This is a genomic window from Bacillus sp. LSHTCR4 (assembly GCF_057197025.1).
Genome location: NZ_JBXUNO010000007.1, coordinates 65,987 through 122,880, shown reverse-complemented (window position 1 = coordinate 122,880; position 56,894 = coordinate 65,987). Strand labels below are relative to the sequence as shown.

General features: G+C 35.4%; 63 protein-coding genes and 1 riboswitch (1 of these 64 cut by a window edge). Of the genes, 35 read left to right on the top strand and 28 right to left on the bottom strand.

All coding sequences use genetic code 11. The annotated features are described in order from the left end of the window. The 4 genes in view from AC2CGR_RS26380 to AC2CGR_RS26365 are tightly spaced (at most 48 nt apart) and all read left to right on the top strand, a layout consistent with a single transcriptional unit that may run on beyond the window. Window positions 1-926: the 3' portion of an ABC transporter permease gene (locus AC2CGR_RS26380; RefSeq protein WP_484481348.1), read on the top strand. 307 nt of this gene lie to the left of the window's left edge; the window shows 926 of its 1,233 coding nt (coding positions 308-1,233); the start codon falls outside the window, past its left edge; it ends in the stop codon at window positions 924-926. Next, on the top strand, window positions 927-1,577 hold the full coding sequence (locus AC2CGR_RS26375) for an ABC transporter ATP-binding protein (RefSeq protein ID WP_484481347.1): 651 nt from the start codon (window positions 927-929) through the stop codon (window positions 1,575-1,577). A 32-nt stretch (window positions 1,578-1,609) separates the two neighbouring features. Further along, complete coding sequence (locus tag AC2CGR_RS26370) at window positions 1,610-1,813, top strand: hypothetical protein (protein ID WP_087968303.1); 204 nt, start codon at window positions 1,610-1,612, stop codon at window positions 1,811-1,813. Window positions 1,814-1,861: 48 nt separating this feature from the next. Then, window positions 1,862-2,185 (top strand): sugar ABC transporter ATPase, encoded by a 324-nt coding sequence (locus tag AC2CGR_RS26365; protein WP_087968304.1) that lies wholly within the window; start codon window positions 1,862-1,864, stop codon window positions 2,183-2,185. Here AC2CGR_RS26365 and AC2CGR_RS26360 read toward each other — a convergent pair. From AC2CGR_RS26360 to AC2CGR_RS26345, 4 genes are all read right to left on the bottom strand, one after another. Beyond that, window positions 2,159-3,148 carry an ABC transporter permease gene (locus tag AC2CGR_RS26360; RefSeq protein WP_131101433.1) on the bottom strand — a complete coding sequence of 330 codons (990 nt, stop codon included), beginning with the start codon at window positions 3,146-3,148 and terminating at the stop codon, window positions 2,159-2,161. The genes AC2CGR_RS26365 and AC2CGR_RS26360 overlap by 27 nt on opposite strands. Beyond that, complete coding sequence (locus AC2CGR_RS26355; protein WP_131101435.1) at window positions 3,132-4,619, bottom strand: sugar ABC transporter ATP-binding protein; 1,488 nt, start codon at window positions 4,617-4,619, stop codon at window positions 3,132-3,134. The genes AC2CGR_RS26360 and AC2CGR_RS26355 overlap by 17 nt, the downstream gene beginning before the upstream one ends. Further along, window positions 4,616-5,728 carry a sugar ABC transporter substrate-binding protein gene (locus AC2CGR_RS26350; RefSeq protein WP_071726445.1) on the bottom strand — a complete coding sequence of 371 codons (1,113 nt, stop codon included), beginning with the start codon at window positions 5,726-5,728 and terminating at the stop codon, window positions 4,616-4,618. The genes AC2CGR_RS26355 and AC2CGR_RS26350 overlap by 4 nt, the downstream gene beginning before the upstream one ends. A gap of 88 nt (window positions 5,729-5,816) precedes the next feature. Beyond that, window positions 5,817-5,922, bottom strand: a riboswitch (SAM riboswitch). Window positions 5,923-6,013: 91 nt separating this feature from the next. Further along, window positions 6,014-7,315: an NCS2 family permease gene (locus tag AC2CGR_RS26345; protein ID WP_087968306.1), complete on the bottom strand. Its 1,302-nt coding sequence runs from the start codon at window positions 7,313-7,315 to the stop codon at window positions 6,014-6,016. A gap of 201 nt (window positions 7,316-7,516) precedes the next feature. On the opposite strand from AC2CGR_RS26345, the gene AC2CGR_RS26340 reads away from it, so the two are divergent. The 3 genes from AC2CGR_RS26340 to AC2CGR_RS26330 all read left to right on the top strand — a co-directional run bounded on the left by AC2CGR_RS26340 (window position 7,517) and on the right by AC2CGR_RS26330 (window position 9,567). Beyond that, the gene (locus tag AC2CGR_RS26340; RefSeq protein WP_071726443.1) at window positions 7,517-8,383 is read left to right on the top strand and encodes an SDR family oxidoreductase; all 867 of its coding nucleotides are present in this window, start codon (window positions 7,517-7,519) and stop codon (window positions 8,381-8,383) included. 67 nt (window positions 8,384-8,450) lie between these two features. Further along, entirely contained in the window at window positions 8,451-9,212 is a 762-nt protein-coding gene (locus AC2CGR_RS26335) for a L,D-transpeptidase (RefSeq protein ID WP_071726442.1), read from the top strand. Window positions 9,213-9,315: 103 nt separating this feature from the next. Next, window positions 9,316-9,567, top strand: a complete 252-nt coding sequence (locus AC2CGR_RS26330; RefSeq protein WP_000834195.1) for a hypothetical protein — start codon at window positions 9,316-9,318, stop codon at window positions 9,565-9,567. Window positions 9,568-9,600: 33 nt separating this feature from the next. Here AC2CGR_RS26330 and AC2CGR_RS26325 read toward each other — a convergent pair whose 3' ends face one another. The 9 genes from AC2CGR_RS26325 to AC2CGR_RS26285 all read right to left on the bottom strand — a co-directional run bounded on the left by AC2CGR_RS26325 (window position 9,601) and on the right by AC2CGR_RS26285 (window position 16,256). Then, window positions 9,601-9,816 carry a DUF1540 domain-containing protein gene (locus tag AC2CGR_RS26325; RefSeq protein WP_029437527.1) on the bottom strand — a complete coding sequence of 72 codons (216 nt, stop codon included), beginning with the start codon at window positions 9,814-9,816 and terminating at the stop codon, window positions 9,601-9,603. A gap of 72 nt (window positions 9,817-9,888) precedes the next feature. After that, window positions 9,889-10,308: a thioredoxin family protein gene (locus AC2CGR_RS26320; RefSeq protein WP_029437528.1), complete on the bottom strand. Its 420-nt coding sequence runs from the start codon at window positions 10,306-10,308 to the stop codon at window positions 9,889-9,891. Window positions 10,309-10,320: 12 nt separating this feature from the next. Then, on the bottom strand, window positions 10,321-10,740 hold the full coding sequence (locus AC2CGR_RS26315; protein WP_000532258.1) for a disulfide formation protein C: 420 nt from the start codon (window positions 10,738-10,740) through the stop codon (window positions 10,321-10,323). Window positions 10,741-10,905: 165 nt separating this feature from the next. After that, window positions 10,906-11,154, bottom strand: a complete 249-nt coding sequence (locus AC2CGR_RS26310; RefSeq protein WP_001195458.1) for a YhdB family protein — start codon at window positions 11,152-11,154, stop codon at window positions 10,906-10,908. Between the two features lie 117 nt (window positions 11,155-11,271). Further along, window positions 11,272-11,781: a PCYCGC domain-containing protein gene (locus tag AC2CGR_RS26305; protein ID WP_087968308.1), complete on the bottom strand. Its 510-nt coding sequence runs from the start codon at window positions 11,779-11,781 to the stop codon at window positions 11,272-11,274. Between the two features lie 45 nt (window positions 11,782-11,826). Then, on the bottom strand, window positions 11,827-12,936 hold the full coding sequence (locus AC2CGR_RS26300; protein WP_087968309.1) for a GerAB/ArcD/ProY family transporter: 1,110 nt from the start codon (window positions 12,934-12,936) through the stop codon (window positions 11,827-11,829). Window positions 12,937-12,948: 12 nt separating this feature from the next. Continuing rightward, window positions 12,949-14,031, bottom strand: a complete 1,083-nt coding sequence (gene gerYC, locus AC2CGR_RS26295) for a spore germination protein GerYC (protein ID WP_087968310.1) — start codon at window positions 14,029-14,031, stop codon at window positions 12,949-12,951. Next, window positions 14,028-15,533: a spore germination protein GerYA gene (gene gerYA / locus AC2CGR_RS26290; RefSeq protein ID WP_087968311.1), complete on the bottom strand. Its 1,506-nt coding sequence runs from the start codon at window positions 15,531-15,533 to the stop codon at window positions 14,028-14,030. Before gerYA ends, gerYC begins: the two co-directional genes overlap by 4 nt. Before the next feature lie 126 nt (window positions 15,534-15,659). Beyond that, complete coding sequence (locus tag AC2CGR_RS26285) at window positions 15,660-16,256, bottom strand: hypothetical protein (RefSeq protein ID WP_029437532.1); 597 nt, start codon at window positions 16,254-16,256, stop codon at window positions 15,660-15,662. A gap of 232 nt (window positions 16,257-16,488) precedes the next feature. Between AC2CGR_RS26285 and AC2CGR_RS26280 the strand changes: the two genes are divergently transcribed. Beyond that, window positions 16,489-17,049 carry a nitroreductase family protein gene (locus AC2CGR_RS26280; protein WP_000214824.1) on the top strand — a complete coding sequence of 187 codons (561 nt, stop codon included), beginning with the start codon at window positions 16,489-16,491 and terminating at the stop codon, window positions 17,047-17,049. A gap of 76 nt (window positions 17,050-17,125) precedes the next feature. Here the strand turns inward: AC2CGR_RS26280 and AC2CGR_RS26275 are convergent, their stop codons facing one another. Next, complete coding sequence (locus tag AC2CGR_RS26275; protein ID WP_087968313.1) at window positions 17,126-17,794, bottom strand: Rv1352/Rv1906c domain-containing protein; 669 nt, start codon at window positions 17,792-17,794, stop codon at window positions 17,126-17,128. A 214-nt stretch (window positions 17,795-18,008) separates the two neighbouring features. Here AC2CGR_RS26275 and spoVR point away from each other — a divergent pair, with 214 nt between their 5' ends. Beyond that, complete coding sequence (gene spoVR / locus AC2CGR_RS26270; RefSeq protein WP_029437533.1) at window positions 18,009-19,427, top strand: stage V sporulation protein SpoVR; 1,419 nt, start codon at window positions 18,009-18,011, stop codon at window positions 19,425-19,427. Between the two features lie 107 nt (window positions 19,428-19,534). Then, window positions 19,535-20,797 (top strand): neutral/alkaline non-lysosomal ceramidase N-terminal domain-containing protein, encoded by a 1,263-nt coding sequence (locus tag AC2CGR_RS26265; protein ID WP_484481346.1) that lies wholly within the window; start codon window positions 19,535-19,537, stop codon window positions 20,795-20,797. Between the two features lie 109 nt (window positions 20,798-20,906). Here the strand turns inward: AC2CGR_RS26265 and AC2CGR_RS26260 are convergent, their stop codons facing one another. Further along, entirely contained in the window at window positions 20,907-21,377 is a 471-nt protein-coding gene (locus AC2CGR_RS26260) for a MarR family winged helix-turn-helix transcriptional regulator (RefSeq protein WP_087968315.1), read from the bottom strand. Window positions 21,378-21,523: 146 nt separating this feature from the next. On the opposite strand from AC2CGR_RS26260, the gene AC2CGR_RS26255 reads away from it, so the two are divergent. The 11 genes from AC2CGR_RS26255 to AC2CGR_RS26205 all read left to right on the top strand — a co-directional run bounded on the left by AC2CGR_RS26255 (window position 21,524) and on the right by AC2CGR_RS26205 (window position 29,495). Further along, a complete protein-coding gene (locus AC2CGR_RS26255; RefSeq protein WP_087968316.1) occupies window positions 21,524-22,108 on the top strand; it encodes a DUF3238 domain-containing protein in 585 nt (194 codons plus the stop codon). A 134-nt stretch (window positions 22,109-22,242) separates the two neighbouring features. Further along, on the top strand, window positions 22,243-22,827 hold the full coding sequence (locus tag AC2CGR_RS26250; RefSeq protein WP_087968317.1) for a DUF3238 domain-containing protein: 585 nt from the start codon (window positions 22,243-22,245) through the stop codon (window positions 22,825-22,827). Window positions 22,828-23,156: 329 nt separating this feature from the next. Beyond that, window positions 23,157-24,821, top strand: a complete 1,665-nt coding sequence (gene cdr / locus AC2CGR_RS26245) for a CoA-disulfide reductase (protein ID WP_087968318.1) — start codon at window positions 23,157-23,159, stop codon at window positions 24,819-24,821. A 185-nt stretch (window positions 24,822-25,006) separates the two neighbouring features. Next, window positions 25,007-25,270, top strand: a complete 264-nt coding sequence (locus tag AC2CGR_RS26240; protein WP_000456206.1) for a metal-sensitive transcriptional regulator — start codon at window positions 25,007-25,009, stop codon at window positions 25,268-25,270. An 88-nt stretch (window positions 25,271-25,358) separates the two neighbouring features. Then, a complete protein-coding gene (locus AC2CGR_RS26235) occupies window positions 25,359-25,919 on the top strand; it encodes a sulfurtransferase TusA family protein (protein ID WP_087968319.1) in 561 nt (186 codons plus the stop codon). A 38-nt stretch (window positions 25,920-25,957) separates the two neighbouring features. Then, a complete protein-coding gene (locus tag AC2CGR_RS26230; RefSeq protein WP_087968320.1) occupies window positions 25,958-27,094 on the top strand; it encodes an MBL fold metallo-hydrolase in 1,137 nt (378 codons plus the stop codon). Window positions 27,095-27,214: 120 nt separating this feature from the next. Further along, on the top strand, window positions 27,215-27,445 hold the full coding sequence (locus AC2CGR_RS26225; RefSeq protein WP_087951427.1) for a sulfurtransferase TusA family protein: 231 nt from the start codon (window positions 27,215-27,217) through the stop codon (window positions 27,443-27,445). 37 nt (window positions 27,446-27,482) lie between these two features. Beyond that, on the top strand, window positions 27,483-27,842 hold the full coding sequence (locus AC2CGR_RS26220) for a rhodanese-like domain-containing protein (protein WP_029437544.1): 360 nt from the start codon (window positions 27,483-27,485) through the stop codon (window positions 27,840-27,842). 14 nt (window positions 27,843-27,856) lie between these two features. After that, a complete protein-coding gene (locus AC2CGR_RS26215) occupies window positions 27,857-28,153 on the top strand; it encodes a rhodanese-like domain-containing protein (protein WP_131101444.1) in 297 nt (98 codons plus the stop codon). Window positions 28,154-28,220: 67 nt separating this feature from the next. Beyond that, window positions 28,221-28,697 (top strand): DsrE/DsrF/DrsH-like family protein, encoded by a 477-nt coding sequence (locus tag AC2CGR_RS26210; protein ID WP_029437546.1) that lies wholly within the window; start codon window positions 28,221-28,223, stop codon window positions 28,695-28,697. A gap of 33 nt (window positions 28,698-28,730) precedes the next feature. After that, window positions 28,731-29,495, top strand: a complete 765-nt coding sequence (locus tag AC2CGR_RS26205; RefSeq protein WP_087968322.1) for a sulfite exporter TauE/SafE family protein — start codon at window positions 28,731-28,733, stop codon at window positions 29,493-29,495. Between the two features lie 33 nt (window positions 29,496-29,528). Here the strand turns inward: AC2CGR_RS26205 and AC2CGR_RS26200 are convergent, their stop codons facing one another. Next, complete coding sequence (locus AC2CGR_RS26200) at window positions 29,529-29,969, bottom strand: hypothetical protein (protein WP_000642359.1); 441 nt, start codon at window positions 29,967-29,969, stop codon at window positions 29,529-29,531. 148 nt (window positions 29,970-30,117) lie between these two features. Beyond that, entirely contained in the window at window positions 30,118-31,314 is a 1,197-nt protein-coding gene (locus AC2CGR_RS26195) for an LCP family protein (RefSeq protein ID WP_087968323.1), read from the bottom strand. Window positions 31,315-31,628: 314 nt separating this feature from the next. Here AC2CGR_RS26195 and AC2CGR_RS26190 point away from each other — a divergent pair, with 314 nt between their 5' ends. After that, window positions 31,629-32,627, top strand: coding sequence for a YhdH/YhfP family quinone oxidoreductase (locus AC2CGR_RS26190; RefSeq protein ID WP_001016978.1), 999 nt, complete (start codon window positions 31,629-31,631; stop codon window positions 32,625-32,627). Between the two features lie 34 nt (window positions 32,628-32,661). Here the strand turns inward: AC2CGR_RS26190 and AC2CGR_RS26185 are convergent, their stop codons facing one another. Further along, a complete protein-coding gene (locus tag AC2CGR_RS26185) occupies window positions 32,662-34,317 on the bottom strand; it encodes a Na/Pi cotransporter family protein (protein WP_000456273.1) in 1,656 nt (551 codons plus the stop codon). Between the two features lie 331 nt (window positions 34,318-34,648). Continuing rightward, window positions 34,649-35,851, bottom strand: a complete 1,203-nt coding sequence (locus AC2CGR_RS26180; RefSeq protein WP_000503269.1) for an MFS transporter — start codon at window positions 35,849-35,851, stop codon at window positions 34,649-34,651. A gap of 319 nt (window positions 35,852-36,170) precedes the next feature. Between AC2CGR_RS26180 and AC2CGR_RS26175 the strand changes: the two genes are divergently transcribed. The 8 genes from AC2CGR_RS26175 to AC2CGR_RS26140 all read left to right on the top strand — a co-directional run bounded on the left by AC2CGR_RS26175 (window position 36,171) and on the right by AC2CGR_RS26140 (window position 43,917). Beyond that, window positions 36,171-37,259 carry a DUF871 domain-containing protein gene (locus AC2CGR_RS26175; protein WP_087968325.1) on the top strand — a complete coding sequence of 363 codons (1,089 nt, stop codon included), beginning with the start codon at window positions 36,171-36,173 and terminating at the stop codon, window positions 37,257-37,259. A 224-nt stretch (window positions 37,260-37,483) separates the two neighbouring features. Beyond that, window positions 37,484-39,424: a BglG family transcription antiterminator gene (locus AC2CGR_RS26170; protein ID WP_131101446.1), complete on the top strand. Its 1,941-nt coding sequence runs from the start codon at window positions 37,484-37,486 to the stop codon at window positions 39,422-39,424. 111 nt (window positions 39,425-39,535) lie between these two features. Further along, entirely contained in the window at window positions 39,536-39,856 is a 321-nt protein-coding gene (locus AC2CGR_RS26165) for a PTS lactose/cellobiose transporter subunit IIA (RefSeq protein WP_029437553.1), read from the top strand. A gap of 1 nt (window position 39,857) precedes the next feature. After that, window positions 39,858-40,163, top strand: coding sequence for a PTS sugar transporter subunit IIB (locus AC2CGR_RS26160; RefSeq protein WP_000275647.1), 306 nt, complete (start codon window positions 39,858-39,860; stop codon window positions 40,161-40,163). A gap of 82 nt (window positions 40,164-40,245) precedes the next feature. After that, window positions 40,246-41,556: a PTS sugar transporter subunit IIC gene (locus AC2CGR_RS26155; RefSeq protein ID WP_001013051.1), complete on the top strand. Its 1,311-nt coding sequence runs from the start codon at window positions 40,246-40,248 to the stop codon at window positions 41,554-41,556. Beyond that, entirely contained in the window at window positions 41,532-41,810 is a 279-nt protein-coding gene (locus AC2CGR_RS26150; RefSeq protein WP_073543066.1) for a hypothetical protein, read from the top strand. Before AC2CGR_RS26155 ends, AC2CGR_RS26150 begins: the two co-directional genes overlap by 25 nt. Next, the gene (locus AC2CGR_RS26145) at window positions 41,800-42,885 is read left to right on the top strand and encodes a DUF871 domain-containing protein (RefSeq protein WP_073543065.1); all 1,086 of its coding nucleotides are present in this window, start codon (window positions 41,800-41,802) and stop codon (window positions 42,883-42,885) included. The genes AC2CGR_RS26150 and AC2CGR_RS26145 overlap by 11 nt, the downstream gene beginning before the upstream one ends. A 108-nt stretch (window positions 42,886-42,993) precedes the next feature. Then, window positions 42,994-43,917 (top strand): HEAT repeat domain-containing protein, encoded by a 924-nt coding sequence (locus AC2CGR_RS26140; RefSeq protein WP_434683068.1) that lies wholly within the window; start codon window positions 42,994-42,996, stop codon window positions 43,915-43,917. A gap of 53 nt (window positions 43,918-43,970) precedes the next feature. Here AC2CGR_RS26140 and entC read toward each other — a convergent pair whose 3' ends face one another. The 4 genes from entC to AC2CGR_RS26120 form a co-directional block, all read right to left on the bottom strand. Next, window positions 43,971-45,362, bottom strand: a complete 1,392-nt coding sequence (entC, locus tag AC2CGR_RS26135) for a cell wall-binding protein EntC (protein ID WP_484481352.1) — start codon at window positions 45,360-45,362, stop codon at window positions 43,971-43,973. 598 nt (window positions 45,363-45,960) lie between these two features. Continuing rightward, a complete protein-coding gene (locus AC2CGR_RS26130) occupies window positions 45,961-47,112 on the bottom strand; it encodes an ABC transporter permease (protein WP_410491098.1) in 1,152 nt (383 codons plus the stop codon). Window positions 47,113-47,138: 26 nt separating this feature from the next. Then, a complete protein-coding gene (locus AC2CGR_RS26125; protein ID WP_071726411.1) occupies window positions 47,139-47,813 on the bottom strand; it encodes an ABC transporter ATP-binding protein in 675 nt (224 codons plus the stop codon). Further along, window positions 47,810-48,913, bottom strand: a complete 1,104-nt coding sequence (locus AC2CGR_RS26120) for an efflux RND transporter periplasmic adaptor subunit (protein WP_484481345.1) — start codon at window positions 48,911-48,913, stop codon at window positions 47,810-47,812. The genes AC2CGR_RS26125 and AC2CGR_RS26120 overlap by 4 nt, the downstream gene beginning before the upstream one ends. A gap of 211 nt (window positions 48,914-49,124) precedes the next feature. On the opposite strand from AC2CGR_RS26120, the gene AC2CGR_RS26115 reads away from it, so the two are divergent. From AC2CGR_RS26115 to AC2CGR_RS26105, 3 genes are all read left to right on the top strand, one after another. Beyond that, window positions 49,125-49,859 (top strand): YwaF family protein, encoded by a 735-nt coding sequence (locus AC2CGR_RS26115; protein ID WP_484481344.1) that lies wholly within the window; start codon window positions 49,125-49,127, stop codon window positions 49,857-49,859. Window positions 49,860-49,947: 88 nt separating this feature from the next. Further along, complete coding sequence (locus tag AC2CGR_RS26110) at window positions 49,948-50,814, top strand: ABC transporter permease subunit (RefSeq protein WP_087968330.1); 867 nt, start codon at window positions 49,948-49,950, stop codon at window positions 50,812-50,814. A 1-nt stretch (window position 50,815) separates the two neighbouring features. After that, window positions 50,816-51,820: an ABC transporter permease gene (locus AC2CGR_RS26105; RefSeq protein WP_087968331.1), complete on the top strand. Its 1,005-nt coding sequence runs from the start codon at window positions 50,816-50,818 to the stop codon at window positions 51,818-51,820. 44 nt (window positions 51,821-51,864) lie between these two features. Here AC2CGR_RS26105 and brnQ2 read toward each other — a convergent pair whose 3' ends face one another. The 4 genes from brnQ2 to AC2CGR_RS26085 all read right to left on the bottom strand — a co-directional run bounded on the left by brnQ2 (window position 51,865) and on the right by AC2CGR_RS26085 (window position 54,468). Continuing rightward, window positions 51,865-53,181, bottom strand: coding sequence for a branched-chain amino acid transport system II carrier protein BrnQ2 (gene brnQ2, locus AC2CGR_RS26100; RefSeq protein WP_484481343.1), 1,317 nt, complete (start codon window positions 53,179-53,181; stop codon window positions 51,865-51,867). A 217-nt stretch (window positions 53,182-53,398) separates the two neighbouring features. Further along, window positions 53,399-53,968 (bottom strand): spore coat protein CotJC, encoded by a 570-nt coding sequence (cotJC, locus tag AC2CGR_RS26095; RefSeq protein ID WP_484481342.1) that lies wholly within the window; start codon window positions 53,966-53,968, stop codon window positions 53,399-53,401. Window positions 53,969-53,980: 12 nt separating this feature from the next. Continuing rightward, on the bottom strand, window positions 53,981-54,244 hold the full coding sequence (locus AC2CGR_RS26090; RefSeq protein WP_000194492.1) for a spore coat protein CotJB: 264 nt from the start codon (window positions 54,242-54,244) through the stop codon (window positions 53,981-53,983). Between the two features lie 8 nt (window positions 54,245-54,252). Next, window positions 54,253-54,468 carry a spore coat associated protein CotJA gene (locus tag AC2CGR_RS26085; protein ID WP_001046257.1) on the bottom strand — a complete coding sequence of 72 codons (216 nt, stop codon included), beginning with the start codon at window positions 54,466-54,468 and terminating at the stop codon, window positions 54,253-54,255. A 33-nt stretch (window positions 54,469-54,501) separates the two neighbouring features. Here AC2CGR_RS26085 and AC2CGR_RS26080 point away from each other — a divergent pair, with 33 nt between their 5' ends. Together AC2CGR_RS26080 and AC2CGR_RS26075 are read left to right on the top strand one after the other, a co-directional pair. Next, the gene (locus tag AC2CGR_RS26080) at window positions 54,502-54,930 is read left to right on the top strand and encodes a VOC family protein (RefSeq protein ID WP_484481341.1); all 429 of its coding nucleotides are present in this window, start codon (window positions 54,502-54,504) and stop codon (window positions 54,928-54,930) included. Between the two features lie 14 nt (window positions 54,931-54,944). Then, the gene (locus tag AC2CGR_RS26075; RefSeq protein ID WP_484481340.1) at window positions 54,945-55,724 is read left to right on the top strand and encodes a DUF2935 domain-containing protein; all 780 of its coding nucleotides are present in this window, start codon (window positions 54,945-54,947) and stop codon (window positions 55,722-55,724) included. A gap of 17 nt (window positions 55,725-55,741) precedes the next feature. Here AC2CGR_RS26075 and ku read toward each other — a convergent pair whose 3' ends face one another. Further along, window positions 55,742-56,554, bottom strand: a complete 813-nt coding sequence (gene ku, locus AC2CGR_RS26070) for a non-homologous end joining protein Ku (RefSeq protein WP_484481339.1) — start codon at window positions 56,552-56,554, stop codon at window positions 55,742-55,744. Window positions 56,555-56,894 lie beyond the last annotated feature (340 nt).

Below are 56,894 nucleotides of genomic sequence, written 5' to 3'. Positions count from 1 at the left end.
ATTCACTTAGTTTAAAAGAAGAAAATGGAACGATAAAGACTCTTATTGTTGATAAAGATATTAATAAATACTTTCATATACCAATTTCACAAGGAAGATATTTTGAGGAATCGGAATTTCATAAATCAGTATTTGATAGTAGACCTGTTATATTAGGTGCTAATTATAAAGGAAAGGCATCTATTGGTGATATCATACCATCTGGAAAAATGAAACTAAAAGTAATTGGCTTTTTAGAAAAAAATTCAGCATTTACATATCCTCGAAGCGGTGAAATATCGGATAATCGTATTACATTATTAGATGACATGGCGATTTTACCAATTGGAACAGAAGAAATAGAGTTCTATAGTGTAGAACTTTTATACAATGGGTTAATTATAGAAACAAATGGGAAGATAAATATAAATGAATTTCAAAAGAAAGTATTAAAGGTAACAGAAGGTAAGGGCTATTCGTATTATGTTACAAATCCGAATAAATTATTAGAAAATGAAAAGCAAGGCATTGATAATATGTCATATCCCTTATTATTAAGCGGTACAGTCTTATCTTTTTCATTTATATCTATTTTATTAACATTAATGGCCACGCTTTATATGGAACGTAAAAATATTTCTATTAAATCAGCATTAGGAGGAAGTACTTTTCAACTATGTCTTCCGTTTGTTATTGAGTATATGTTGTTATTCGTTTTATCTATATGTATAGGAATTTTGTATTTTCAATGGGAGAATAGCGGAGTAATTGAAATTCAGAAAGGGCTAGAAAATAGTATAGTATCTTTCTTTGGAACGTTACAAGTCTCTATAGAATCATTGGTTGTTATAGGTGCTTTATCACTTGTAATGATCTTCGTTATATATGCAATCATTTATTTCAATGTACTAAAAATAAAAAATACATATATGAAAGAGGTGTTATAGATGATTCAGCTCGCAAATGTGGCTAAGGGATACGGAAAGAATAATTTTAGTGCTTTAAAAGATATTAATATTACAATAGAAAAAGGCGAAATGATAGCCATTATGGGACCATCTGGTTCAGGGAAATCAACCTTGCTTAACATTATTGGCTTAATTGATAGCCCCTCTACTGGAAAGTATTTTTTAGATGGCGTGGATACGAGTACATTAAAGTCAAACTATCATAAGTATAGAAATAAGGAAGTTGGATTTGTGTTTCAAAACTTTTCGCTACTCGATGATTATACAGTTGTTGAAAATGTAATGCTTCCGCTTGTATATAGAAGAATTTCTCATAAGAAACGTATGAAAATATCAAAAGAAATGCTGAAAATGGTAGGGCTTGAGAGGCATATTAACCAATATCCTTACGAGTTATCAGGAGGAGAACAGCAAAGAACAGCAATAGCAAGGGCTTTAGCACAAGATACAAAAATTATACTTGCTGATGAACCGACTGGTGCTCTTGATCAAGAAAATGGGGAAAAAATTATGAGTATTTTACAAGAGATTAACAAAGAAGGAAAAACAGTGCTAGTTGTTACACATGATCAAAAGGTAGCTGCATATTGTCAGAGGACGATCCAGTTACTTGATGGTTGTATAGCATAATATGGATGATGGTATGTGAAGAGGTGATACATATGGAAAATGTATATAAAAGGCTTAGACATACCGGATTTACTGCAATGCTTATTTTTGGAGGGGTATTTCTACTTCGCTGGCTCATACATGATGAGATGCTACTGAATCAGCTTATTGGGTGTAGCGTAGGGATGGTAATGGTTATTTCGTCAGTTTTCATTCAAAAGTATAGTAAAGAATTACAGGTGAATAAGAAATATTAAAGGTTCCTAATCTCTTTTAAGTAGTTTGGACGTAGAGGAGGCTTGCATATGATTTTTTTATTCGCCGTATATTTTGTTTTCATTATGACGTTGGTAATTACGTTTCTTCTTTCACAAAAGTCATATAAGAAGCCAGTTATTAAATATATACCAACGTTAATATTGTTTATTTTGGCTTTCATTTCTTCTGTTATGTTTGTATTGAATAACGGAATGGGAGAGCTGATGATAGCCGTCTCTTTAGGGATTGCAGCGATAGTGAACGGTCTTTTACTTCTTGTTTTGAAAGTAGTTCGTGTGATTGTTGCAAAGGGAAAAGAGAGCATCGAATTCGATGCTCTCTTTTTATTTAAGCTTCTTTTTAATAAATGAAAAGGCTAAAGCTGTAATTAAAATACTGCCTTTAATGATATCTTGTGCATAATAAGGAACGTTCATCATTGTGAGGCCATTTAGTATAATTCCGATTAATACTGAGCCGAGGAATGTTCCGACTATATTTGGTTTCTTAGCACCGAACATTGCGTAACCGATATAGGCAGCTGCGACTGCATCCATTAATAATGGAGCGCCAGCTGAAACTTGTCCTGTTCCAACGCGGCTGCATAGAATAATGCCGCCAATAGAAGCTAGTAAACCACTAATCATATAAGCATATACCCGGTAACGATTAGTAGGAATACCAGCTAATCTAGCAGCTTCTTGATTCCCACCAGTCATATAAAAGAAACGACCGTACGTTGTTTTTTCTAAAAATAGATGTGCAATTAAAACGACGATAAGCATGATAATGACAGGGACTGGAATTCCGAAAATAGAACCCTGACCGATAAATAAAAAGGAGGGAATAAAATGTCCTTTGGCGCCAGACATTCCTTCATAAATTGAAGATCCTTTTGAAAATGTTAAGTGTAGTCCATTAACGATATACATGATACTTAATGTAGCTAGTAAATCTGGTAGTTTAATTCGGATAACGAGCAGTGCATTTAGTAACCCAACTAATAGTCCACAAAGAATAGGAACAAGGAGTGTGACTAATAGTTCTTGTCGATATAAAACGAGACAAGAAGCAGCGGCAATTGTTGCTAAACTAGCGGTAGAGCCGACCGATAAATCAAATCCATCTACAATCAATGTAAAGGTAACACCGATCGCAAGTAACGTTACGATAGAAATAGAACGTAAAATATCACTAATATTGTTGTAGGTTAAAAAAGAATCATTGACGATAGAGAAAAAAATTGTAACACCTATAATAATAGCAATTGTACTGAATTGATAAAAAAGATGAGTAGGTAAATCTGGTTTTTTAGTTTTATGAACGAGATTCAATGGAATAACTCCCTTCAGATAAATGTAAAAGCTGTTCAGGAGATAGTTCGTTTGGTAAGTATTCACCTACAAATTCTCCGTTCGCCAGTATAAGAATGCGATCAGCGATATGTAGTGCTTCATCTTGTTCTCCTGTGAAATAAATTACGGAACTTCCGTTTTCTGTAATGCTGCGAATGAATTGAAAAATGTCTTGTTTTGCAGCGATGTCTACACCTTTAGTTGGTTCATCCAAAAGAAATAGATTAGGTTTGAATCCATCCCACTTTGCAATTGAGACTTTTTGTTGGTTTCCACCACTAAGTGAATGAATAAAGGCTTTTGGGTCATTTGGCGAAATGCTGAAAGAAGAAATTGCCGTGGTGGCATTATTTAATTCGGTTTGTTTTCTTCGCCAACCTGATTGGTGTAAATTTGTGTGACTTATAATATCTTCCGAAAGGAATACCCCTTGCTTTCTTCTTTCTTCTGGTACAAGTGCGATTTTCACTTTAATCGCGTCTCTGGGTGTTTTAATTGTTATATTTTGGCCATCCATTTCTGCACGATAAGTATAACGAGCACCAAATAACGTTTCAGCAAGTGTTGTTTTGCCGCTTCCAATTAATCCATATATAACAACAGTTTCTCCTTTTCGTATTGTAAGAGAAAGGGGAGAATGATCTTCGCGTAATTGAAGCTCTTGTACTTTAAATAATTCTTCGCTCCCGCGTTTTGGTGCTGTATTAATAGGGAGTGTAAGTTGTTTTCCAGTCATTGCTTCCACAATTTGCTGATCTGTAATCTTTGTAATAGCTTCAGAAAGGGAAACCTTCCCATTGTGTAATACAGTTACATCATCTGCGAAATTTCGAATCTCGGATAAACGATGAGAAATTAAGATAATGCCAATACCTTTTGCTGTTAAATCTTTTAATAGTTTCCCAAAGGTTTCAACCTCTTTTGGTCCAAGAGAAGAAGTAGGTTCATCTAATAAAAGATAATTTGTATTGTTAGATAAAGCTCTTGCGATAAGGAGTAATTGTTTTTCATGTAATGAGCAGTTTGAAACATCTTCCGAAACATTTAAATTTACCTGTACAGTTTGCAAATGTTGTTTAGCAAGTGCGACTAATTTGGACTTTGAAAATAGTAGTTTATTTTGCATTGCTAAATGATCGATTAGTACATTTTCTAATACAGATAATCCGGGAATAAGTCCGTGATCTACTTCTTGTGTTACGAAAGAAATACCATGCTTTTTTGCATCTCGAGGTGAAGTAAAGGAAACAGACTGATTATCAATTTTTATATCGCCAGCAACTGGTTGAATTTCACCAGTTGCTATTTTTAGTAAAGTACTTTTTCCGGCACCGTTCATACCTAGTAAAGCGTGCACTTTTCCTTTTTGAATATGAATAGAAACATCTTCTAGAACAGGTGTAGCGATATGATAAGAATGTGTAATGTTTTGAAGAGAGAACGTCATCATTTTTTCTCCTTCTCTAATTTTTTCATCCAAGGGGAATATGCATCTTTTGAGTCTCCCCAACCGTTTATATATTTTGATAACTGATCCATTGTTATATTTTCTTTCGGTAAACTATTTTTCTTTACTAAATAAGGTTCTAGTGAATAAATATCTGGCGTTTGTTCACCAGCAATTTTTTTGTATAAAAATCGTACTTGAACCTTACCTACTTCAGCTGGGTCAGTTGCCGCTGTAGCAGTCCAAGGTGAGTTTTCTTTTTGCATGAGTTGTAAATCTTCATTACTTAAGTCAATGCCATATACTTTTATATCTGTACGGCCAGCTTGTTCAAGTGCTTTAACAGCCCCTTTAGCAAACTCATCCCACGAAGCGAAAATAGCTTGTAAATCGCCTTTTTTCGGATATTTCTTTAGTAAAGCTTCTACTTGTGTTTGTGTATCAAGCGGTGTGTTATTACTAGCAGTACCGAATCTTGCAACTTCTTTTATATTTGGATACCGTTTATAAAAGGCATCAATGATAACGTTGCGGCGTTCCATTGGAGCAAATCCGCCAACCCATACGACTGCGATATTTCCTTGTCCATTCAAATCTTCCGCTAACGTTTTTAAAGATTTCCAAGCAAGACTATAGTCATCTTGATCGATAATTGTCACACCCGGCAAGCGTAGATCGTTATCGAACGCAACTACGGGAATGTTCGCCTGTAATGCTTTTTCTACTCCGTGTTTTAGTGCTTCAGAACGGCCATGATCAATTAAAATACCATCCACTTTTGAATTAATAGCAGTATCTAAATTTGCAGCCATTTTTGCTAAATCATTATCAGAATTGTAGACTTGTACACTGCCGCCAAATAGCTCAACTTGTTTTTTGACGCCCTCAATATATTGAGAGGAAAAAGTTCCGATGGACATTTGCATAATTAATGCGATTTTTAATGGCTTCTTCATTTGGATTGGAACTTCTGTTTGTAATTGTTTTTCTACCGTTGTAGTTGCCTGCTTCACAGTTTGTTGCTTTTGTGAAGAGATAGCATCTTGTTCATTTGTACAAGCTGTTAATGTAAATAAGAGAAAAATAAGTACGATGGAACATAGTTTTTTCATAAAAAAATCCCTCCTAAACTAAGAAGAGAGAGGAGGGAGTGAAAATAAAAAACGCCTTTTCATATAGAAAAGACGTCTTATCATATTACTCTTATCTTTCAACACAATGTGTTGTAAGAATTAGCACCGTGCCCATAAATGGGTCGGTTGCCGGGCTTCGTAGGGCTCATCCCTCCACCTGCTCTTGATAAGACATCGAATATTTAACTATTTTGAATTATTCCATGATTCTGTATGGTTGTCAAATGTTTTTTGTAAATAAAAAAACCCTCAGAAAGAGGGTTTTTAATGTGGTAAGAAAATCAATTGATAAGCAAACAAAATTCCAAATACATACACAAGTGGGTGAACAGCACGGAATTTACCTTTTGCCACTTTCATAAGTGGATATGAAATAAATCCAAGTGCGATACCTGTTGCGATACTTGATGTAAGTGGCATGCTTAAGATTACTAAGAATGCTGGGAATGCTTCATCAAATGCGTCCCAATCGATGTGGCGAACTGAACCCATCATAAGACTACCAACGATAATTAGTGATGGTGCAGTAATAGCTGATACACCAGAGACAGCACTTACTAATGGTCCGAAGAATGCTGCTAGTGCGAATAGAATAGCTACTGTAACAGTTGTTAAACCAGTACGACCACCAGCTGCAACACCAGCAGATGATTCAATGTAAGCTGTTGATGGTGTTGTTCCGAACATAGAACCGATTGTTGCTGAGAATGAGTCAGATAGAAGAGCTCGTCCAGCTTTTGGAAGCTTTCCGTCTTTCATAAATCCACCTTGTTGTGCAACGCCAAGTAATGTACCTGTTGTATCGAAAAGTGTAACAAGGAAGAATGAGAATACAACGCCGTATAATCCGTAGTTAATTACGTCAGATACAGCAGTAATTGGATTTGAAACGATAATTCCTTCTGGTAATCCAGGCATTGATGTAACACCGTTTGAGAATGATAATTGTCCTGTGAAGAAAGCGATAATACCAGTTAATAGCATTCCGATAAAGAGTGCGCCATTTACATTTAGAGACATAAGGATAATAGTAATTCCAAGCCCAGCTAATGCTAGTAGTACTGGAGCAGAGTGAAGGTCACCAAGTCCAACTAAGTTTGCTTCATTTTTTGTAACGATACCTGTTAAACGTAAACCGATAAAGGCGATGAAAAGACCGATACCAGCAGTAATTGCATGTTTTAAGTTTTCAGGAATTGCTTCCATTAATTTTGTACGGAAAGATGTGAATGATAACAAAATTAAAATCATACCTGCTACGAATACAGCAGAGAATGCAATTGCGAAAGTCATGCCTTCATGAGCTTTTACAACAGAGTAAGAGAAGTAAGCATTTAATCCCATACCTGGTGCAATTGCGATTGGTAAGTTTGTAAAGATCGCCATAAATAATGTTCCGACAACAGCAGCAATAATTGTTGCTGTAAATGCTTGTTCAAATGGAACACCTGCATCTCCAAGGATAACAGGGTTTACGACAATGATATATGCCATTGTTAAGAAGGTAATAATACCTGCCATAATTTCAGTTTTAATAGAAGTTTTATGTTTTGAAAGGTTAAACATATAAACATCCTTTCTGTTTACGAATAATTTTCACAACAGTTATATATAATATTCGTTTTTTAACTATTTTGCAATAGTTTTGCATAAAAAGTTTACAACAATTCATATTTTGTGTCTTAAATTCGAATATTAATCGTAACATGATGTGTGAATTTCAGTTTTTATTATGCACATTATAAGGAAAAGGAGTTGAAAGAAACTATGCCGCAGCAAAAAAACTTTGTAACAATGCCAGCGCAACATCAAAATAAACAGCCTGGTATTGAATCATTAATGAATCCACTTCCGCAGTTTGAAGATCCAAATTATAAAGGTAGCGAAAAGTTAAAAGGAAAGAATGTATTAATTACAGGGGGAGATAGTGGGATTGGACGAGCTGTTTCCATCGCTTTTGCGAAAGAGGGAGCAAATATTGCGATTGCTTATTTAGATGAGGAAGAAGATGCTAATGAGACGAAACAACGTGTTGAAAAAGAAGGTGTAAAGTGTGTATTGTTGCCGGGGGATTTGAGTAATGAACAGCATTGTAAAGATGTTGTTCAAGAGACCGTTCAGCAACTAGGTAGTTTACAGGTTTTGGTAAATAATGTCGCGCAGCAATATCCGCAACAAGGGCTAGAGTATATTACAGCAGAACAGCTAGAAAAGACTTTTCGTATTAATATTTTTTCTTATTTTCACGTTGCGAAAGCCGCACTTTCTCATTTAAAGCAAGGGGATGTCATTATAAATACCGCGTCTATCGTTGCATACGAAGGAAATGAAACTTTAATTGATTATTCCGCAACGAAAGGGGCAATTGTAGCTTTTACAAGATCACTTTCTCAATCGTTAGTGCAAAAAGGGATTCGTGTAAATGGTGTTGCGCCAGGACCAATTTGGACACCACTTATTCCATCAAGCTTTGATGAGAAAAAAGTATCACAGTTTGGAAGTAATGTTCCGATGCAAAGACCTGGTCAACCATATGAATTAGCGCCAGCATACGTATACTTAGCGTCTGGCGATTCATCTTATGTTACCGGACAAATGATACATGTAAATGGGGGCGTTATTGTAAATGGATAGTTTTCATTTATAAGAGCAAAGTAATGTTAATTCCACTTATTATAGTGAGCGCTGAGGGGGGATATAGCTGAAAAAGTTATGTTTCGTCATACTATTACTTTTCATCCTACCGGTTAGTGCTTTTGCTAATACAGATCATTTAATATTAGTGAATCTTACGACAAATCAGTTGTCCTTTTTTGAAAATGGAAATTATACAAAAACATTCTCCGTAACAACTGGAAGAGATCGTACACCTACGCCTGAGGGTAACTTTTGTATTATAACTAAATTTAAAAATAAAGAATATCATCGAAAAAAAATAGCTGGGGGTGCACCGAATAACCCTCTTGGTACGAGATGGCTTGGGCTAGATAAGAATGAATATGCGATTCACGGGACAAATCGAGAATGGACGATTGGAAGTAGGGAATCAAACGGTTGTATTCGCATGCATGATCGGGATATACAATGGTTATACGACCGAGTCCAATTACAAACAAGAGTAATCATTTCTCGTTTTCATACGAGCCCCGAATATGAAGCGAATAAGCTTGGTTATCGTGTTGTGAGCTGGAATGGTCGTAAAGTAGAAGAAGAGCAAATTGGTATGCTTACGTTAGTAGACCGTGTGGATATATATTGGCAAGAACCAAATGGGCAGTTAACGAAAGTGAAGACGGTACTGCCGAATGAAAGATATGCAGTGTACTCAAAACGAAAAGATGGAATATATTATATAGGAAACAATTTGTATATAGTGGATGAAACAGGAGAAAAAATTCGTTATGAGCAAATTCCTTCTTCGGCTTTAAGTAATATATATAAACGGAAATATAATGTTCCGTAATAGCTACCGTATTATAGACGGTAGCTTATTTCTCCTTCGAGTTTAACTGCAACTATTGTATTTTGCTGAATATAATACAGTACAGATAGGGGGCGGCTACATTATGAAAAGTGAATTTGCGTTTAAAGTTTTCTTAGTAACGACCTGTTTATTTATCGTGTATTTGTATGCGTTTCTCGTCTTTTCGTTTTATGTTCCATATGTTGATTTAATATTGTTCTTCGGATTTATTTGGGCGTTTGTTAAGGCGAGAGAAGGGGAGAAGAGTATATATCGGCGTATTACATTATGCGGGACAGCAGTTCTCGTTATTTTGTACTTTTTTATTATGCATGATTTTTGGAGGGGAATGTAAAAAAGCATACGATTAGTCGTATGCTTTTTATGTTTAATATTTTGGCTTAAATGTATGGCAACAAGTTTCTACACTCGTTGTTACAGAGCTTTCTAGCGTCTCGTTTGTTAAAACAGCAGCTGTATATGAATCATTTTCAACTTGACCAGTTTCATCTGCATCAGGTTGAACAATGATTGCACTTGCTTGACAAAAGTTACCTTGTCCCCAAAATGAGCAATTGGAAACAGAACATTTCACTTCTGGCATAAAACCCCCTCCTTATACATTAGTTTGGAATTTTACGTCCATTTCATGTGTAGAAGGAGTTTCCTTTTCTCTTTATTTTTTCGTTTGTTCAAACCATTCTTTGAACTTTTCTTTTGATTGTTCGCCGCTAATACGGCTTACTTCTTTACCATCTTTAAAATGAATAATTGTTGGTGTTCCTTGGATATTATATTTATCCCAAGGCTCGTTTAAATTTTCAATATCAATTACTTTCATATCAACATTTAAATCTTTTGCTAAAGGTACAACAGTAGGAGAGACCTTTTGACAATGAACGCAAGAGGTTTGATAAAAGTAAATCGTTTGTTCTTTTTTATCTTCTATATTTTTATTGAGATCCTCAAGAGAAATTTTATTTGAGTAGTAACCTTTTTCATCTGTCGATGCATTTTTCTTTTCCATTTGTGTTACAGCAAAGATTGCCGCAAATAAGACGATAATAATACCGCCAAATATAAGCATTTTTTTCATTCTTTCATCTCCTTATTTGTTTTTGATGACAATAAAGCTACAAACAGCGATTGTAATAAAGCCGATAAGTGCTAAAAACGGGATTGTCACAAAGCCGAACCAGTTTATGTATTCTCCCGTACATGGTACGCGGCCGCAAGCTGCCCCTGCAGCTGAAAATGCTGCGACTTTTTGAATTGCATAGTGATATAAAGAAATACAAGCACCAATACTTGCGATTGGTAAAGAATAACTTGCGATGCGATAGTCTTTTTTTACTACAGCGATACCGAGCCATAAAACGAATGGATACATGAAAATACGTTGATACCAACAAAGGACACAAGGTTCAAATTTCATGATTTCGGAAAAGTATAAACTTCCTAGTGTTGCAATAAAAGAAGCTCCCCACGCCGTAAATAAAGCATATTCTTGCTTTTTTTCTCGTCCCATATTTTATACCTCACTTATAATAGTTACATACTAAATTATAGTATGAAGTGGCACAGAAAAGAAAGAAAAAATATGTTTATCAATAAAAGTTTTATAAGGGGAAACTTTTATTGATATGAACATTTTAAAAAAGCGCTATTCTCCAGAAGAGAATAGCGCAATAGTTTACATTTGAATTTGCTCTACTTCTTCTATATGTGACTTTTGGGATGCGTGGTCAATATATTGAAATAGGAGCTGCAATTGTTTATCAACTTCTGGCAGTTCTTTACTGTATTGATAAGCGTGTAAAAAATGCTCAATACGCTTAGAAAATAATTGATCGTTCGTTTGAACCATGAGAACGAGTAATTTATCCCAATTACAGCAATACGTGTAATAGAGAGCTTTATCATAGTCATTATATGTTTGCACTGTGTACCCTCCTTACCGAGAGTTATATATAGTGTGTGATAAGTAAGGAGAAATACACTTGAAAGAATTTGTTAAGAAAAAAAGTGAATGAAAAAAAACGAGGTGCTTCCTCGCTTTTTAAGCTTTTGGCATTGGCGTAGGTGTTGGTTTGCCATAGCCTTCTTTGTATTTATTATCGATATAGTTACGAATTTCAAGCGTTGATTTTCCTTTTTGTTTCATGGAAGCAGATTCAACTGCGATTTCTAGGCAATTGACGCAAGTCGTTGCATGGGAATCCCAAACAACTTCACCATTCTTTTTAATTTCACGAATAAAGCAGTTTTTATTATTTTTATGCCCTACACTTTCACCGCAACCGCAGTAACATGGAATCCAATCTAATAGCTCTGCATTTTGTCCAGCGACAGTGTAGATATCTTTCATTTGTGGATCAAGCTTGTCTAGGAAGGTAGGAAGTGTGTCGACTCCTTTTGTTTTCTCTTGAATGTCAGCTTGCTGAGTGTGCGATGCATGGTCGTGCTCTTCTGTTGATTCAGATGATTTTTTTTCATTTGTGCTAGTAGCTCCGCATCCAGCAAGAATTAAACTCAGTACTGCAAATAAAGAAAATACATATTTCTTCATACGCTTGTCCCCTTTACAAATGTATTAATCAAATTGTATCAGAGATTATGGTGTGTTGGGTGAAGATTTTTTCGACCGATTTTTGAAATGCCATCGTAATGAATGGAATAGAAATAAAATCGGGATATAAGCGTATACAATATATAAGCCAGCTTGAGAAAGCACTGTATTTAATGTATTGATACTTTCGCGGTTTGTGAAAAATAAGGATGAAATAAATATGACTGCGATAAATAATGGTAGTGTGATTTTAAATGGTATGTGAAACGATTTTTTACTAATGCAACAAGAAGACCAAATGGTTAAACAAAGATTAGGTAAAATAATAAGATACCATAGGAAAATAATAATGTACTCAAACCTTTGGATAAAAGGAACTTTAATGATTTTTAGCATCGTTAATGTTGGCCAAATGGTATGGTGTAGCTGTCCAGGACTATAGTACATAAGGGAAACAATTGCCAGTACTACGTATAAAACAGTTGAAAAAGCAATACCACCATGTGCCCATTTATTTATCGATTTTCCTTTTTTAATAAACGGATAAAAAATAAGAATCGCTTCGAATCCAAGAAATTCTAATGCAGATGCTTTCGTTGCCTTGAGAATTTCTAAAGGTGAATGAGCGAGTATTGGGAAAATGTTACGGACATGTGCATATTTCATTGGGAAAACTAAGAAAAATAGGACGAAAATCGGTATGATAACGCCCCAAAAACATATTCCTGTTACAGACCGCAAGCCACCTCTAATTATGTAATAAGCTACCAGTAAAAATAGTAAGGTTAATTTCCACGGTTTAATTGTAGGAAAGACCCAAACTTGAATCACTTCAATATATGAACGAAGAACAGTAAGGCAAAATAATAAAAGATATGCGGCAAAGCATACGGAAAAAAATTTTCCAATCCACTTTCCGAAACATGTCGTATGAATATTCATTAAATCATTATCTTTTTCTAACATTTTAAGCATACAAAATAAGACGATATGAGTTGCAATACCAGCGATAATAAGAGAAATCCAAGAATCATAACCGGCAAATTGCGCAATAATCCTTTGGTATCCTAACACACCTACTCCAATTTGAAGAGAGTGTAATAGAAGAAATGTGAAATAAGGGGAAACAGTATGTGTTTTATCTTGTTCAGCCATGATAGCACCTCACTATTCTCCGATACCAGATTGTACGACATTAATCTTTACATTGACAGCAACGTCTACGTTAGGATACATGTTCTGAATTTGTTTTATGCTCCATTGTCTCGAGTGACTACGAATTTCTTCACGTATACCAATTGGATCGATTTCATTTTCTTGGAATTGTTTTATTAATTTGTTTAAATCCTTCTCAAGCGATTTTTCTACATGTCTTTTTACGTAAGTTACATTTTTGCTCTTCGATAAATCAAGCCAGCTGGGAGCATTTTTTACGAGTCCATTTAATTTTAAGTGTATGTTAACTCTTGGAATATCACCGTTTTGAGAAAGGGAACAAACACTATTTCCAGATAAGTTTTGGGTCGCGATTAAGCCTTTATGTTTACCCTGACGTATCGGAACTTCGTAACGCCCATTTTTAGTTGGATTAATGAGTAATTTAAATAAAAAAGACCTTTTCTTATCTGTATACATAACCACTTTATCTTTTTTTAAAAATGCGAGCCCTTTAATGGAAGCAGATTTGTCTTCTGATACTTGAATGTAAGGCAGAAATGGATCGCATCCAGATGAATAGAAGTTATATAAAAAAATATTTAAAGCTGTCCGTGGGATTGTCTCGTTTTTTATATTTTGTTCCAGTAATTCAGATAGATATAGCGATCCATTTGTTTTGACATGTTTAAGTAATTCTTCTGCTGAACCATCTACAAGCGCTAATTGCACATCTCGGCCAATGTTAGGATCACGTTGTAAGTTGTTAATAACATCTCCAAGTCCATGTTCACCAAATGCTTTTCCAAATAGGACGGCACGCATTTGACCTACAGCGATCGTATGTGGCGATTTGGCGTTTAGAAGAGAAGAGATTGTTTCAATTGTACCTGCATTAGTGGATTGAGTTTCTGGTTTAGATTGTACTCCTTTTGTGTAATCGGGATATAAAATTGTCCCGCGAAAATTTTTATCTTTCCTTATATCGAATCCACCTACGTGAATCATTCGCTGTGTATCGACTATATTTGCTTCTGTACAACCAGATTGGAAAATTAAAATGATAATGAAAAAGCATAATAAAATATTTTTCATTTTTCCTCACCATCGCGTTTTTCTTTCGCCTTGTTTGGATCATAGCGCCATTTCTTTTTCGGTCTTAGAAAAGAAGCACGTCCTGCAGTTTGACTAAATGGAAGGCGAAGGAGTCCTTCAGCTGTACCTAACCCGCGAAATGGGTATAAAGGTAATAAATAAGGTGATCCAAGTGATTTTAAGCGAATTAAATGAGCCAATATGAATACAAATCCGACAATAAGACCTACACCACCAAATGCTCCGGCTAAAATGATGAGAGGGAATCGTAATATCCGGATAGTAGAAGACATTTTTACTGTCGGTGTTGTAAAAGAAGCTAGTGCAGACAGCGCAACCGCAATTAATAAGATGGTGCTTGTTAAAGCAGCCTCAACTGATGCTTGCCCAATTACAATTCCGCCAACAATACCAATCGTTTGGCCGACTTTAGTCGGTAAACGAGCCCCAGCTTCGCGCAGTAATTCGATTGTAATTTCTAAAAAAAGTGCCTCCAAAACAGGTGGGAATGGTACGTTGGCTCGAGAATAAATAATTGGTCCAAGTAAATCAGCCGGAATCATTTGATAGTGATATGTTAATACAGCTGTATAAATAGCTGATGAAAATAGAGAGAATGCTGCTCCAAAAAAGCGAACTAATCTAAGAAATGAGCCAGCTATCCATGGTAAATAATAATCTTCTGGAGAGACGAAGAAATCGAGTAATGTCGCTGGTCCGGCTAATGCATATGGTGAACCGTCTGTTAAAATGACAACCCCTCCATTCAGTAATGCATAAACGGAGCGATCTAAACGCTCTGTCGGTAGTAAAACCGGGAAGGGGGAGTTGCTATTATCACTAATAAGCTGTTCAACTAGAGTTGCATCAAAAGGGTAATCAAAATCAATATCTTGTAGACGTTGCGTTGCGGTGTTAATATGCTGTTCATTTGTAATTCCTTCGATGTAAGCAACTACGATCTTGGTTTTTGACATAGAACCAACGCTAACTTCTTTGAAGATTAATTGCTCGGTTACGATATTTCGGCGTAATAAATGTATATTTATATCAACGTTTTCAACGAAGCCAACTTTAGGGCCAATAACACTATATTCATTTTCCGTGTCATTTACTAAACGAGTTCCTAACACTGTACTTTCAGCGCGTAGAAGTGCATACGCTTCTTGCTCTGAACCTTTTTTTAGCTGTAATAACACATACCCACTTAATAATTTTTCGCGAATATCATCAATGGAAGGAGAGATGATGATGTCTTCAATAGATACAATATTTAAGATATCATCAATATGTTGAATTTCGTCCGATTTATCTTTTATAGGTGCTAAAATGAATCGCTTAATAATAAGTGATTCTACTGTCGATTTATAATAAAACAAACATAATGTGCCATTTTCTATAATGTTATAAGAAGAAAAGTCGCTCGATTCTGTCATAGTATGGATAAACTCTGGAATAGAACAGTCGGTTTGTTTTTTCTTTTTAGATGATAAACGAAACATTTTCGCACCTCCTAACATATATCATTTACTTATGTTAGTTTTTGGGAAAGACGGGAATTTATACTTGAAAATTGAAAGTTCATAAAGAAAAGGAAGAGTATTAAAAATCTCTTCCTTTTTGGTGTGTTAATTTGTTTTCTTTTCCTTAATCGATTTTACTAATTTAATCATTTCTGCTCGTATATCTTCTTTTTTTACATTTAATTTTTCGGCAATTTGTTTCATATCCATTCCGTCTTTTTTCATTTTTAGCACATCATCAAGGGGAGTATTACTTTTTTGAGAGATGATTGTTAATACCGTGAGCTGACGTAATCCAATATTATATTCTTTCATTTTTTGTTTTAGCCCGTCTGGTGTAGATTTTTGCATATTTGCTAATTCTTGCAGTAGCGCCTTTTTCGTTTCTTTATTCATATGATGCTTTTTCAACTTACTTGGATCTACCCCGAAATGCTCAGCTGTTTTCTCCCAAGATTTATTTTGCTTATAGTAAGCTAAAACATCTTTAATTTCTTTTTTACTCATTCTTGCAATGTGAGCAGCTTTCCAGATTTCATGTTTGTTATAGCCAAGTTTTTCGAGCGATTGCATTTCTTCTTCTGAAATTGGTTTATGATGATGCAATGTTACTTCTTTTGGCGTAGCGGCGAAAGTAGGGAAGACGGTTGCCCCGAATAATAATGTTGCCATAGTCATACTTACTGCGATTTTTTTGTACATATAAACTCCTCCTAGATGGATAATGTGGAAAACTGTACACATATCATTTCCATAAAATGTGAAATACTTGTGAACAAATCAAGTTTTTTTATTCAAAATATGAAATAACGTTTTTGAAAGTTTTCCAACATAAAACATTGATTAATAGTAAAAAACTAAGGTATAATCGAAATTGAAAATCAATATCAATAATAAGCGTATACATATAGATAAAAATAAGGGAGAGAAAAATATGACTACATATACTTCCATCGCAAATGTGATTAAAGAAAGACGTTCTGTTCGTACATTTACAGATAAAGCAGTAGAAAAAGAGTTATTAATTGAACTATTAAACGACGCAACATGGGCACCAAATCATAAACACCGTGAACCATGGAATTGTAAATTATACATTGGAGAAGGCCGTAAGAAATTGGTAGACGCAGTATTAAACTCTTTCACAGAAGAAGAAAGAGCGAAACGCGGTAAAATTTTATCTGATCGTTTCTTAAGCACGCCAGCACAAATCGTTGTATATATAAATGAAGACCCACGTCAAATTCAACGTGACGAAGATTACGCTGCAACATGTGCATTTATGCAAAACTTCCAACTTCTTGCTTGGGAACGCGGTTTAGGTTGTGTTTGGAAATCAGGTGGATTAAACTACAATCCATTATTTATAGAAGGACTCGGTTTAACAAGAGGTCAACGCATCGTTGGAATTCTTCACCTTGGCTATTTCGATAAAGCACCAGAAGGAAAAGCTCGTACACCGATTACGGAGAAGATGGAGATTATTGAAGGTTAATTTCATATTTATTTATAAAAGAAGCACATTCCTAAAATTAGGAATGTGCTTCTTTTATAGTTCATTGGAATATGTATTAATTCGGTAGCAATAGAGAAGCACGGTTTAATTTTAAATATTGTCCTTCTTGAATCGTTAAATAGCGCTCTTCTTTAAAGTTATCATTGCTAATGATGTTTTTTAAGCCATTTACAGTACTATTTGCATGTAGGGAGTAGTATCCTGTTGCTCCATCATTTGGAACCAACTTATACTCACCGGCAGGAACATCAATTCCTACTCGGTACATGCCTGGAATTAGTTCTTTACCGTCTAATGGGATTTTTTCTACTTTAATTGCAGGTAACATTTGAGCACGTTTTAGCTGTAAATATTGTCCATCTTCTACAGTAAGAAATCTAAACGTTGCAAAATTATCATTCTGTAAAATGTTGTTAGAAGATCCAGTACTATCTTTTAGAACTGCAAAATAAGCACTTTGCCCTTGTTCGGCTAAAAGAAAGTATTCACCAGCAGGCAAATCTGTACCAACCTTATACATACCAGATTTAATACTTTCATCTTTTTTCGGTTCGGGCTTTGCTGTATCAGCAGTTGTAGTTGGCTTAGATTCAGAAGAATTTAGCGTTGTTTCTTCTTGTTTTTTGGGTTCATTTGCTTTTTGTGTTGTTTCTTTTGTGTTTCCTTCACATGCTGTTAAGAGAATAAGGAAACAAGCAAGACATAAAACATAACATTTCTTCATGTTGTAACTCCTTGATGTGTAATATTTTTATACTCTAATAGTATAACTTTAGGATATTTAAAATACTAGTGTTCTGTGAATAAATGGTATTTAATGAAGATTGAGTTTATTTATAAAATGAATGAACAATGCTATTTTATTATGCAATCAATCCTCATGAAAGCTTGTTCTCAATCATACACTTTCTTAAGGGAAAGTGTAAGGAGGGAAAATAATGAGAGCAAGTGACGATAAAGCACTGCAATATGCGATTGCGGAAATTACGGAAATTGCGACTGGATTTGGGCTTGATTTTTATCCGATGCGTTATGAAATATGTCCAGCGGAAATTATTTATACATTTGGTGCATATGGGATGCCGACGAGGTTTTCACATTGGAGTTTTGGAAAACAGTTTTTCAGAATGAAATTACAATACGATTTAGGTCTTAGTAAAATATACGAACTCGTTATTAACTCTGATCCATGTTATGCCTTTTTATTAGATACGAACTCGTTAATTCAAAATAAATTAATCGTAGCGCACGTGTTAGCGCACTGTGATTTCTTTAAAAATAATATTCGTTTTTCAAATACGAAGCGAGATATGGTAGAAAGTATGTCAGCAACAGCTGAACGGGTGAAAGCATATGAGCATAAGTACGGGAAAGAAGAGGTAGAAACATTTTTAGATGCCGTACTTGCCATTCAAGAGCATATTGACCCGTCGCTCATGCGTCCGAAACTAGCGTGGAGTATTGATGATTTAGAAGAGGAAGAAGTAGAAAAGAAAAAGGCATCGCAATACGATGATTTATGGAATTTAGATGATCGCAATAAAAAGAGGGAACGGCCCAATGTACGTAAAAAGAAGAAAATTCCGCCGCAACCAGAGAAAGATTTACTCCTCTTTATTGAAGAATATAGCCGTGAGCTAGAAGATTGGCAGCGGGACATATTAACGATGATGCGTGAGGAAATGTTATATTTCTGGCCGCAGCTTGAAACGAAAATCATGAATGAAGGCTGGGCATCCTTCTGGCATCAACGCATACTTCGCGAAATGGACTTAACATCTGATGAAGCAATTGAATTTGCGAAATTAAATGCAGGTGTCGTACAGCCATCAAAAACAAACATTAACCCATACTACCTTGGTATTAAAATGTTTGAAGATATTGAAGAACGCTACAACAACCCGACAGAAGAAATGAAACGACGCGGCGTCAAACCAGGATCTGGTCGAGACAAAATCTTTGAAGTACGCGAAATCGAATGGGATGTATCGTTCCTAAGAAACTATTTAAATAAAGATCTTGTTATGCGAGAAGATATGTACTTATTCCAGCGTCAAGGAAAAGAATATAAAGTAATAGATAAAGAATGGGAACATGTACGTGATCAGCTTGTAAATATGCGTACAAATGGTGGTTTCCCGTACTTAGTAGTAGAAGACGGAGACTACTTAAAGAACGGAGAATTGTACATTAAACATAGTTACGAAGGAATCGAGCTTGATTTAAAATACTTAGAAAAGGTATTACCATATCTTCATCAGCTGTGGGGAAGAACGGTGCATATGGAGTCAATTGTAGAGAGTAAGGGCGTTGTGTTTTCTTATGATGGGAAGATGGTGCATCGGAAGTATGTGTGATGAAAAGAACGGACATAGAATGCTATGTTCGTTCTTTTTTATTTGGAACAAGGTTAAATATGCTATTCTTGAAAAAGGGAGTTATATAGAGAAATGGAGAGGTTCAAATGAGCAAAGTAGGGGTAGGTAAGGTGGATATTACGCCGCCTATAGGTATTGATTTTGTCGGATACCATAGAGAGACAGGAATAAATAATATTGAAGAACGTATTTATGGAACGGTTTTTGTATTTGAAAAAGATGAAATGAAAACTGTGTTTATAAGTATTGATAATATTGGAATGTTAATAGAAGATACGAATATGATTCGTGAGCGAGTAGCAAGAGAACTTCATGTTCCATTTGAGCAAATAACAGTTGTTTATACACATACCCACTCTGGTCCAGAAACGGTCGGTGATAATCCGCTCGTACAGTCGTATAAAACGATTTTAGTAAATAATGTAGTACACGGTGCTGTTACTGCGAATAAAAACTTGAAGCGATGCGAAGTAGGCTGGGGTGTTACGACAGGTGATATTGGGGTCAACCGAAGAGAGCGAACATCTGATGGAAGAGCAAAGATGGGCACAAATATAGATGGTGTTGTAGATAAACGAATTGGCATGTTAGCAATAAGAGATGCTGAAACGAAGGAGTTATCTGGGATTGTAGTATTTTGTACGGCGCATCCGAATGTTTTAAAAGGTGATAGTGATGTATTATCAGCAGACTATCCGGGGATGACAAGAAAGATTCTTGAGAAGACCGTAAATTGTCCTGTTATGATTGTTCAAGGTGCTGCTGGAAATGTGAATGCGAAGTATCGCGGTTCAAGGGAAGCATTAAACCAAATGGCTTACATGCTTAGTGGACATGTATTAACGATGTTGCCAACAGTTACATATAGCCCAATTGTAAATGTAAGGACAGTTTCAAGTACGATGCAAATGAAGTTGAAGGATATCCCTGAAATTGATGAGATAGGAAGAATGGCTCGGTTCGCCGAGAAGCAGTGGGGCGTGAATACGGATGAATGGCTTACTATCGTTTTAGAGAAATATAAGCAAGGTATTCGGCAGTTACGTATTGATTTAGAAGTTCAACTGTTTCAAGTTAATGATGGTATGTTTTCAGGTGTACCGATGGAACCTTTTTCAGAGACTGCGTTAGAAATGAAAGAGCGTCTTCAAAATGAATTAGCTTTCTTTGGTGGATATATGAATGGATATATTGGTTACTTACCGACAAGGGAAGAGTTTGAATATGGTGGATATGAAGTGGAATTAAGCCCTGTTGTGTATGGATCGGTTACGAATTTATTGATGCCACCGGGGGAGAATACTGCGGAGTTGGTTGTGAAGAGAGTTATGGAATTATATAACGCGTAAAAAATATATTCAGTAGAATAAAATGTAAAGAAATTAATGATTTTTAATACAGCTATAGAAAAACGAATCCATTTTGAAGAAGATGAATCAAAATGGATTCGTTTTTTGTTTACCAGACAGGTCGTATATTTGACGATAATTTCTCTGTATTTTCTTTAGTAACGAATGTTGTTAAATCTTCTTTTAGCATTTGCATTCGTTCTGTACCTATGTTTTCAATCCATCGCTGCTCTATTTCAGCTACTATTTCTTCTTTAGCTTTCATTACTGCTAAACCACGTTCGGTTAAAATAATGATTTTACCTCTTTTATCAGTAGGGTGTGTTTTACGTGTAACGTAGCCACTATTCTCAAGAGAATCCACCATTTTACTTACAGCTTGTTTGGAAATCCCTAAATACTCAGCTAGTTCTATACCAGTTGCTCCATTAGGTAGAATGCGTTTAAACATAAATCCATGTGCTGGTCTAATATCCTCAAATCCCAATTCACTTAATCTGTCATGTAGCTCAGTAATTAATGTACTAAAGGATAATGATAAAAGTGAAGTAAGATCTAACTCGTTAAATGTTTGATTCATGTATATAACCTCCGCACTTTTAGTCAATTAAGTTGACTATATATAATACTTATTGTACTATACACATTATAGTCAATCAAATTGACTATATTATGTTGGTAGAACAAATAATGATTTATATAATATAGAATCAATGGAGGTTTCACATGGTCAATATCGTAAAAGTTAGAGGGAGTGTCTTTGCACCATATGCATCGCTGGAACCTATTAAGGATCCTGCAACAGGAAGATCATTTGAATATGCTGGAGATGCACGTGAGTTTACACCATACGCAGCGAACGCAAAGCGTTCAAGATTAGAACAAGAAGTGAATATTGATTTTTATAAAAGAAAAATTTTCACATATGCAGATGCTTGTATCGTCACAGTGAAGATTACAAATCCAGATGGATCAACTGAGTATCAAAAAGGAGAAACAAGTACAGAAAACATTGTATGTACGAATATCGTATGGGGCGAGGATGAAGTTTCATTTGAAATGAGAGCAAGTGCCAGTAATCCGTTAAATGCGGCAGCACCTGCAGCTGATTATTTGTTGGCTATACGAGCTAATAAAAGTGGTACTGTGCATGTTGAAGGTGTACATGATGGTTTTCCTTGCTATGAATTTTATAAACAAGTAGATTTTGGTTCGTTTGAATTAATATATACACATGATTTTAGAGAAACAAATGATACTCCAGCAGCACTAGCTGGAGAGATGGAATATAGCTTTAAAATGACAGTCTAAACATAAATATAGCGCTATTTTTTAGAAGGAAATAGAAAAGTAAAAGAGAAATCTATTGGTTTTAGGATTGAAATTATGGTCTGTTTTATTTAATAGCATTCAGTATCTAAAATAAAATTATAGAGGTGTTTCTGATGATTAATATCGTAAAAATTAGAGCCAGTGTCTTTATTCCAATGTCTTGGACAGAAGCTAAGAAGGATATGGAAACAGGAAAAATAATTCAATTCGAAGGTGATTCGCGTGAATTTACACCACATGCAGTAAATACGATGCGCTCTAGAGTTGAGCAAGAGGTAGTAGTTGATTTCTATAAAGAAGAAGTGTTTTCATATGCGAACACGGGTATTACGACCGAGAAGGTTACAAGTCCAGATGGTTCTGTGAGTAAAAGAACAGGGAAAGCAAGTACAGAAAATATTGTTTGTACTGATATCACATGGAATTCTGAAGGTGTGCAATTCAAAATGAGTGCGAGTGCAAGTAATCCATTAAATGTATATGCACCTCCTGTGGATTATGTATTACATGTATGTGTGAAAAAGGACGGCAGTATTGATGTTCAAGGAGAGCATGATGGTTTCCCTTGTTTTGAATTTTATAAGCAAGTAGATTTCGGTCCATTTGAAAAAATATATACACATGATTTTAGAGAAACTGGTGATACAGCGGCAGCGCTAGGCGGGAACATGGATTATAGTTTTACACAGAGATTATAGGAAGTATGGCAATGGAATGATGGGTTGCTTCATTTGTAAAGAACTTGGAGAAATCTAAGTTCTTTTTTATCCCGCTTTAACGGGCAGTAAGACCCCTCACCTCAAAATTCAGCGGAAGCAAAGAAGTTAGGTGGGGGATCAACTGTCCGTAAAAGCCCGATTGGTGAGGGCTGATTAAAGTTTCACTTTATTTGTTTCAAATTTGTGAAAGAAAGATATATTGATTGAAATTAACTTTTTTATAATTTATTATATACCCATACAGGTATAGGTTTTGTGTATGTGATACATGAGAAAATTAAATAATAAATAATATGGAGGTTTGAAATATGTCCAGAAAAATAGTTGTAGTAGGTGGAGTTGCTGGCGGGGCATCAGTGGCTGCAAGGCTTCGTCGTTTAAGTGAAGAAGATGAAATTATTATGGTTGAGCGCGGTGAATATATTTCATTTGCAAATTGTGGATTACCATACTATATTGGCGGTGTCATTACAGAAAGACAAAAATTATTAGTACAAACTGTTGAAAGAATGTCGAAGCGTTTTAATTTAGATATACGTGTATTGAGTGAAGTAGTAAAGATTAATAAAGAAGAGAAAACAATTACGATAAAGAATGTAACGACAAATGAAACATATAACGAGGAATATGATATTGTAATTCTTTCACCAGGGGCTAAACCAATTGTCCCATCTATCCCGGGTATTGAAGAAGCGAAGGCGTTGTTTACGTTACGAAATGTACCGGATACAGATCGTATTAAAGCGTATATTGATGAGAAGAAACCACATCATGCGACGGTTATTGGTGGCGGATTTATTGGAGTGGAAATGGTTGAGAATTTAAGAGAACGTGGGATTGAGGTTACTCTTGTAGAGATGGCAAATCAAGTGATGCCACCAATCGATTATGAAATGGCAGCATATGTGCATGAGCATATGAAAAATCACGATGTTGAGCTTGTTTTTGAAGATGGTGTAGATGCATTAGAAGAGAGCGGGAATGTTGTACGTTTAAAAAGTGGCTCAATTATAGAGACGGATATGATTATTTTAGCAATTGGTGTACAACCAGAGAGTAGTTTAGCGAAGGATGCAGGATTAGCATTAGGAGTTAGAGGGACGATAAAAGTAAATGAGAAATTTCAAACATCGGATCCACATGTATATGCAATTGGTGATGCGATTGAAGTGAAAGATTTTGTTACAGAAACAGAAACGATGATTCCGTTAGCGTGGCCAGCTAATCGTCAAGGTCGCATGTTAGCAGATATTATTCATGGTCATACGGATTCTTTATATAAAGGTACGCTTGGAACTTCTGTAGCTAAAGTTTTCGATTTAACAGTTGCTTCGACGGGAGTAAATGAGAAAATATTAAAACGATTAAATATACCCTATGAGGTAGTACATGTGCAGGCGAATTCTCATGCTGGATACTATCCGAATGCTACGCCAGTGCTAATAAAATTAATTTTTAATAAAGATAGCGGAAAAATTTATGGAGCGCAGGCGTTAGGGCGTGACGGTGTAGATAAGCGTATGGATGTTATCGCAACGGCTATAAAAGCAAATTTAACTGTAATTGATTTGCCAGATTTAGAATTATCATATGCACCGCCTTATTCTTCTGCAAAAGATCCAGTAAACATGGTAGGGTATGCGGCAAGTAATATAGTAGATGGTTTTGTGGAAACAGTCCAATGGCATGAGATAGATCGTATTGTTGAAAATGGTGGATATCTTATTGATGTTCGAGAGCCTAATGAACTAAAACAGGGAATGATTAAAGGTTCTATTAATATTCCTTTAGATGAATTACGTGATCGTTTGGATGAAGTGCCAGTGGATAAAGAAATATATATTACTTGTCAACTTGGTATGAGAGGGTATGTGGCAGCACGCATGTTAATGGAAAAAGGGTATAAGGTAAAGAATGTAGATGGTGGTTTTAAGTTGTATGGAACGGTATTACCCGACCGTATTGTATATTGATGTTTTTTCATCTTCCACTTCAAAATTTGGTGGAAGATGAAAGCCTATAGATGAAGGTTTCGCTTTGTGTTTTGTGAATGTATAAGATAAAATTTTAAAATAGGGGTTTACAATATACCCTATAGGGTATATGATATTGTCATAAGTTATAAATAGTGACATAATGGTAATGAGGTGATTATACAATGGAATATAATCAAGATATGAAAAATAGATTGAAACGTATTGAAGGTCAAGTTCGTGGTGTGCTTCGTATGATGGAAGAAGGAAAAGATTGCCGAGAGGTTATTACACAGTTAACGGCATCTCGTTCTGCACTTGATCGTACAATTGGCCTCGTTGTTGGGACAAATTTAGAGCAATGTTTGCGTGAACAGTTTGAAAGTGGTAATGGCTCAAATGAAGAGTTAATTAAAGAAGCTGTTCAATTACTTGTAAAAAGCCGATAATCTGTCAAACGTAAGTGTTGACAGATTTTCAAAAACATTTTAATATACCCCTACAGGTATATGTATATAAATTATGGAGGAATCGACTATGAGTATAAAAGTGGATATGAGTTTAGATTGTAAAGGTTTGGCTTGTCCGATGCCGATTGTGAAAACGAAGAAGGCGATAGAAGGATTGGCGTCAGGACAAGTGATTGAAATTAAAGCAACAGATAAAGGATCTACAGTAGATATACAAAGCTGGGCGAATAAAGTTGGGCATCAATATATCGGGACGAAACAAGAGGGCGATATTTTAATGCATTACGTTAGGAAAGCACATGAGCATGAAGTGAATAAAGTAACGAAGTATCCTCATACAATTACGAATACGGAGTTGGAAGAGATATTATTAAGTGATGAAGAGTGTATTGTATTAGATGTTCGAGAAGCAGCGGAATTCGCTTTTGGTCATATTCCATCGGCCATTTCGGTGCCGTTAGGAGAGTTAGACAGTGCAGCTTTAGATCAGACGAAGCAAATTTATGTTGTTTGCCGAACTGGTAACCGTAGTGATGTTGCTTGCCATATGTTGAAAGAGAAAGGTTATGCAAATGTGAAAAATGTCATTCCAGGTATGTTAGAGTGGCAAGGGAATATAAAGAATTAAATTTTTTTAAATGTAAATATACCATAGGGGGTAAAAAGATGAGTGTTAAATCATTACAAGCAAAAGATGTGGCAGAGAAAGTTTTATTCGGAGAGTTGTTTATTTTAGATGTTCGTAATGAGACGGATTATGAAGATTGGAAAATTGAAGGGAAAGAAGTTACTTCAATGAATGTGCCGTACTTTGATTTATTAGAGGGTGTAGATCATATTGTAAGTGAATTACCTAAAGATAAAGATGTTTTAGTAGTATGTGCAAAAGAAGGGTCTTCTATATTTGTGGCAGAGCAATTAACAGAGGCTGGATTAGAAAATATTTATTATTTATCTGGTGGTATGAAGGCTTGGAGTGAATATGTAAAGCCGTTAAAAGTAGGAGATGTACAGGGCGGAGGAAGTATATATCAATTTAACCGTCTTGGAAAAGGCTGTTTATCTTATATGGTCGTTTCAAATGGTGAAGCAGCAGTTATTGATGCAGTAAGAACAGTTGAAGCGTATGAAGAATTTGCGAAAGAGCATGCTGTTTCGATTACGAATGTAATGGATACACATTTACATGCAGACCATATTTCTGGAGGACGTAAGTTAGCGGAAAAAGTAGGTGGTACGTATTGGTTACCGCCAAAAGATGCGGAGGAAGTTGTTTTCTCATACAAACCGCTCGTTGAAGCATCTGTTATTACGGTGGGGGGTACTAAAATTGAAATTGACGCATTATACTCGCCAGGGCATACGATTGGAAGTACATCATTTATTGTAGATGATTCCTATTTATTATCAGGCGATATTTTATTTGTAGATTCAATCGGGCGTCCGGACCTTGCTGGGAAAGCTGAAGATTGGGTAAGTGATTTACGTAATACTTTGTATAGCCGATATAAAGAACTATCTCAAAGTTTAATTGTGTTACCGGCTCATTATTCAAAAATAAGTGAAATGGACGAAAGTGGTATTGTTAGTGCAAAATTAAAAGATTTGTTTGCGAATAATGCAGGGTTAAATATTGAGGATGAGGTAGAGTTCCGTAAAACTGTAACAGAAAACTTACCACCTCAGCCAAATGCATATGAAGAAATCCGTCAAACGAATATGGGTAAAATTCATCCGGGTGTGGAAGAAGAGCGTGAAATGGAAATTGGTCCAAATCGTTGTGCAGTTCATGATTCATTATAAAATAAAGCTTGAATTAGTAGGGGTATCCCGACTATAACCTAACGTTTTTACAGATGAAATTTGAAATGGAGTATTACTACCCGCAAATAGCGGGATAAGAATAACAAACTGGAGGAATAGATGATGAATGTAAAACAAGTATTAGATGCGAAAGATTTAGCATGTCCAATGCCGATTGTAAGAACGAAGAGAGCGATGGATACTTTGCAAACGGGAGAAGTGTTAGAAGTACAAGTAACGGATAAAGGATCGCTTAAAGATATTCCAGCGTGGGCAAATAAAAGTGGCCATGACATCTTAAAGCGCGAAGAAGAAGGCGATGTGCTGAAGTTTTGGATTAAGAAGGCGTAGGAAAAAATAATGTTATAAATGCAGAGAGGTTGGTTATATGAACACAATATTAAGTACGCTTTTCATTGTACTTGCTGCATGGTTTGTTATGTCACGCTTTTTACCCGTGAAAGGTGTCCAAAATATAAATGGAAAAGAATTAAAAAGTATAGTGGATAAAAAGGGGAAACAATTTATCGATGTTCGTACAGTAGGTGAATATAGAGGAAGTCATATGAAGGGATTTCAGAATATCCCGTTAAATGAGTTAGCTAGTAAAGCAAATCAATTAGATAAAAATAAGGAAGTAATCGTTATTTGCCAGAGCGGGATGAGAAGTAAGCAAGCAGCAAAAGTATTAAAGAAATTAGGGTTTCAGCACGTTATCAATGTTTCAGGTGGTATGAATGGTTTGTGAGGAGGAAATGTAAAATGAAAGAAATGACAGCAAAAGAATTAGAAGAAAAATTGTTACGTAAAGAAGCAGTAAATATCGTAGACGTACGTGAAGTAGAAGAAGTAGCTGAAGGGAAAATTTCAGAAGCGTGTAACATTCCACTAGGACTGTTAGAATTTCGTATGCATGAGTTGGATAAAAAGAAAGAATATATTATCGTTTGTCGCTCTGGCGGAAGAAGTGCAAGAGCAGTTCAGTTTTTAGAAGGTTACGGTTTTCGAGTGGTTAATATGGTAGGTGGTATGTTAGCTTGGGAAGGTAAAGTAGAATAGAGCGAACATAAACGATTTTTTATAAATTTTAAAATACCCCTATAGGTAATTCGGAGGAGAAAAAAACATGGAACAGAAGAAAACAACAATCGTTTTATTTAGCGGAGATTATGATAAAGCGATGGCTGCTTATATTATTGCAAATGGTGCAGCGGCGTACGATCAAGAAGTAACAATTTTTCATACTTTCTGGGGATTAAATGCCTTAAGAAAAGATGAACATGTAGAGGTAAAGAAGACTTTTATAGAGAAAATGTTTGGAAAAATGATGCCACGTGGTGCTGATAAGATGGGATTATCGAAAATGAATTTTGCAGGTATGGGACCAAAGATGATTAAAGGTATTATGAAAAAACATAATGCGATGCCTTTACCAGATTTAATAGATTTGGCGAAAGAACAGGGGATTAAACTTGTAGCTTGTCAAATGACAGTAGATTTATTAGGGTTAAAAGAGGAAGAGATTATGGAAGGGGTAGAGTTTGCAGGAGTAGGAGCGTATTTAGCTGATGCTTCGGATGGGAATGTAAACTTATTCATTTAAATGACCTTCTTTTTAGAAGGCGGGGGATATAAGATGAGTTTAGTCATATTACTTTTTATAATTGGGTTTATAGGATCGTTTATATCAGGAATGGTTGGAATTGGCGGTGCGATTATTAATTATCCGATGATTTTATACATTCCGGTATTGCTAGGATTTTCTGGCTATACATCACATGAAGTGAGTGGTATTACAGCGGTGCAAGTATTCTTTGCAACTTTTGCAGGGGCATGGGCCTATCGGAAAAGTAATGATATGGATAAAACGCTAGTTGTATATATGGGAGCTAGTATATTAATAGGAAGTTTCATAGGGAGTTTTGGTGCTAACGTATTAGCGGAACATACGGTCAATGTTGTTTATGCAGCGTTAGCAACAATAGCTGCTATTATGATGTTCGTACCGAAACGAAATAACGGTGATGAAATGAAATATAATAAATGGTTAGCAAGTTTGTTAGCATTTATTGTAGGAGGCGCATCAGGTATTATAGGTGCTGGAGGTTCGTTCCTGTTAGTTCCGATTATGCTAGTTATTTTAAAATTGCCGATACGTACAACGATAGCAACATCTATCGCTATTACGTTTATTTCCTCAGTAGGGATTACGACTGGAAAAGTAATAACTGGACAAGTAGTTGTAATTCCAGCTCTTATTATTGCGATTGCAAGTATCTTTGCCGCGCCGCTTGGAGCGCGAGTTGGGAAAAAGATCAATCAAAAAGCACTGCAATATATGTTATCGATTTTGATTGTAGGTACAGCTATTAAGATGTGGATTGATATGATATCGAAATAAAAGGATGGTGCTGCTTGCAGCCCATCCTTTTATTTATGCCCAAATCACTTTCATTAAGTTTTTGTATTCGTCATTTGCTAATTTATATAGCATTCTCGTATGTTCAAAGACAAGTGCTGGATTGAAATTTGGTTCTGAGAATGCAAGAGATGTTGAAATATCAATTGCATTTTGCTTGTTTAATGTGAATTTTGCAAATCGATAAGATGTGTTTAATTCATTAATAACGTGCAAAATATCATTTGTTGCTGTAGCATCAGGTACGTGAGCAACATTGAAGCAATATATATCTACAGTAGGATGTTCGTTTTGGAAAGCAGCGATAAGTTGGATTTTTGCGCCAGCTTCTGTCTCTAACCCTACTGAAAAATGAACAGAACCATCATTCTCATCTATATTTTCTTCCATGTATATATCGTTGGATTTTAAGTAGTCTTTAAAATCAGAGATGTTATGTTTTACTGCAGCTTTCATATGTATGAGCCCCCTGTTAATTGGAATAGATTGCTACTATTTATTATAATTTAAAAATATTAAAAAAGATAGTTAGAAAGTTCTGATTTTTAACTATGAAGCAATAAAAAGAAGCAGTTCTCTACCTCCATAGAGAACTGCTTCTTTTTTATTCATTGTCGTTAGACGATGTTCCTTTGTCTTCATTGCTATTTTTTGATTTATTGTTACTTGATTCGCGTTCACTTGTATTGTCAGACTTAGATTCTTTTGTTTTCTCTGTACTTGTTTTCTTTGAATCAGAGTCTGTTTTTGTATATGCAGGTAATCCAAGATGAGTACGAAGATCGTTTGTAATATTTGCTAATTCTTTTTTATCTGGATTGTAGTAATATGTTCGGCCGCCACCAGCAGATTTGCTACATGTATCGTCACCTTTTTCCATATAGCAGTCTTCACCTTGAATTTGTAATTTCTCAATTTCTGAATCCGATCCATACTTATAGAATGAAAGCATATCATCGAATGTTAAGTTTGTAACGAATTGTCCGTTAATATCATCAATGATGTTACCAACTTTTGTTACAGATCCAACGCTTGTTAGTTTCTTTAAAATCGCTTCAATAACGAGTTGTTGACGTTGTCCACGCATTGCATCACTATCGATGTGGCGCGTTCTAGCAAGAGCAAGAGCTTCTTCACTATTTAGCTTTTGAACACCTTTTTTCAGATGAATTGCATTAGCATTATCATTACTATCTTGTTCAGTAAATTCAACTGGTACATCGACTTCTATCCCGCCTAAATCATCGACAATTTTCATAAATGATTTGAAATTAAACTTTACAAAGTAATCGACAGGAACATTCATTAATTTTTCAACTGCATCGATACTTGCTTGTGGTCCACCATCTTTTCCGTTTTTAGTAGAACCGTATGCATGAGCGTGTGTAATTTTATCTTTTTTCTTTTCCACTGGAATATACGTATATGTATCTCGTGGAATACTTAATAGTTTTACAGTTTTGCTATCTTTATTAAACGTTGCAAGCAATAGTGCGTCCGTTCTTATAGCTTCACCATATTCTTTTCCTCGGACATCGCTTTCATCAACACCCATTACTAAGACAGAGACATTGTTTGTAATAGGTTTTACAGCTTTATCACGTAAATCAGATTTATCACCGCGTGCTAAATCGTGTGCGGCATTTCGAACAGCAGAAGATGCTTTATTTACTAAAAACCAAGTATAACCGCCACCTACTATTAAAAAGAATAGAATAACGCTTATAATAATTTTTATTTTTTTCTTACTTTTTTTCGGTTTACTGCGTGTATTTTCTTGCAAAGATGGGTTTTGCTCCATTTCCTGTACTCCTTCATTTGGATTGAAATACGACACTCATATCCACTTATTATAATGAAATTTAGCGAAAAAAAACATTACAAAACATTTACATTTCGTAAAAATTCAATATATTTATAAAAAGTCAGATTTTCTATATTATATTTTTCAGATGTAGAATAAGTATAAGTTGTTTTAGTAGAAATGAAAATATGTATTGTGAGAAAGTGATAGAGAAGTAAGATTTGTTGAAATATAGCCAAGAAGAAACGAGTAGGTTTACTTATTTCTTCTATATAATAAAGAAGAATGTTACGGATAAAGGAGAGAGCGTAATGAATCATACATCATTCCGAGCAATTGTTGTGAACGAAACAGAAAATAAGCAGTTTGTAAGAAACGTTGTAGTGAGAGAAGTAAGTAGTTTACCTGAAGGGGACGTATTCATACAGGTTCATTATTCTTCATTAAATTATAAAGATGCTCTTTCAGCCACAGGCAATAAAGGTGTTACGAGAACATATCCTCATACGCCAGGAATTGATGCAGCAGGAGTGGTTGTGAGTAGTAAAGATGAAACCATTAAGTCAGGAGATCAAGTCATTGTAACGGGATATGATTTAGGTATGAATACTTCTGGTGGTTTCGGAGAATATATTCGCGTGCCGGCGTCTTGGGTTGTCCCTTTACCAGAGGGAATGTCATTAAAGGAAAGTATGATGTACGGGACCGCCGGTTTTACCGCCGCTTTATCAGTATATAAGCTTATTAGAGCAGGAGTAACGCCTAGTATGGGCGATGTTTTAGTAACGGGTGCTACAGGCGGCGTAGGAAGTGTAGCTGTTAGTATTTTAAGTAAGTTAGGGTTTAGCGTAGTAGGAGCGACAGGAAAAATGGAAGAGGAACAGATGCTACTACGTCTAGGAGCGAAAAAGGTGATTCATCGCGCAGAATTGAATGATGAATCAGGAAGACCAATGCTTAAAGGAATATACGCCGGAGTTATCGATACTGTAGGTGGGCACATGTTAGAAACAGCTTTAAAAACGGTAAAGTATGGCGGATGCATAACGACATGCGGTAATGTGGCAGGCCATGAATTACAAACAACGGTATATCCGTTTATTTTGCGAGGCATAAGCCTGTTAGGAGTAGATTCTGTACAGTGCCCAGTAGATGTGAGAAGAGATGTATGGACGCTTCTAGCAAATGAATGGGAAAACAAAGAGTTACTATCTTATACAGAAGAATGTACATTAGAAGAATTAGATGAGAAGTTTACACTTATATTGCAAGGAAAGTTAAAAGGAAGAACGGTTGTAAATATGAAATGAAAAAAGAGACGCTAACGTAAGCGTCTCTTTCTTATTATAATGATTGTTTTAAATTGACTTTACCTTGTTCACCTAAAACACCATCAGCGATATTTACAGCGTGATCACCGATACGCTCTAAGTTACTTACCATATCAACGAAGATGATACTTGCATCACCTGAACAGCTACGTTCGTTCAGACGTAATACGTGACGTTTACGAAGAACACGTTCCATTTGGTCGATTTTACGTTCTTTTGCAATAACTGTTTGAGCTAGTTCAGTATCGAAGTTTGTTAAAGCTTCAACTGCGTCTTGTAATGTTGAAATTGTTAACTCAAGCATTTCATTTAATTCAGCTAATGCTTCGCTTGATAAAGAAACACGATTTGAAATTTGGAAATCTACAAGCTCTACAAGGTTTTCTACATGATCACCGACACGTTCAATATCTCCAACAACACCTGCTAGGACTGAATGCTTCTCAGAGTCTGTCGGGGAAAGTGGTTTTTCTGATAGTAAAACTAAATACTCGGTAATTTTTTTATCTAAATTGTTAATAGCTCCTTCTAATTGAGTAGCCATGTTCGCGTGTTTTTTGTCTTGTGTATTTAAAAATTGATTCGCTTCTTTTAATCCATGTAATGAAAAATCAGCCATACGAATAATCTCTTTTTGAGCTTCTGTTAAAGCGATAGCTGGAGATTGTTCAATAAAGATTGGATTTAAATGTTGCGGTTTGAAATCAATAGCAGCATCTTCACCACGAATAATTTTTGTTACAATCCATGCTAATACAGCGATGAATGGGAATTGAATAATTGTATTCGTTACGTTAAATGTCCCGTGTGCGAATGCAATTGTCATTTCTGGATTTAAGTTTAATGACGTTTGGAAATATTGGATTAAGCTTGTAAATGGTACTAATAAAATTGTAAAGATGATTGTACCGATAATATTAAAGATAACGTGAACTAATGCTGCACGTCTTGCGGCAATTGAAGTACCGATTGCTGCTAATACGGCTGTAATTGTTGTACCGATATTATCACCGAATAATACAGGAAGGGCAGCTTGTAAATCGATTGCACCTTGACCGAATAGTTCTTGTAATATACCGATTGTTGCACTTGAACTTTGTACGATTAAAGTGAAGACTGTACCAACAACAATACCTAAAATTGGATTGTCACTCATGCTAACCGTTAATTCTTGGAATGACTCTAAAGAACGAAGAGGCTTCATACCTGCGCTCATTAATTCTAAGCCGAAGAATAACATACCAAAACCGAATACAACTTGACCTATAGAATGTACTTTTTTATTTTTAAAGAAGAATAGTAAGATTGCTCCAACTGCCATAACTGGAAGTGCGTATTCTCCGATTTTAATTCCGATAATAAATGCAGTAACTGTCGTACCGATGTTCGCACCCATAATAACACCAATTGCTTGTCTTAATGTCATAAATCCGGCACTTACAAGACCGACTGTTAAAGCGGTTGTTCCTGAACTTGATTGGATTAATACAGTAACTAACATACCTGCTAGTACACCCATCAGTGGGTTTGTTGTAAAACGATCTAGAATATCGCGAAGACGATCTCCAGCTGCTTGTTGCAGTCCATCGCCCATGTATTTAATCCCGAATAAGAAAATACCTAATCCACCAATGAACTGGAAGATCATATCTTGAACATTATATTCCACGCATTCCACTCCTTAAATTTCATGTACGATGTAATTATTAACTGAACCGTGAGGCACTGTAAACGGTTTGCTAGTAAAATTTACACTAAATTTACAAAGAGAAGAAAAGTTTACAATTACTTAAAGAAACAGCTGTATTTTATTGGTTTTTATCTTATATAAATCTTAATTTTGTAAAGAAATCACACTTTTTAGAATAGTATTGTTCGGTTGAATTTCAAGGAAAGCGTCTGCGAGTTCATCGTATATTTTTTGATGAAAATTAAAAAAATATGTAGGAAAATGCATGTAGTTTTATAACATCAAAAATAAGATAAAAAAGCCACTGGAATTATCCAGCAGCTTTTTCTGTGTTTTTATTTCCATGCTTTTGTCTTCTTACACTTGTGATGTAAATGAACAGGAAAGCAATAAGTAATAGAGAGGAATAGCGATATACAGTTGCGTAGTTTGTAAAATGTGCAATGAATCCAAAAATAATCGCGCCAGCACCAATTCCAAGGTCAAATGCTGAGAAGAATGTAGCTGTTGCGACTCCTCGTCGGTGAGGTGCTACTCGGTCGATCATCCATGCTTGTAGAGCAGGTTGGATCGCTCCAAATCCACTTCCGTAGCATGCTGCCGCAATAATTAAACTCGGAATTGTAGTTGTATACGACAATAAAATAATACCTGTAAACGTAATAATAACTCCTGGAATAATAACGAATGTATGACCTTTCGCATCATATAATTTTCCAGAAAATGGCCGAGTGACGGCGATTGCAAGTGCATTAAATAAGAAGAATAGGCTTATATCAGCAATGCCGACTTCCGTAGCAAATAATGTAATAAAGCTCCCGATTCCTCCGTACATTAATGTAATACATAATATTAATAATGAAGGAAGTAAAGCTTTACGTTCAATAAATCCATCAAGGAAGGTACCGGATGTTTGCTGTGGTGATTGCGGCGATTTTTTGATTTGAAGTAGTTTCGTTAATATTAATGAAACAATTGTACAGGAAAGTGCACATAAAAAAAGAATCGTGAAGTTATATGTTTGCATAAGCCAAAGTCCGATAAGTGGACCGAGCGCCATTGCAATTGTTCCAGAAAGACCGAAATATCCCATGCCTTCACCGCGGCGAGCTTGCGGAATTAAATCTGAAACGACAGTTCCATATGTAGTCGTTGTAATACCAAAACCAGCTCCGTGTAAAATTCGAACGGCAAGCAATAGGAAAACAGTTGAAGCAAAAAGATAACTACCCATAGCGAGTAAACAAATAGCAGTACCGATCATTAAAATGATTTTTTTGCTGAATTTTTGCAAGGCATTTCCAGTTAGCGGTCTAACAAAAAGTGCCGCAACAGTAAACATGCCGACAACAAATCCGATATTGGAACTTGTACCTCCTATTTCTTTCACATAAACAGGTAAAGTAGGAATTAACATTTGAAACCCTAAAAACATACATAAGTTTGCTAGAATTAGCGCGACAAATTCTTTTGTCCATAACGGTTCTCGTTTTACGAGTATTGCTTCTCCCATGTATTCATCCCCTATATAAAAAATTTCTCTTTTCTTTCGAGTATATGTATTGGCCAATGTAACAGTCAAGGAAGGTGCCTTGAAAACGTACAACAATTTTCGAGGTAAAAAACTGACAAATTTGTGTAAAAGCTACACAACTATGAAAAAAAGTTGTAAAGTATAGATGTATAGACTGGTAGTTGTTATGAATGATAGAAATTATTTTTTCTTTAAAGAAAGCGGATTCAAAAGGTAGTGAATGAGAAGGGGATATATACTTTTTCACTACATATATTTGAAAAGGTTTACAAAATAATGAAGAAAGAGGCGTGTACATATGAGACGATTAGGTATTTCTATTTATCCAGAACATTCAACAGTAGAGAAAGATAAGGAATATTTAACATTAGCAAGTAAATACGGATTTACACGTGTATTCACATGCTTATTGTCTGTAGATGGAGAAAAAGAGAAAATTATAGAAGAGTTTAAAGAAACGATCTCTCATGCAAATGCATTAGGATTCCAAGTATTAGTTGATATTAGTCCAGCTGTTTTTGAGCAACTAGGTATTTCGTATAATGATTTATCGTTCTTCCATGAACTAGGTGCGTACGGTATTCGTTTAGATGTTGGTTTCTCAGGATTAGAAGAATCAATTATGACGTACAATCCGTATGGCTTAAAAATTGAGATTAATATGAGTAACGGTACGAAATATGTAGATAACATTATGAGTCATAGACCAAATCGTGAAAATTTAATTGGTTGCCATAATTTTTATCCGCATCGTTATTCTGGATTATCATACGATCATTTCATTAAATGCTCGAAACAATTTAAAGATTACGGTATGAGAACGGCTGCTTTTATTTCATCATTTGATGCAACATATGGACCTTGGCCCGTAACAGAAGGATTATGTACGTTAGAGCAGCATCGTGAACTACCAATGACAACACAAGCGAAGCATTTATTTGCGACAGAATTAATTGATGATGTCATTATTGCGAACGCTTATGCATCAGTAGAAGAATTGCAAGCACTAGGTGCATTAAATAAAGAGAAACAAACATTTGATATAGAGTTATATGATACAACGACAGAACTAGAAAGAATTATCGTATTAGACGAACCTCATTTTTACCGCGGGGATGTATCTGAATATATGATTCGCTCGACACAAAGCCGTGTGAAATATAAAAAAGAAGAGTTTAAACCTCATCATACACGTGAAATTAAGCGCGGCGATCTTTTAATTGATAATGAGCAATATGGCCAATATAAAGGTGAATTACAAATTGCATTAAAAGATATGGTGAATACAGGAAAAACAAATGTAGTTGGTCGAATTGTAGAAGAAGAGATTTTCTTACTAGACTATTTACAAGCATGGGATAAATTCGGATTTACATTAAAGAAATAGATAAATTAAAAAAGGAAAAAACTACTGACCTCAGCAGTTTTTTCCTTTTTATCCCGCATTAACGGGCAGTAAGACCCCTACCTCAAAATTCAGCGGAATCAAAGAAGTTAGGTGGGGGCGGGCTGCCCCTAAAATCCCGATTGGTTCAACTAATAATCAGTGGGGGATGAACAAAACCCCCACTGATTAAAGTTTCACTTTATATAAGTGCGAGAGGAAGAGCTATGACAAAGGTGCATCAGCGATTAATTTCTATTTTAGAGGAGTTTTTAGAAGAGAAATCGATGTTAAATCGAGCTTTTTTAGCGAGCCGTTTACATGTATCAACGAAGACGATTCAAAAAGATATAAAATTATTAAATGATATATTGGAAGAAAACGGAGCGAAAATTGAATCGCAAAGAGGGACTGGATATGAACTAGAAATTATACAAACAAAGAAGTTTGAAGAGTTTTGCGTGAGTCTATTTCAAAAACAGACAGAAAAAATCCCAACTTCTTATGAAGAAAGGGTAGCGTACATTCTGCAACGTATTTTAACGACTGAGGGATATGTGAAGCTTTCACAGTTAGCAGAGGAGATTTATGTAAGTAAATCGACAGTAAATTTAATTATGAAAGATGTTACAGATATATGTGGTCGCTATCAATTACAAATTGAAAAGAGACCGTATTATGGTATACGTATTGTGGGAGAGGAGTTTCATATTCGTTCTTGTTTATCACAATACGGTTTACCGCGTTATGATCATACTCCGTTTCATGAGCAATTTGAGCAGAATGATACATACTTATCGTTACCTCATATACCGCTTATCCGTTCGATTATATTAAAGTATATCGAAGGAGGAACGATATACTTATCAGATATAGAAATTGATAATTTAGTCATTCATATTGCAATTGCATTAAAGCGTTGTGAAGAGCAACATTATATGAAAGGACTAAATGCGGAGCAATCAGAACTCATAATAAAGAAAGAATATGCAATTGCGAAAGAGATTTTAGGAGAGTTAGAGAAAGAGTTGCATTTTTCATTCCCAGAAGAAGAAGTTTTATATGTGACGATGCATTTATTAAGTACTGCTGTTACAGCGAAAGATCGTTATGAAAATGTGGAAGAACTATTAGGAAAAGATCTATATGCATTCATGCAACATATTCTTTTTAAAGTAGCGGAAGAACGGAATCTTATTTTTTATTATGATGAAGAATTATTATTTGGGTTTGGTGTTCATTTAAAAACGTTATTAAATCGTTTGAAGTATAAGTTAAATACGAGAAATCCTCTTTTGGCAGAAGTGAAAAAGAATTATCCATATGCTTTTGAAATTGCGGTTCTCGTTGGAGATATAATTGGTGAATATACGGGAGAATCGATTCCGGAAAGTGAAATTGGTTATATTGCGATTCACTTCGGCGGAGCGATGAGTCGTTTACAGGAACAGAATCAAAAGAAAAGATGTTTATTAGTTTGTGCAACTGGTCAAGGAAGTGCCCAACTATTGAAATATAAAATTCTATCACAGTTCCGAGATAAATTAGAGATTGTGGGAATTACCGGTTATTATCAATTGAAAGTAGAAGACCTTTATAAAGATAAAATAGATTGTATTATTAGTACGATTCATATACCAAGTGGTTTACCTGTGCCTGTTATAAAAGTAAACTCAATATTTGATGATAAAGAGATTAAGTCAATTGGTCAGCAGTTATTTACGCATGTGAATACTAGTGTACAGCAATATATGAAGGAAGATTTAATCTTTTTAAATCACAGTGCTTCTACGAAGGAAGAGGTTATCCGATTTTTATGTGAGAAAGCTGCTGAGAAAAACTATGTACCAGAACACTTTTATGACTCTGTTATGGAAAGAGAGAATACATCCCCTACAGCGGTTGGGAATTTAGTTGCGATTCCACATCCGATGCAGTTATTAAGTGAGAAAACATTTTTGATGTTTTGTACACTTGAGAAGGCTGTTGATTGGGGAGATAAGAAAGTACAAGTTATTATTTTATTTAGTGTAAAGCGCAATAATAATGAAGATTTACAAAAGCTTTATGATTTTTTATATGATATTATGTCTAGTCAAAGTACGATAGAGAAATTAACTCATGCTGAAGGTATTGAAGATTTCCAAGAAGTATTATTATCTATATAAGAAAAGTATGTAAAAACTTCCGTTATACAACGGAAGTTTTTTATGTTTAATTGTATGCGTTTTCATAATAAGATGAAAATATAGAAAAAAGATAGCTTGGGGGAATTTAAAATGACTGATATGCAAACTCCATTTGCGTTAATTTTACATGGTGGCAACGCGAGAAGCGCGGCACTTGAAGCAATCGCTTTTGCAAGACAAAGAGATTTTGAGAGTGCGAGTGAAAAGATGAAACTTGCTAGTGAAGAAATTTCAGCAGCTCATCGTATTCAAACGGACTTAATTCAAGAAGAAGCAAGAGGAAATCATGCAGAAATCAGTTTACTGTTAGTGCATGCACAAGATCATTTAATGAATGCAATTACAGTGAAAGAACTTGCTGAAGAATTTATTACTCTTCATAAACGAGTAGAAGAGAAAGTGACAGTATAAGATGTACATTTTATTATGTTGTGCAGCAGGCATGTCAACGAGTATGGTTGTAAGAAAAATGCAAGAAGAGGCAATGAAACAAGGGAAGGATTATAAAATTAAAGCAGTTGATTCAGAACTTGTGAAACTGGAAATAAAAAATGCTGATGTTGTTTTAATTGGTCCGCAAGTGAAATATTTATTTCCAGCCGTAGAGTTTCTTGCAAATTCATACAATATACCAGTTGCGATTATAGACCAACGAGATTATGGCATGTGTGATGGTTTGAAAGTACTGAAACAAGCAGAACAATTAGTTTTAGCATAATTATATTTTTTTAAATATAAACATTATAATGTTATAACTTTATTTCATCCTTTCATAGAAAAGAGAAAGAGGAGGGGTTTTGATGAATGGATTTATGAGTTTTATGGAACAAAAGATTATGCCAACAACACAAAAGATTGCCGGACAGCGACATTTATTAGCAATTCGAAACGGGGTTATTTCTACATTACCTTTAACGATTGTCGGATCATTTTTCGTTATCTTTTTAAACTTACCAATTGATGCATATATGGAGTGGATTGCACCGTTTCGCCATATTTTAGATATCCCATTCCGATTTACAGTAGGACTAATGGCGTTATATGCAGCATTTGGGGTAGGGGCTTCGCTCGCGAATTTTTATCAGCTCAATCAGTTAAGTGCAGGGTTATTATCTGTACTCGCCTTTTTACTAGCATCAGTTGAACCAATTCAAATTACGAAAGCTGTACCAGGTGTTATTGATGCAGGTAGATATATTTCAGTAGGAACATTAAGTGCCACATCTTTATTCGGCGCAATTGTTACAGCTTTAATTGCAGTAGAAATTTATCACTTTATGATTAAGCATAATATCTCAATTAAATTACCAGATAGTGTACCACCAGCAGTTTCAAATTCGTTTGCAGCATTAATTCCAACGTTAGCAGTTATTCTTTTATTCTGGGGCATTCGCTACGGTTTGAAATTTGATGTAAATACAACAATCACATATTTAATCGCACCACTAAAATCAGTATTAGTAGGAAATAATTTATTCGGCGGTTTATTAACAGTATTCTTAATCGTATTTTTCTGGTCATTCGGTATACATGGCCCTGCGATTTTAGGACCGATCATTCGTCCAATGTGGGATTCGGCAATTCTTGAAAATATGGAAGTATTCACAGCTACAGGAAATGCACATCAATTACCAAACTTATTTACAGAGCAATTTATTCAATGGTTCGTATGGATCGGTGGATCAGGATCAACGTTAGCTTTAGTTATTATGTTTATGTTCTCTAAATCTAAGTTCTTAAAAGAGTTAGGTAGATTATCATTCGTGCCAGGCTTATTCAATATTAACGAACCAATTATTTTCGGGGCACCAATTGTAATGAACCCAATCTTAATTATTCCGTTCGTTATTACACCGTTAGTGACAACGACAGTATCATATTTCGCAGTTGTTTCAGGAATGATTCCACTTATGATGGCGAAATTGCCATTTACGATGTTAGCGCCAATTGCAGCGGTTATTAGTACGGACTGGACAATTATGGCCGGTGTACTTGTACTTGTTAACTTTGTTATCTCATTCGTTATTTACTATCCGTTCTTCAAAATGTATGAGAAACAACAATTAGCAGGAGAGGAGAAAGAAAAATGCTCGGAGCAATTATCATCTTAATTACATTTGTAGTGGGGCAGTGTATTGCACATTATTCAAAATGGGTACAAAGTAAATCTTTATTAGTTTTACTACTAGTATCAATTGTATTTATCGGTAGTTCAATGGGTGCCTATGTAATGCTAAGCTTACAATCACCGTACGTGATTATTGTACCAACGATTTTATGTGCAACATGTTTATCTGCAAAATATAGATTTACGAGCATGGCATTAATACAACGTGTGAAGGAGATGCAAAAGCATGGAGCGTAAATTAGGAATTTCACTTTATCCAGAACATTCAACGAAAGAAAAAGATATGGCATACATTTCGGCAGCGGCACGCCACGGTTTTTCAAGAATATTCACATGTCTATTATCTGTGAATCGTCCGAAAGAAGAAATTGTAGCTGAATTTAAAGAAATTATTCATCATGCAAAAGATAACAATATGGAAGTTATTTTAGATGTAGCTCCGGCAGTATTTGATCAACTTGGTATTAGTTATAGTGATCTATCATTTTTCGCAGAGTTAGGTGCAGATGGTATTCGATTAGATTTAGGGTTTGACGGATTAACTGAAGCGAAAATGACGAATAATCCGTACGGCTTAAAAATTGAACTAAACGTAAGTAACGATATTGCATACTTAGAAAATATCCTTTCGCATCAAGCGAATAAGTCAGCTTTAATTGGTTGTCATAACTTCTATCCGCAAAAGTTCACTGGTCTTCCGTATGATTATTTCATTCGCTGTAGTGAACGTTTTAAAAAACACGGTATTCGCACGGCGGCCTTTATTACGTCACATGCAGCTGAAATCGGTCCATGGGATATTAACGACGGACTATGTACGCTAGAACAACATCGTAACTTACCGATTGAAGTACAAGCGAAACATTTATGGGCAACAGGGCTAATCGATGATGTGATTATCGGAAATGCTTATGCGAGTGAAGACGAGTTAGAGAAACTAGGAAACTTAAATCGTTACATGTTACAGCTAAAGGTACATTTTGTAGACGAAGTGACTGAAGTAGAGAAGAAAGCGACACTGCAAGAATTACACGTAAGACGCGGCGACATAACAGAATATATGGTACGTTCTACAGAAGTACGTAAAAAGTACAAAGACTATGACTTCCCAGTGCGCGAAAGTGTACGACAGGAAAGAGGGCAAGTTGTAATAGGTAACAACTCATTCGGAAAGTATAAAGGTGAACTACAAATCATTCTAAAAGAAATGCCGATAGATGAACGGAAAAATATTGTCGGTACAATTGCAGAAGAAGAGTTATTCTTACTAGATTATGTAGGAGCTTGGACACAGTTTACTTGTGTGGAATAGGGAAGAGAAGGAGAGGATGCTGTGGCATCCTCTTTTTTCTGTTGAAATAGTAATCTATTGTATATAGAATGCAAAGAGATAGACTTAATTTGGACGGGAGAGAAGGAGATGGAAGAGTATATAGATGATTTATTAAGGCGGATGGCTGATGAAGAAACAGAGATTTGGCATCGTGCGTATGATGAAGCAAAAGCGTTAAATGACTTATTAACTTTTCCATATTTACAGCAGAAGGTAATCAAAGCAAAAAAAATAGCTATGAAGAAAGATATATATTATGTAATGACGAAACTCGCTATCAATACGAAGAAAATCTATATTGCTGATTATCTTATAGATCGTTTGGAATGTGAACAAAGCCCGACTTTGTTAAGTGAACTGCTTAGTAATATTTATACATTGCCAGAAGTAAGTAGTACAAATAAAATCATTCCGTATATTTATCATAAAAACGATAGTGTTCGTTATTGGGCAGTTTCTTCCTTAAAGTTATATAAATCGTTAGAAGCGGAAAGTGCGTTACTAAAGTTGCTGGATACTGAAGAAAATAAAGATGAGATTACAAATATTTGTTATACATTGTTTGAGATTGGAACGAAGCAATCGATTCTGCCGTTAACAAAGCTTTTATATAGTAATAGTGCCTATGTTCGTTCAACTGTTATTGAGGTGTTAGCAAAAATAGGGGGATCGGACTTACAAATAGTTTATATTGAAGCTTTACAGGATAGAAATGTGATGGTGAAATATGAAGCTGTTCGAGCTATTTATACGTATGGCGACGAAATGGCAATGAGACCAATTTGCGAACGTGTGAATAAAATTGTTGCTAGAAGCCGTAAAAATGAAGTAGAGCCTACGGATGAAGCAGAGATTATCATTGCTCTTCGTTTCTTACATAAGTTTGCTAATCATGAAGAAGTTTTAAAGATATTTGATAAAGTGTACAAAAAACGTGGAAACTTGTTTATGTCGGAGAGGAAGTGGCTTCGAGACAATATTACTTACTTTCAAGAGAAAGAAAGAATGTAAGAATCATAAAAAAGAGCCAGCCTCGATGATGAGGCTGGCTCTTTTTTTACTAACTAGTTTAATACTTTAACTGTAACTGTTTTACGTCCCCAGTTACTTGATGTACCTTTATCTGGCATTAAAACGTCGATTTTATTACCTTTAATAGCTCCACCAGTATCACCAGCGATTGCTACTCCGTAACCTTCAACCCATACTTTTGAACCTAATGGAATGACACTTGGATCAACTGCAATTAGTTTCATGTTTGGATTAGCTGTTAAGTTGTGGCCTAAAGCTGATTTTACTTGGTCGCCTGCTTTATAACCATTTTCAAGTGGATCTGCTGTATAAGCTGTTGCTACAACTTGGAACTCACGAGAAGAAGATTGTGTGTTTTTCTCAGTTTCTTTTGTAACAGGTTGTTGTGTAGCTGGTTTTTGAGCTTTAGCCGCTTCACGAGCTTTAGCTGCCTCTTGAGCCTTAGCTGCCTCTTGAGCTTTAGCTGCCTCTTGAGCTTCAGCTGCTTCTTGAGCTTTAGCTGCTTCACGAGCTTTAGCTGCCTCTTGAGCTTTAGCCGCTGCTTGAGCTTCAGCTGCTTCTTGAGCTTTAGCTGCTTCACGAGCTTTAGCCGCTGCTTGAGCTTTAGTTTCTGCTTGAGCTTCAGCGTCTGCCTGAGCTTGAGCTTCTGCTTGAGCCTTAGCTGCTTCACGAGCTTTAGCTGCTTCCTGAGCTTTAACTTCTGCTTGAGCTTCTGCCGCTTCACGAGCTTTAGTTGCTTCCTCTGCTTTAGCTTTTGCTTGAGTTTCAGCTGCTTCTTGAGCTTTAGCTGCTTCACGAACTTTAGCTGTATCTTGATCTTTAGTTGTTTTTTCAGCTTTAACTACTGGTTGTACTTTAATTGGAGCTTTACCTGTTAAGTAAGGAACATGAACATAAGCTGTTTTTCCGTTATATTCAAATTGGATCCAATCATTTTCAACTTGGTGTGTTGTTTCAATTACATCATCTTGTTTCAATTTACCAAGAATTTCTGAGTCTGTGTTTGCACCAGCACGTACGTTTAATACGTTTGCTGTTACGTAGTAAGTGTCTTTTGTGTAGTCAGCGCTAATGAAAGCTTCTTTACCGCTATTCAATTTCACTTTTGACCATCCGTTTTCTGTATGTAAAACGTTAACTTTATATCCATCTAATAATTTTCCTACAACTTTTGATTCAGTAGTTGGGTTTTCTCGTACATTTAGTACATCAGTCGTTACGATTGTTTCTGCTTTAGCAGATGTTGTGAAAATCCCAAGACCAAAAACCGCTGCTGTTGCTATACCCATAAATTTTTTCATAATAGCCTCCATTGCATTTGTTTTCGTTGACCTCATTATAGCAACCATTATTTTCTTATTTGCGAAAAACATAGAATTACAAAGCTTTCGTAACGGGTCATTAATATTCTGTAATAATTCCAGTAATATCCTAAAAGCGCTTTCTTATAGTTTTTAGGGGAGGTTAGAGCATACGATACATAAAAAGGGGAGTATTTCAATTTCTAATAGGTTAATAATATTTCTAGAGTGTTACGTAATTATTTCTTAATCGTTACAAAAACAGCTTATCTTGCTGTTGAAACAGGTGATTAGTTATGTAAAAATAACTATTTTCGCTGTGGAGGAATATAAATGAGGTGAAATTTAATAAAAAATCGCCATAATTGTTACAAAATAAGTCGAGGTATGGAAAAAATTACGCCTTGATTTTGGTCTGTCACATAGTATTTTTGCAATAATAGGATTCTATAATAGCTTTAGTAGGTTAAAATAATGAAAGGTGTTGATAACGTGAAACATATATAATAGAAGAAACACGATTTAATAGATAAAGTGAAACTTTAATCAGTGGGGTTTTCTTCATCCCCCCACTGATTATTAGTTGAACCAATCGGACTTTTATGGGCAGTTGATCCCCACCTAACTTCTTTGCTTTCACTGAATTTTGAGGTGGGGGTCTTACTGCCCATTAAAGCGGGATAAATAAAAAACGTAGGAGTGTAAACTCCTACGTTTTTGTTTATTCATATCGTAAACATTCAATTGGATCTAGTTTTGCAGCTTTGTTAGCTGGCAGTAAACCGAATATAATACCGATTAACATTGAGATACCTACTGCAAGAAGTCCAAGTTCTTTTGAGACAACGAGTGGCCATCCGGCAAAGATTGAGACAATCCAAGCGAAGAAGATACCGAGCATGAAACCGATGAAACCACCGAGTCCTGTTAAAATACAAGATTCAATTAAGAATTGTGTTAATACTTTACCACGGGTTGCACCAAGAGCTTTACGAATACCAATCTCACGTGTACGCTCTGTTACAGATACAAGCATAATGTTCATTACACCGATACCACCAACAAGTAAGGAAATAGCGGCAATACCACCGAATACCATTTTCATCATACCGATTGATTCATCTAATTGCTTCGTAAATTCACCTAAGTCTTGTGCTTCGAATTTGTGCTCAAATTTAGGAGCTTTCATTTCGTTTAAAACAGAAACGGCTTGTTTTTCTACATTTTTACGTTCTGTCGGAGAGGTCATTGTTAATCTTACAGAGTCATACTCAGTTACTCCTGAAATGACAGGGGCGTTTTCAAGTGATGTATAACCTTCTGACATAGCCATTCCAAATTCGTTTTTCGTTTCGTACACACCCACTACTTTATACGGCTTTCCTTTTATATCTGTGTATAAATTTGGTTCCCAACCATTAAACAATTTATTGAAAGCTTCTTCATTTAATATAACAGCAGGGATTGCTTGATTTAATTCGCTGTCATTTAATTCACGACCGTGAACTAATTTTATTTTCGAATCTGTCATAAAAGCGCCTGTTCCACCTTTTAAATCAAGATTTACATCTTTTGAACCGGCAGATGCTTTCACTTTCATACTTACATCTGGATACACATCTTTAACGCCTGACACAGTTTGAAGACGGTTTAGCATATCAGGTGTGATTTTTGCACTATCTGTTCCGTAATCAGGATTGTTGTAGTAAATCGTTACTTCATTATCTTTTCCCTGGCCTAACTCTTTTTTAAACTTTGCATTTGTACCATCACCCATTGAAATGATAGTAATAATGGCACTAATACCGATAATAATACCTAGCATCGTTAAGATAGAACGCATTTTATGGGCAAAGATAGAGGAAAGGGCCATGCGTATATTTTCACTCGTGTTCAAAATTAACCTCTCCAATCTTGGACGATATTTCCGTCACGAATTACAATTTGACGTGCTGCAGCTTCCCCGATTTCACGATCATGGGTAATCATAATGATTGTTGAGCCTTGTTTGTTTAATTCGTAAAAGAGGTCCATAATTTGTGTACTTGTTTTCGTATCAAGTGCCCCCGTTGGTTCATCGGCTAAGATAAACTTCGGGTTATTTACGATTGCGCGTGCAACAGCGACACGCTGTTTTTGTCCCCCTGATAATTCGTTCGGTAAGTGAGTAGCACGATCAGCTAAACCTACTTTTGTTAAAGCGGCTAATGAGCGCTCACGTCTTTCTTTTTTATCGACTCCAGCGTAAATAAGAGGTAGCTCTACATTTTGAAGTGCTGTAAGTCTCGGTAATAACATGAAGTTTTGGAATACGAACCCGATCTCTTTATTACGAACGCGTGCAAGTTCTGTCTCAGACATGTTTGAAATGTTTTGACCAGCTAGTTCGTATGCACCTGTCGTTGGTTTATCTAAGCAACCGATAATGTTCATTAAAGTTGATTTACCAGAACCAGATGGTCCCATAATAGAAGTAAATTCTCCTTGGTTAAGTGTTACGTCGATTCCGTGTAATATTTGAACGGATTCTGTACCATTTTGGAAGGATTTCGTGATGCCTTTTAAGTTAATCATTCAACGACAACCTCCATACCATCTTTTAAGTCTTTTTCAGGTTTAGAGATAATTTGTTCTCCTTTTTTCACTCCAGAAACTTTGGCTTCGCTATCAGTCTCGAATTCAACAGTAACCGCTTGTTCTTTCGCTTTACCGTCTTTTACGATGAATACAACATTTTTGTCACCTTTTTTCACGATGCTGCTTTTCGGAACAATTGTACCAGTTGCTTCGCCAGATTTACTTGTTACGTAAACGTGGAAGCCGTTTTGTAATTCTTCACTATTATCTAAAGTGACAGTGAATTGATAGTTAGAAACTGTTTTGTTTTCGTCCATACTCTTTAATGGAGTAGAGCCGATTTCTGTGACTTTTCCTGTCCAAGTCTTACCAGCGACTGTTTTTGAGGAAACAGTTACTTCTTGCCCAACTTTCATACTAGCAAGCTCATATTCAGAAAGTTGACCTTTTACTTTAAATGGACCAGCGTGACGAAGTGTAATACCGCTCATACCTGTTTTTTCATCAGCAATTTTTACGATATCATCAATTACGCCATCAGCAGGACTCGTTACAGAAAGTGTGTTTACTTTCTCTGATGCTGCTTTAATCATTTCATCAGATTTTTCAACTTCAAACTTTTTCATTTCAAGCTGTGATTCTAATTGTTGTACCTCGATTTCTGATGCTTTTAATGCTTCAGCCGGAAGACCTGCATTTTTATCTTTTTGTAATTTTTGTTTCGCTGTATCAATTTGTTTTTGGAACAATGTTACTTCTTTTTGTGCGATTTTCTTTTGCATTTCTGCTTCTGTTACACCTTGTTTAGCAGTAGGGTCATTGTATTTAAACAGAAGCTGCCCTTTTTTCACTTCATCGCCTTTTTTAACTGCTAATTCATACGTTCCTTTTGTTGGATCAAATGAAATGGTTTCGATGCCGTTTGGAATAACTTCACCGCCAAATTTTTGCGCGTTTTCAATTTGTTTTTCTGTTACTTTATATCCGCTATATGCCATTGCAACATCTGAGCCACTACCAGCAAATGCAAAGTATGATCCAGCTGCAATTCCGATTGCTACTACACTAGTAATTAACACTTTATTTTTCTTCTTCATCTATTTATCACCTTTTCGTTCGTTTTAGTATCTACATTAAGTATAGAAGAGGTAAAGAATCTGACAAATCGTTTTAGCTTACAATAACCTTACAGTTTTGTAAGGTATGAATATGTAAATGTAAGGTAGAGCTTGTCCCAGTGTAAGCAAATGAATTGACGCGTTGTTTCATTCTTACAATAATATTGTATGAAGGAGAGGAGGAAGGAAGATGGAAGCTTATTTTAGTGCGCATCCATTAAAACCGTTTATTCCCTACTCAAGGCAACATGCCATTATATTATTTATTATGTTGGTGGGAATCGTTTTTTTATATCAATACCAAGATGTATTACGTCAAAATGAGTGGAATATAACGGTTCGATATGCGATTGCATTTTTATTTATAGGGAGTGAAATTGGACTGCATATGTGGGAGTGGAAAGCAGGGATTTTTGAGCTAGCCACTTCATTACCGTTTGAGTTATGTACGATTAGTTTGTTGTTAGCGTCGATTATGATTATAACGAAAAGTTATCGCATATATGAGATTGTATTTTTCACAGGAATTATTGGTGCATCACAAGCCATTTTAACACCGAACTTGCAGTATGCTTTTCCTCATTTTCGTTTCATTGAATATTTCATCGCGCATATATTGCTCATTTGGGCACCGCTCTTTATGACTTGGGTAGAAGGATATCGTCCTACATTACAATCTATTAAACGTACGATGATATTTTTAAACATATTGATTCCGATTGTTTCGTTTGTAAATTACAAAACAGGCGGTAATTATATGTTTTTAGCTCATAAGCCAGAAACTGCTTCATTACTCGATATGTTAGGGCCGCATCCTTACTATATTATTTCATTAGAAATAGCTGCGCTTATTGGATGTTTTATTTTGTATATGCCATTTGCGAAAAGAGAAAAACAGTTACACAAAGAATCGTTAGGGTCATAACCTAGCGATTTTTTATATATTAAATATTTACAATTCAGAAAATTAAGAATAAAATTAAAGGGTAAATTAGAGAGAGAGAAGGGCGAAAATGGTCAAAAAAGTATTTTTGAATGGGATGGAAGTGACGATTCAATTTCTTATTTCGATTTTGGGTATTATTTGTTTAGGGACATTGCCGAAACTATTTTATGGATTTGAGCTGCATGCATCACAGTACATAAAGAGTTTACAAGAAGTCTTTGTGAATTTAATGGGCATCTCCAATTTTAAATATGTGGGAGATAAATTTTTATTTCCACAGTTGTTTGTCCATTATAAAGAAACAATTGTTATATTTTTAGCTTCTTTTTTCATTTCATTATTTGTAGCATTTTGTATTGTTTATGTAATTATGAGTAGTTCACCGCGTATACAACATCGAATTAAATCATTTCTTATCTTCCTAGAATCCATTCCAGATATTCTTCTTATTTTAGTATCACAAATTTTAGTTGTATGGTTTTTTAAACAAACAGGTTTTTTACCTTTTCAAATTGCTTCAATTGGAGGCGAGTCGATTAGAGGGTTGCCAATATTGTGTTTGAGCATCCCGACTACGATTATGTTTGTAAAAATGGTCGTGCTTCGTTTTGAAAATGAACTAGAAAAAGATTATGTACTATTTGCTAAGGCGAAAGGGCTGGGGCGCTTTCATATTTTAAATCGTCATATTTTACGAAATGTGTTGCTTAGTACATTATTCTTTGCGAAAACGAATATCTTTTTTATGTTATCTAATTTATATATTATAGAATGGATTTTTAATACGGGTGGTATTTTTATGTTTTTGAAATCGTATTTCGGTATTAGAGTTGAGGTTTTCATTGTTAGTGTGCTTCTTATATATATTCCGATTTTTATTTTATTTAAATTGTTTCATTATCTCATTCCGGCTGCGATGAAGGAGAGATTATAATATGTGGACGTATATAAAACGTGATAAAAGATTTTGGATAAGTATTGGGTTTCTTCTCCTATTAGTTCTTTTGAGCATCGGAAATACGTTATGGAATGATGGACATATTAGACAAGTTACATTGCAATATGATGCGGATGAAAATCCACAAGTGCCACCGTTTCCACCTTCATTACAATTTTTACTCGGGACAGACCGGAAAGGGTATGACCTGTTACATTTAGTCATTGAGGGCGCGAAGTGGACGATTGGTATATCTATTTTAATTGCGGCACTTAGAATGGTAATAGGTGTGTTTTTCGGTGTCGTACTCGGAACGTATATAAAAAGAGGATTTTCAAAAATTGAGGCTTTCTTTGATAGTTTTACAGTTATTCCGACAGTTATGATTGCGTATTTTTTTCTTCAATCTGCAAATACATTTGGAAGCGGAGAGGAGACAACAACCTTTTTTGAAAGGGCTTCGTTTCAAGTGGTATTACTTGTACTGCTTGTAATGCCAGTTATTGCACTGTATGTTGCGAAGGAAGTTCGTAAATTGCGAACGGAAGAATTTGTTGATGCCGCACGCATATTAGGTGGATCGAGAAGACATATTGTTATAAAACATCTTTTTCCGCACCTCTATATGACGTTTATACTCGTATTTCTTCAGCAGTTTACGCAGACTCTTACTATTTTACTGCACTTAGGATTACTTGAAGTGTTCTTTGGTGGGACTGTAATGTTTGGTGGACAAATAAAAGAGGTGGAATCTTATACGCATGAATGGTCAGGTTTAATTGGAGTATACTTTAGGTCATTAACAGTGAATCCGTGGATCCCTCTCGTTCCGATTACATTTTTTGGACTTACTATTTTTTCAGGAAATATGATTGTAAAAAGTATCGAAGAGGCGATGATGAAAGTAAGGTTAGGAGGAGAGCTAAAGAAGGATGTTGTAGAAGAGGAACAATCTGTTGTGCAGTCGAAAGAAGAGTTATTTACTTTTAAGCATACGATGTGAAAATAAAAAGAAGCAAGCATGTATTTCATGCTTGCTTCTTTTCTTTATTTTGTAGAAACTTCGCCTTCAGCTTCTGTTTGCGGAATAAAGTATCCGATTATACCACCAATTATTGCTGGAACGATCCAGCCGATTCCTAAGTTATAAAAAGGAATGGTGTGTACGATATTCGCAATAAAACTTGGTATCATTCCCACATTATCAAGTGCATGAATACAGCTAATAAGGAATGCTGCGATCATTGCTCCGATGTAGACAGAAGGTTTACGTTTCGTATATTTATCGATAAATGATACGAAAATTAAAATAATCGTAATTGGATATAAAATAATTAATACAGGTAATGTAATTTTGATTAATAAACTTAAACCTAAGTTTGAAATCACGAAGCTGAAAATACAAACGTATAGTACGAGCTTTTTGTAAGAAACATTTGTTAGTACTGTTGCGAAATAGTTTGCGAATGCACTTACAACGCCGATTGCTGTTGTTAAACAAGCGAAGATAATGGCGATACTTAATAAAACATTACCGCTTGTCCCAAAGAATTGGTACATAACAGTCGCTAATAGTTGACCACCGTTTTCGAATTGTCCTAGATTGCCGTTTGAAGCGCCGATATAACCGAGTAAGAAATAAACAATTGTTAAAAATAGAGCTGCAATGCTACCGCAAATAATTGTATATTTCGCAATCGATTTCTTCTCTTGTATACCGTTTTGGCGAATTGCATTTACAACAATCGTTGATAATACAAGTGCACCGATTGCATCTAACGTTAAAAACCCTTCAAGAAATCCTTTGAAAAATGGAATTTCTTTATAGTCACCAACAGGTTCTGCAAACGTTCCAGGTGAAAGAATTGCTTTTGTTGCCATAATTGCAATAATTCCAAGTAAAATTGGCGTTAATATTTTTCCGATATGATCTACTAATTTTGATGGATTTAATGATAAGAAGTAGACGACTGTAAAGAAAATCGCACTAAAAACTAACATAGAGTACCATTGGTCCGGGAAAAGTGGTGCAATCCCAATTTCGTAAGATACAGATCCAGTTCGTGGAATAACAAATAGTGGGCCGATTGAAAGATAAATAATGATAGCGAATACTGCTGCGAATTTTGGATGAACACGGCTTGCTAAAGTGTTGAAACTACCACCGGCAAGGGCAACAGCGACGATAGCTAGTAAAGATAAACCGACGTCTGTAATAATAAATCCTGTAATGGAAATCCACATATTTTCTCCGGAAGAAAGACCGAGAAGGGGCGGGAAAATCATATTACCAGCACCGAAGAACACTGCGAATAGTAATAAACTAATCGAGAGTATTTGCGCTGGTTTTAAAGTTGTACGCATATAAAGAAAATCCTCCTAATGAGTGTTTTTGTCGAAAATTCAAACAATTTGTCGAGTAACTGTTATTATTTTAAAGGTCTGATGACTAGAAAGCAATAGGGAATTTTGAAAAAATTAAAAAATAATGCATTAAATCGAATAAATATACTATTTATATGTTTAATAGGAAGGATTTAACTTTAAACGTAAAAAAACACATACCGCTAGGATACGTGTTTTAAAAAAATATTTTTTTATCACGTTCTTCTTTTAAAATTTCTACCGCTTCTCGGAAACGTTGTGAATGAACGATTTCTCGTTCACGTAAGAAGCGTAGGCTGTCATTTATATCTGGGTCGTCTGATAAGTTAATGAGCCATTGATATGTTGCGCGTGCTTTTTCTTCAGCCGCAATATCTTCGTATAGGTCGGCAATTGGATCACCTTTAGCTTGTATATAGGTTGCAGTAAATGGAACACCAGCAGCGTTATGGTAGTGGAGTGCACTATCATGATCAGCGTAATGTGGGTCAAGGCCAGCAGCTTTCATTTGCTGTGGAGTCGCATCTTTCGTCAGCTTATAAACCATCGTAGCAATCATTTCAAGATGTGCAAATTCTTCTGTACCAATATCGGTAAGGAGGCCAATGACTTTATCAGGAATTGTATAACGCTGATTTAAGTAACGGAGTGCAGCAGCTAACTCTCCATCTGCACCGCCATATTGTTCAATCAATAATTTTGCAAGTGCTGGATTGCAAGTTCCTACTTTAACAGGGTATTGTAATTTTTTTTCATAAATCCACATAGTTTCTCTCCTTTATATTTGCCATGGCCAAGGACCTTTGCTCCATTCCCAAGGGGCATTAGAATAGCTATTTCCAAATTGTTGGAGTGGCCCGTATTTTTCTTCCATCTTTTGTTTTAATACTCTTCGTTTATAGGAAAAGTCATTAAATTGATTAATAGCAGCAGTGTCATCTGGATGTGTATCTAAATAAAGAGTGAGTTCGACTAGTACAAAGTCTAGTTCTTGAAGCTCCAGTAACAGCTGATAATATTCTTCTGGTAGCGATTGAGTCACGTCAGTAGTCACCGCCCTTTTTTATAAGGATTTTCATAATAGTCATAAAAAACAGGCCATAAAGTTCCTTTTTGGAGTGCTTCTTTTGGCGTGAATTGCGGTAAGTTTGGCGGTTGAAAGCCTAAAAATAAATTAGGAGGAGTAGAATAATATTTTTTTCCGATAGGAGGACAAGGATCGAGAGGACTATGATAGGGCACAAATGATCTCATATATTTATTCACGAATAAACCTCCTTACATGTTCATTACTACGTATTGTATTCAGACATAATGAGCATTTATGACACATATAAAAAAGTAATAGGTACGGGGGGAATGAATGTGGAGACTGTGAAACAATTCATTGTATTGGAAGTGAAAAACTTAAAGGAAACGTTGTATTTTTACGAAGGGATTTTAGGAATCAAACCTAGTTTAGAAAGACCGCAATTAGATACAACAGGGGTTTGGTATGATTCTGATTCAAAGAGAATTAGTTTTGTCATGAATCGCATGTTAGGCGGGCGGGAAAAGAGTGTTACAGATTCATGTGAGGCGTTAACATTTACGATTTCTAACATAGAGAAATTGAAAAAGAAACTAGCGTTTTATGAAATTTTATATACAGAAAATGAATGTGCGAGGAGTATTGTAGTACAAGACCCAGATGGATATAAACTTCAAATAGTAGAGAAGGGTGAATAAATGGAGGGGATGTAGTGGAGAGAAATTATGAAGAAAGTGCGTTGTTTGAGCATCAATTTTGGCTAAAGGTACTTAGTGATCATGCGCAATTTTTACTTGATGCGTTAGCTCCAAAGGAAAAAGAAGATATAAAAAAAGCTACTTATTTTGTTGAGACGTTTATGGACTTTCTAAAAAAAATTCATACTGTTAATCTCATTGCATTTTCAAAAGAGGCAGAACAAGCTGCTAAGGAGATTCGGACGTTTAAATTAAATATTATACAGAAACAGTTGGAAGGAAAAATTACCATTCATTTTACGCCAACTTTTATTAATCATATGGTAAACGAAGTGGAAGAGTATATAACGGTTTTAGAGTTTTTGAAGAAGGGGGAAGTTCCACCTGTTTTTCATGAACTGCATTATCATCTCGTTTGGTTAACGGATGCGGCTGGTCATGCGGGTTCTATTTCTGGTGGGCTAGATCTTGTTGAAAAAAGATTAAAAGAGAAAAGCGAAGAATTTACGAAGCATTTTGAACAATTTTACTTAAAGGCAGTTGAGATGACTGGATATTTACGAACGGAGCTGCATCATTTTCCAGCATTAAAGAAGTTTACAAAAGATGTTTCACTTGAACTAAAATTATTTTCACATTTCTTACATGAAGTGGAAGAATTGGAGTTATCGAATGAAATATTAAGTGCATTATCAGCAAGAATGGCAGATCATATGGCAAGAGAGGAATGTTATTATTTATTAAAATTAGCTCAATCGTCTGGACTTGAAATGCCGAAGTGTAATCCGCTTTAAAGAAAAAGAGGTCAATTTTATTTGGCCTCTTTTTCTGTTTTATTGTCTCTTTTTATTTTTGCTTGTTCAATACTTGCCTGTAATGTCTCCATAATATTAATGATGTTTGGAGCTGGAGAGATTGTTTCCGTTTTTTCCTGTTGTTCAATTTTATTTTCGATTAATTCGGTAAGGGCTTCTTTATATTCATCTGTATATATTTTTTGTTCAAAAGGGTTTGTAAGGTGGTGAATTAAGTTGATTGCTGCGGTGAGTTCTTGTTTTTGAATCGGATAATTTTCATTACTTGGTAAGTTAGGTGTATTTGTTATATCGCGAATTTCATTAGGATAGTGAATAGTTTGCAACATAAGCCCATCTTCAAAGTTACGGATAATAGCTAAATGTTGTTTTTTTCTAATAGAAATATGAATAAGCCCAAGTTTATTTGTACGTTCAAGAGCTTCTTTTAATAATAAATATGATTTTTCATGTCCCGGAGTAGGGCCTATAAAATAAGAGCGGTCATAAAGAATAGAATCAATTTCGTTATTTTGGACAAAAGATATAATACGAATAGATCGTGGTTCGTGAGTTTTTTGCAACGCAGCTAATTCTTTTTCATCTATAATAATGTACTTATGAGGTGCGTATTCATAGGCTTTTACAATATCTTTATCATCAATTTCTTCATCCGTACAATTAGGAGCAAATTTTTTATATTTAATAGGTGTTAAGCATTCTTTATGGAGACTTAAAAATTTGATATCGTTTTCTTCTACAGCGCTATATAGTTTAATTCCTATATTTAATAGTCCAAGTGAAAGTGCACCTTTCCATACGGTATGCAAATGAAGCCTCTCCTTTCCTTAAAAATGATTATGTATATTATGAGATAGTAAGAAATTTCCTATACGTTTTTTGTTTTTTATGGAAGGGTAAGCAGGAGGGCTTGGGATATAAAATATATTGACAAGCCCTCCAAAATATTTTAATGTGATTGTATAAAATTGTGTATATAAAGGGGAGTAACTTATTACAGTAAAGTCGTCATTACAGGGAGAAACCCTCGGCTTTATTGGCAACGTTTCGTTGTTAGTGAGACCTTTACCAGCAATGGTAAAGGCCCCTTATTGTCTTTTTTAGGACCCTTACCATATTTGGTAGGGTCCTTTTGTATACAAGGAGAGG

Excerpts from the sequence above, each read along its gene's own strand:
- brnQ2 (WP_484481343.1), bottom strand. The coding sequence starts at position 53,181 with ATGCGTACAACTTTAAAACCAGCGCAAATACTCTCGATTAGTTTATTA.
- AC2CGR_RS26345 (WP_087968306.1), bottom strand. The coding sequence starts at position 7,315 with ATGTTTAACCTTTCAAAACATAAAACTTCTATTAAAACTGAAATTATG.
- AC2CGR_RS26235 (WP_087968319.1), top strand. The coding sequence starts at position 25,359 with ATGAGTATAAAAGTGGATATGAGTTTAGATTGTAAAGGTTTGGCTTGT.
- cotJC (WP_484481342.1), bottom strand. The coding sequence starts at position 53,968 with ATGTGGATTTATGAAAAAAAATTACAATACCCTGTTAAAGTAGGAACT.
- AC2CGR_RS26155 (WP_001013051.1), top strand. The coding sequence starts at position 40,246 with ATGAATGGATTTATGAGTTTTATGGAACAAAAGATTATGCCAACAACA.
- AC2CGR_RS26115 (WP_484481344.1), top strand. The coding sequence starts at position 49,125 with ATGGAAGCTTATTTTAGTGCGCATCCATTAAAACCGTTTATTCCCTAC.
- AC2CGR_RS26150 (WP_073543066.1), top strand. The coding sequence starts at position 41,532 with ATGCTCGGAGCAATTATCATCTTAATTACATTTGTAGTGGGGCAGTGT.
- AC2CGR_RS26370 (WP_087968303.1), top strand. The coding sequence starts at position 1,610 with ATGGAAAATGTATATAAAAGGCTTAGACATACCGGATTTACTGCAATG.
- AC2CGR_RS26265 (WP_484481346.1), top strand. The coding sequence starts at position 19,535 with ATGAGCAAAGTAGGGGTAGGTAAGGTGGATATTACGCCGCCTATAGGT.
- AC2CGR_RS26230 (WP_087968320.1), top strand. The coding sequence starts at position 25,958 with ATGAGTGTTAAATCATTACAAGCAAAAGATGTGGCAGAGAAAGTTTTA.
- cdr (WP_087968318.1), top strand. The coding sequence starts at position 23,157 with ATGTCCAGAAAAATAGTTGTAGTAGGTGGAGTTGCTGGCGGGGCATCA.
- AC2CGR_RS26110 (WP_087968330.1), top strand. The coding sequence starts at position 49,948 with ATGGTCAAAAAAGTATTTTTGAATGGGATGGAAGTGACGATTCAATTT.
- gerYA (WP_087968311.1), bottom strand. The coding sequence starts at position 15,533 with ATGTTTCGTTTATCATCTAAAAAGAAAAAACAAACCGACTGTTCTATT.
- AC2CGR_RS26260 (WP_087968315.1), bottom strand. The coding sequence starts at position 21,377 with ATGAATCAAACATTTAACGAGTTAGATCTTACTTCACTTTTATCATTA.
- AC2CGR_RS26250 (WP_087968317.1), top strand. The coding sequence starts at position 22,243 with ATGATTAATATCGTAAAAATTAGAGCCAGTGTCTTTATTCCAATGTCT.
- AC2CGR_RS26350 (WP_071726445.1), bottom strand. The coding sequence starts at position 5,728 with ATGAAAAAACTATGTTCCATCGTACTTATTTTTCTCTTATTTACATTA.
- AC2CGR_RS26365 (WP_087968304.1), top strand. The coding sequence starts at position 1,862 with ATGATTTTTTTATTCGCCGTATATTTTGTTTTCATTATGACGTTGGTA.
- AC2CGR_RS26275 (WP_087968313.1), bottom strand. The coding sequence starts at position 17,794 with ATGAAGAAATGTTATGTTTTATGTCTTGCTTGTTTCCTTATTCTCTTA.
- AC2CGR_RS26160 (WP_000275647.1), top strand. The coding sequence starts at position 39,858 with ATGTACATTTTATTATGTTGTGCAGCAGGCATGTCAACGAGTATGGTT.
- AC2CGR_RS26300 (WP_087968309.1), bottom strand. The coding sequence starts at position 12,936 with ATGGCTGAACAAGATAAAACACATACTGTTTCCCCTTATTTCACATTT.
- AC2CGR_RS26205 (WP_087968322.1), top strand. The coding sequence starts at position 28,731 with ATGAGTTTAGTCATATTACTTTTTATAATTGGGTTTATAGGATCGTTT.
- AC2CGR_RS26140 (WP_434683068.1), top strand. The coding sequence starts at position 42,994 with ATGGAAGAGTATATAGATGATTTATTAAGGCGGATGGCTGATGAAGAA.
- AC2CGR_RS26145 (WP_073543065.1), top strand. The coding sequence starts at position 41,800 with ATGGAGCGTAAATTAGGAATTTCACTTTATCCAGAACATTCAACGAAA.
- gerYC (WP_087968310.1), bottom strand. The coding sequence starts at position 14,031 with ATGAAAAATATTTTATTATGCTTTTTCATTATCATTTTAATTTTCCAA.
- AC2CGR_RS26180 (WP_000503269.1), bottom strand. The coding sequence starts at position 35,851 with ATGGGAGAAGCAATACTCGTAAAACGAGAACCGTTATGGACAAAAGAA.
- AC2CGR_RS26125 (WP_071726411.1), bottom strand. The coding sequence starts at position 47,813 with ATGATTAACTTAAAAGGCATCACGAAATCCTTCCAAAATGGTACAGAA.
- AC2CGR_RS26190 (WP_001016978.1), top strand. The coding sequence starts at position 31,629 with ATGAATCATACATCATTCCGAGCAATTGTTGTGAACGAAACAGAAAAT.
- AC2CGR_RS26375 (WP_484481347.1), top strand. The coding sequence starts at position 927 with ATGATTCAGCTCGCAAATGTGGCTAAGGGATACGGAAAGAATAATTTT.
- AC2CGR_RS26175 (WP_087968325.1), top strand. The coding sequence starts at position 36,171 with ATGAGACGATTAGGTATTTCTATTTATCCAGAACATTCAACAGTAGAG.
- AC2CGR_RS26170 (WP_131101446.1), top strand. The coding sequence starts at position 37,484 with ATGACAAAGGTGCATCAGCGATTAATTTCTATTTTAGAGGAGTTTTTA.
- AC2CGR_RS26220 (WP_029437544.1), top strand. The coding sequence starts at position 27,483 with ATGAACACAATATTAAGTACGCTTTTCATTGTACTTGCTGCATGGTTT.
- AC2CGR_RS26315 (WP_000532258.1), bottom strand. The coding sequence starts at position 10,740 with ATGGGACGAGAAAAAAAGCAAGAATATGCTTTATTTACGGCGTGGGGA.
- AC2CGR_RS26210 (WP_029437546.1), top strand. The coding sequence starts at position 28,221 with ATGGAACAGAAGAAAACAACAATCGTTTTATTTAGCGGAGATTATGAT.
- AC2CGR_RS26120 (WP_484481345.1), bottom strand. The coding sequence starts at position 48,913 with ATGAAGAAGAAAAATAAAGTGTTAATTACTAGTGTAGTAGCAATCGGA.
- AC2CGR_RS26280 (WP_000214824.1), top strand. The coding sequence starts at position 16,489 with ATGACTACATATACTTCCATCGCAAATGTGATTAAAGAAAGACGTTCT.
- AC2CGR_RS26200 (WP_000642359.1), bottom strand. The coding sequence starts at position 29,969 with ATGAAAGCTGCAGTAAAACATAACATCTCTGATTTTAAAGACTACTTA.
- AC2CGR_RS26105 (WP_087968331.1), top strand. The coding sequence starts at position 50,816 with ATGTGGACGTATATAAAACGTGATAAAAGATTTTGGATAAGTATTGGG.
- AC2CGR_RS26130 (WP_410491098.1), bottom strand. The coding sequence starts at position 47,112 with ATGGCCCTTTCCTCTATCTTTGCCCATAAAATGCGTTCTATCTTAACG.
- AC2CGR_RS26305 (WP_087968308.1), bottom strand. The coding sequence starts at position 11,781 with ATGAAGAAATATGTATTTTCTTTATTTGCAGTACTGAGTTTAATTCTT.
- AC2CGR_RS26330 (WP_000834195.1), top strand. The coding sequence starts at position 9,316 with ATGAAAAGTGAATTTGCGTTTAAAGTTTTCTTAGTAACGACCTGTTTA.
- AC2CGR_RS26340 (WP_071726443.1), top strand. The coding sequence starts at position 7,517 with ATGCCGCAGCAAAAAAACTTTGTAACAATGCCAGCGCAACATCAAAAT.
- AC2CGR_RS26225 (WP_087951427.1), top strand. The coding sequence starts at position 27,215 with ATGATGAATGTAAAACAAGTATTAGATGCGAAAGATTTAGCATGTCCA.
- AC2CGR_RS26255 (WP_087968316.1), top strand. The coding sequence starts at position 21,524 with ATGGTCAATATCGTAAAAGTTAGAGGGAGTGTCTTTGCACCATATGCA.
- spoVR (WP_029437533.1), top strand. The coding sequence starts at position 18,009 with ATGAGAGCAAGTGACGATAAAGCACTGCAATATGCGATTGCGGAAATT.
- AC2CGR_RS26325 (WP_029437527.1), bottom strand. The coding sequence starts at position 9,816 with ATGCCAGAAGTGAAATGTTCTGTTTCCAATTGCTCATTTTGGGGACAA.
- AC2CGR_RS26165 (WP_029437553.1), top strand. The coding sequence starts at position 39,536 with ATGACTGATATGCAAACTCCATTTGCGTTAATTTTACATGGTGGCAAC.
- AC2CGR_RS26215 (WP_131101444.1), top strand. The coding sequence starts at position 27,857 with ATGAAAGAAATGACAGCAAAAGAATTAGAAGAAAAATTGTTACGTAAA.
- AC2CGR_RS26195 (WP_087968323.1), bottom strand. The coding sequence starts at position 31,314 with ATGGAGCAAAACCCATCTTTGCAAGAAAATACACGCAGTAAACCGAAA.
- AC2CGR_RS26285 (WP_029437532.1), bottom strand. The coding sequence starts at position 16,256 with ATGTACAAAAAAATCGCAGTAAGTATGACTATGGCAACATTATTATTC.
- AC2CGR_RS26320 (WP_029437528.1), bottom strand. The coding sequence starts at position 10,308 with ATGAAAAAAATGCTTATATTTGGCGGTATTATTATCGTCTTATTTGCG.
- AC2CGR_RS26355 (WP_131101435.1), bottom strand. The coding sequence starts at position 4,619 with ATGATGACGTTCTCTCTTCAAAACATTACACATTCTTATCATATCGCT.
- AC2CGR_RS26240 (WP_000456206.1), top strand. The coding sequence starts at position 25,007 with ATGGAATATAATCAAGATATGAAAAATAGATTGAAACGTATTGAAGGT.